This is a genomic window from Psychrobacter sp. Rd 27.2 (genome assembly GCF_001921755.1).
In the GTDB taxonomy this organism is placed as follows: domain Bacteria; phylum Pseudomonadota; class Gammaproteobacteria; order Pseudomonadales; family Moraxellaceae; genus Psychrobacter; species Psychrobacter celer.
In genome coordinates, this window is sequence record NZ_MRYB01000009.1 from 57672 (window position 1) to 115342 (window position 57671).

Below are 57671 nucleotides of genomic sequence, written 5' to 3' on the forward strand. Positions count from 1 at the left end.
AGAAGACATGACGCCGCTGTTTAAAACCATCGTTGATGTGGTACAGCCACCTCAAGTAGATGCAGATGCGCCATTCCGTATGCAAATCTCAAGCCTTGATTACAACAGCTTTGTTGGTGTTATCGGTGTTGGTCGTATCCAGCGCGGTAAAGTAAAGACCAACACACAGGTCACGATTATTGATAAAAACGGCAAAACACGTAACGGCCGTATTTTAAAAATCATGGGTTACCACGGTCTTGAGCGTATCGATGTAGAAGATGCTCAAGCAGGTGATATTGTTTGTATCACGGGTATCGATGCACTAAATATCTCAGACACCATCTGTGATCCAAACCATGTAGAAGCCCTGCCAGCGTTGACGGTTGATGAGCCAACGGTATCTATGAACTTCCAAGTAAACAACTCACCGTTTGCTGGTCGTGATGGTAAGTTTGTGACGTCACGTAATATTCGTGAGCGTCTAGAGCGCGAACTGATTCACAACGTCGCCCTGCGCGTAGAAGATACAGAATCTCCTGATAAGTTTAAAGTATCAGGTCGCGGTGAGCTACACCTTTCTGTATTGATCGAAAACATGCGCCGTGAAGGTTTTGAGCTTGGGGTATCAGGTCCTGAAGTTATCGTAAAAGAAGTCGATGGTAAGCTACAAGAACCGTATGAAAACGTGGTTTTTGATATCGAAGAAGAGCATCAAGGCCCTATCATGGAGCAAGTTGGTCTACGTAAAGGCGAGATGACCAATATGGAGCTTGATGGTAAAGGTCGTATGCGTATTGAGGCAACGATGCCTGCGCGCGGTTTGATTGGTTTCCGTTCTGAGTTTTTAACGCTAACCTCAGGCACGGGCATCATGACATCGAGCTTTTCTCATTATGGTCCTCAAAAAATTGGTGATGTCGGTGGCCGCGCTAATGGTGTATTGGTGTCTATGGCCAATGGCGTATGTCTAGGTTTTGCACTATTTAACCTACAAAAACGCGGTAAGCTATTTGCTGAGCCACAGCTAGAAGTCTACGAAGGCATGATCGTCGGTCTAAACTCACGTAGTGATGATATGACCGTTAACCCAACGACGGCAAAACAGCTAACCAACGTTCGTGCTAGTGGTACTGATGAAGCGTTGACATTGACGCCAGCTGTGAAGTTCACCCTTGAGCAAGCGCTTGAGTTTATTCAAGATGATGAGTTGGTCGAGGTGACACCAAAAGCCATTCGTATCCGTAAGCGTTATTTGACGGAAAGTGATCGTAAGCGTCACAGCCGTAGCAAAAAAGGGTAAGACAAACCAGAGCTTAAACATTCAGTGCTCAAATATAGTACGAAAGTTTGTTTAAGCTAAAAGTTCAGTCAAAAAACGGCTAACCCTAGGGTTAGCCGTTTTTTTGCATATGCGTTAGGACAAAGATAATAAGATTTAGAACAAAGACTAAGGTAAGGGGGTTAGAGCAAAGAAGCAAAGACTAAGGGGTTACGACCACATAGTCATTGGTATTGATTAAGATCTCTGATGGCTGGTCTACAACGATACGTACGACATTATCATTGACGGCTTGCGATTTATAATAGTTATCCTCGGCGACGGTACAGCCTAAGCAGCGACCCATGGCACTCCACGGCTCAACGAACAGCTTTTGCTGCGCTTGATCTGGGTTACCCCCGATGATAGAAAATGGCAAACTGACGATATAAGCGGCAGTGCCAGCAACTGCATTGACCAGTTGCAAAGGCTTGCCTACGACGGTATCCACGACCATGGTTTCATAAGAGGGGCCAAAGTCGTTTTCATCAATCTCTATCGCTGCCAACGCAGGCTGCATGCTAGCCGCCATAAAACCTAAGCTTGCGACTGCTGTAAAAAGTTTCTGCTTAACGGCGCGTTGGTTGTTGGCTCTAACAGTCATAATGATATCCTAAAACTCATGATTAATATGGTTTGCTGGTGCTTTTAAAGCAACTAGGAAACCGCGTCTCTATAAAGTTATCGCAATAATAGACAGCTTGAATATTACAGATAGATGAATGATTTGCACAACTTATGTAAGTGCTAGCACTATTAAAGCAAGATGTGCGTCAATAAGCAACAAAAATGCGTACAATCGCGCGGCGGAAATAGAAACGGCGATTGTATTATCGATAGACAGTAGAGCATTATGAGTGGTTGTTTAAAGCCAATGAGATAACAGTCAGTTGAGCTGCTAACAGGTGAGCACCACCTAAGAGTTTAGAGGCTGACAGTTGGCACAATAGACACTTGCTCGGCCGTTAAGTTTGATGTTTTTGAGGGGTGTATCGCAGTGTGGACAAGCTTCTCCTTGTCTGCCATAAACATTGAGTGTTTGCTGAAAATAACCCGTGGTGCCGCTTGCCACCGTAAAGTCGCGTAGAGTCGAGCCACCAAGCTCTATGGCTTTTAATAAAATATCTTTGATATGAGCGACCAAAACCAATAGCTGCTCATAGGAGAGCTGATGGGCTGGGGTCGCAGGGTGAATACCTGATAAATATAGGCTTTCTGTCGCATAGATATTGCCCACACCAACGACGACCTGCTGCTCCATAATCACTGATTTAATTGCGCGGGCGATCGGCTGTTTCTTTGATTTGGTGGTACTGGCAGCCGCTGTATCATTGCTGTCGTTAGGTGCAGTTGTCCGCTGAATCAGATGGTACAGATAGTCAGCGGTGAACGCCTCTGACAAAGGCTCAGGGCCTAAGTGATCAAGCAGCTTGGTGCGATAGTCTCGATACCAGAGCACCGAGCCAAACCGTCTAGGGTCATAGTAGTGCAGCTGGGTTTTGTTGTTGTCAGTATCGCGAAATGTGATCACCAGATGATCGTGTTTGCGTTTTTCGGTCGTATGCTCGTGTTGTTGCAGGCTGCCTGACATACCCAAATGCACCAATAGCTTTTTTGGCTCCTTTATATGAGCGTGCTGAGAGCGAGAGCCATCATCAGAAGTAGAGGGTGAGAAGTTTAGGATCAAGTATTTGGCGCGGCGCTCCACACTGACTAAGGTATGATAAATCAAAATTCCCAAATCATCTGGCATAGCCCAGCGCAGTTTTGGCTGAAACACTTGTATGTCAATGACTTGCTGACCATGTAAGGGGCTTAGGCTGGTCTTGGTGGTTTCTACTTCAGGCAATTCTGGCATGATGTTTTATGATAACTCTATGATTAAGGTAAGTTTGTAAGCTTAGGTCAAGGGACAGGCTATAAAAATACGCGCCTTATGCGACGGCACGTCTGGCATGCAAGATACCGTGCTGCTGCTCGAGCTTGGCCAATAGTTTAGACAAGTGCGCCAGTCCTGATACTTCGATATGGAACTTCAAAAAAGCGATATTGTCGTCATTACTTAACGTCTCAACTTGGCGAATATTGACGTTTTCTTTGTCAATAATCTGTGTCAAATCGCGTAATAACCCTCGTCTGTCATAGGCCTCTACATGTATATCGACTGGTTGATAGCGGCCAGGTTGGACGCGCCAGCTGGCCTCTACCTCGCGCTCAGGATCACGCTCGATGAGACGCAGATATTCTGGACAGCCACGATTGTGGACACTGACACCGCGTGACAAGGTGATATAGCCGGCGATGGGTTCGCCATGGATAGGGTGACAGCAGCCCGCCAAGTTAATTTCGATATTATCCAGTCCATCGATTTGTATCTTATAGGCATCGAGCTTGCTTGTGTCTTTGGTATCGATGCTGGGTACAAAATCCTCTGGCGGTCGCTCCGGCTCTAGCTGTAGCTGACGCGAGATATGACTGGTGAGCTGGTTTAAGCCGATGTCACCGGTGACCAACCCGACGATGATATCATCGGTATTATTGACATTAAAATACTGGGTATAGTCATTGAGATCAATACTGTTGGGATGTACGGACAAGCGCTCAAGCTCTTTGCTGAGCATTTGCCGCCCAATCTCGATGTTTTTGTCACGGTCTTGCTTATTAAACCATTGGCGTAGTTTTGAGCGTGCACGGTTGGTATGGATATAACCAAGCGAGGCCACCAGCCAATCACGATTAGGCTCACGTGAGGCTTTGGTGATAATCTCTACTTGCTCGCCCGTTTTGAGCTGGTAGGTCAGCGGCACATAGCGCTGATTGACCCGCGCTGCCTGTGCGCGATTGCCCACCTGCGTATGGACATAATAGGCAAAATCAAGGACGGTCGCGCCTTTTGGCAGCTCGGTGATATCGCCATCACGACTAAAGATATAAATGCGCTCCAGCTCATCGAAATCGACTAACTGTTCTTCTTCATCAAGCTCCAGCTCTTCTATTTCTTCGCCTGCTAAAACTGCCGAGCGCGGCTGATTGCGGGTTTCGTTATTAATGGACAAAAGCTGCCGCAGCGAGCTGATTCTTTGATTGAGGTAATTGTCTTTTTTGTTTTTTAGGCCTTCTTTATAATTGACATGCGCGCACATGCCAAGCTCGGCCTCGAAGTGCATCTCGCGCGTTCGAATCTGTACTTCCAGTGATTTGTTTTCGGCAATGACGGCAGTATGCAGCGAGCGATAGCCGTTGGACTTCGGGTTGGTGATATAGTCGTCAAACTGCTCTGGAATATAACGCCATAAGCCATGTACGAGCCCAAGTACGTGATAGCAATCTGAGGGGCTGGTGACCAAAACCCGTAGCGCCCGAATATCATAAAGCTGATCAAACGATAAGCCTTTGAGCTTCATTTTTCGATAAATCGAGTAGATGTGTTTGACGCGTCCCGACACTTCTCCTTCGATACCGGCGTCTGCCAGCGCCTCATTGAGCTTGTCCTGCACGCGCTGGATATAAGACTCGCGCTCACTGCGTTTTTCTGACAGCAGCTTAGCGATCTCTTTGTAGCGCTCAGGTGCCAGATAGCGAAAAGCCAAGTCTTCTAGCTCCCACTTTAATTGGGCGATACCCAATCGGTGCGCTAGTGGGGCATAGATGGTCATGACTTCTCGCGCCACGCGATTTTGCCGCTCCTTACTAGAAAACGTCAGCTCACGCATGGCAAAGGTACGCTCGGCAAGCTTTATCAGTACAACACGGACATCGTTGGTGACCGAGATGAGCATACTGTAGATGTTAGAGAGCTGGTCGCGCTGGTTGTTGACAAAGTGGTCTTCTAAACGCTTGTTGCTCTCGATGATCTCCGACAGCTTACCCATCGCTAGGGTATCTTTGACCAAGGTAGCGATGTCTGCTCCGAAGTTTTTTTCGATATCTGTCAGGCTAATGATAGACTTGCGCGCGCTACGATAGAGCATCGCTGCCACCAAGGCATCTTCGTCTTGATACAGGTACGTCAAAATATCGGTCATGCCAATACCTGTGACATAAGCGCCTGAGCGCTCGGACTCACTGGTATTCATATGGCTGCGAATAAACTCACAAGCCGCGCTGAGATTGGGCACCGCATCTTGGCCGATACGTTTGGCGACATTGTCCAGCCACGTTGGGACGTCGATGTTGACTTGATCTAGATTAATCGCCTCCAGCTCTTTTTTGGTTAAAGTGTTGTTTTTGTCCAAAAGCGGATTGTTTGCATACTCATTGGCAAGTTTTGGGTCATGTGTATGCAGCGCATGATCGGCGGAGCGATCAAAGGTGGTATGCAGCTTATGAGTGGCCAGTTGGTATTTGATATCGAGAGGAATTTGGGCATAGCTATTGGCAGATTGGTGAGAGCGCTGGCTCGCAACCAGTTGCGCCGCTAGTGTGGCACTGTCAGCTTGAGTGGTTTGTCCATCCACCAACGGCAATCCTTCACGAATTTTGACCATAGCCGACTCCTCTTAGCTATCTTGAATTGATTATAACTTCATCTACTCTGCACGCACTTTGGATGAGATCACAAAGTGTCAGCTATAAACCAATACAACTGCTAAAAAATCCTTTTTTAGCAGCTATAAAATGCAAGTAAAATATATAAAGCTATGAGTGCAAGTCTTCGCCATGTGCTGATAGAGTAGACATAGGAAGATTGTTTATTATTATCTCATTTTGAGGCGACAAATCAAGCGAGGCTATGTAATGTCTGTTGTTGATAGGTTGAACTAGCGGGTTTGCCTCGCGATATTATCTATAGTTTTAATAAAGACAGCGTGTTCTTTTTTTATAAGGACACGCCGGTAATATCAAACCGCAACCTTCTCAAAACGGGCAATGGACTCTACATGACCGGTATGACAAAACATATCCATCACCCCAGCATGTGTCAGGCGATAGCCTTGCTCTAATAAAGCCTTGGTGTCGCGCGCGAGCGTCGCTGGGTTACAAGAGACATAAACGATGCGCTCAGCGTTGAACTTGGGCAGATACTGCATAATTTCCCACGCGCCAGAGCGTGGTGGGTCGATCAAGAGCGCATCAAAGCCTTGGTTGGCCCACGGCTGATCTGAGCAATCATGCGTCAAATCCTGACTATAAAATTCTGTGTTGTTAAGGCCATTACGGCGGGCGTTGTCTGCGGCGCGCGCGGTCATTGCGTCACTGCCTTCTACGCCGACCACCGAGCCTGTCTCTCCGACAAGCCGTGCTAAGGGCAGACTAAAGTTGCCCAGTCCACTAAACAAGTCCAGTACCCGTTCGCCTGCTTTTAAATCCAACAAGTCGCAAGCAAGCTTGGTCATTTGACGGTTGACGGATAAGTTCACTTGCGTAAAGTCAGTTGGAATAAATTCATACGTCAGGTCAAACTCGGGTAGCTGATAATACAAACGTCCAAACTGCTGACTCATATCATCATCAGCGCTCAAGGCGATACGCTGAATGCTATCAGCACCTTTGGGCTGTAGATACAACTGCCAGCTGCGCGCTGCAAAAAACGCCTTTAGCTTTTCTACATCAGCCTCTGACAACGGCGCTAAATTGCGTACGATCAAAGCAACGGGCTGATTGCCGTCTGGTAGCCCGTCTATTTGTTCACCCATCGCCAGCTCAAGCTGGGCAATCTTGTCACGGCTCTCTAAAGTACTAATCAGCGCTTTTAGGTTTTCAATCTCAAAACCGATACGCGGGTCTAGAATATGACACTCGTTTAGCTCCGCCAAAAAGTTACTAGAGCGCTCTCGAAATCCGACCAGCGCTGTTTCTTTTTTGGCGACATAGCGTACGCCCAAGCGCGCTTTGGTGCGATAGCCGAGGCGATCACCGACCACAGGCGCCAGCCAAGTATCAGGCTCGGCATTGGCCTGATGGATGAGCATCTCTGCCAGTACAGACTGTTTAAAATTGATTTGCCCATCTGGCTGCCAATGCTGCAAGCTACAGCCGCCGCAGACGCCGAAATGCGGGCAGGGCGGAACCGCACGCTCAGGGTTTGGATTGGCCGTAATACTCACAGCGTCGCCTTCTTCAAAGCTGGCACGACTGTTGGTCAGCTTCACTAAAGCGCTCTCACCTGGTAGGGCAAAGCTGACAAAGACTTTTTTGCCGTGTTTGTCTTCGATATGGCCGTCATCTACGCCAAAGCCATTACCATATATCGCCACGCCGCGACCATCATGCGATAGACCATCAATCGCAAAAGGCAGTGGCTCGGCTTCTTTTAACCGCCGGCGCGTCTTTGAAGAGGGCTTGGATTTTTTTTTATTGGGCGGAATGGTGATTGTTTGGCGAGCGCTCTCAGGCGTCGTCGCCTCGGGTGCCGTAGAAGTCTTTGAATCGGTGGGCTGCATAAACCTGCCTTAATAATAAATGATAAATAACGAAAAATAAGGGTGAGTGCTATAAATTCACTCAAAAAAGAGTACAAGCGCTACTGGGATGAATTTTGCGCAGCCTCTGTGAACGCAGCACGCAAGTAAAATTTATACCAGTAGCGTACTTAAGCCTATAACAAATTTACTTTCAACTGACCATCTTATTTATAGCACCGTTTTATAGCTTGGGCTTTTTAAGATTTGGGCGCAGATGACCAATCAGCGATAAACTCATGATGACGTGGACTGCCATCTGCTTGGGTATATTGTCTTAAATAAGTCAGGCTCTGCTGCTGCCATATATCAAAATCCTGCAAAGACAGCTGTCCGGTTAGTCGTAGCCAGCGCAAATAAATCAGCCACGTATTCATGACATCAGACTCGCAATATATCGACAGTGTCTGCCAATCTGCCTCATTAACCAGATCGCCCACCATGCTACCATCGACACTGGTCTTGCCAGGCAGACCGTAGAGGCTTGCGACCACATCCATGGCTTCGCGGCGACTGGCACCATACTGGCTAAATCTATCCATCAAGTCTAGATGGCGAGTATGAAAGCGATTGACGTAATTATCAAAACGCATGTTTTTGATACGCTCGCCTTCTTCAAATAGCCACGGTGCTGCCAATTCGTACTGCATGGCGCGATAAATAAGCACCGGAATATCAAAGCCAGAGCCGTTCCAGCTGATCAGTTGCGGCAGTTTTTCAAGATCATTAAACGCCCGAAAAAACTTAGCAAGAATGTCTTTTTCGCTAAATTTGTCCGCCGTCAAAGAAAACAAAGAAAACTGACCGTCTTTGATATACAGCGCTGATATACAGACGATACGCTGCAGCGGCAGACGCATAAAATCATGTCCCGCTTCTTGAGTGCGTATCGCTGTCAGTGCGCTGAGGGCATCGGCATCGTTAAGCTCAGCCAACTGCGGATAGATACGGCGCGCCGCATCAGTATCGGCAACAGTCTCGATATCAAAGACCAGTATCGGGTCGGATGGTAAGGCTTGTGACATAGGTAAACCTAATTAATTGTTAGCTTATTGTGCGGCATTTTCTGTACCGTTAATGACATTGTCGTCATTAACACTGTCGTCATTTACATTGTATAAACCAGTCGATAAATAACGATCGCCGCGGTCGCAGACGATAAAAGCAATGACGGCGTCTGGATTGGCTTTGGCGACTTGTAGCGCCGCCCATGCAGCTGCTCCAGATGACACCCCAGCGAAAATGCCTTCGGTTTTGGCCAGTTTGCGCATATAGACTTCGGCGACATGTTGATCGACATCCATTACCTCATCGACCAAATCAGCCTCAAAGATGCCCGGCATATATTCAGCAGGCCAGCGGCGGATACCTGCGATAGAGGCGTCTTCATCAGGCTGTAGACCAATCACTTTAATATCTGGGTTTTGCTCTTTTAGATAGCGAGACACCCCAGTGATCGTGCCTGTGGTCCCCATAGAGCTGATAAAATGGGTGATTTTACCGTCTGTTTGTGTCCACAGCTCAGGGCCTGTGGTGAGATAATGCGCTTGGCTATTGTCAGGGTTGTTGAACTGGTCTAATACAACCCCTTTGCCATCGGCTTGCATCTGCAGGGCCAAGTCGCGCGCCGCTTCCATGCCTTCATCGACTTCGATGAGGGTAGCACCATAAGCGGTCATGGCGTCTTTGCGCTCTTGGGTTGAGTTGGTCGGCATCAGCAGCGTCATCGGATATCCGCGCATGGCAGCAACCATGGCGAGCGCAATGCCAGTATTGCCGCTGGTGGCCTCAATCAACATATCACCCGGTTTGATATCACCGCGCCGCTCTGCTTGATAAATCATATTAAATGCTGGGCGATCTTTTACCGAGCCTGCTGGGTTATTGCCTTCTAGCTTGGCCAAGACCGCCGTGCCACCCGCAATCTGCTCTTGCTCAGGCAGGCGCTGCAATTTCACCAAGGGTGTCTGCCCGACGCAATCGGCAAGGGCGGTAACTTGAGAGATGAAGGTGGCGTTTGACGTGGCCGTAGCTGACATAAGATACCCTTATTGTTAATATGAATGTTCAAACCTGACTTATGCACTTGCAAAGCGTGACACAGCGCGCAAAAATAGCGGCAAGTAAAAAGCTGCGCCATTATATCATTTTGTTTTTGCCTACGCTGAATGCATGCAGAGATTTTGGTAAATGAATGATGCTTATAAATGGTAGTTGAGACAAACACTGTTAAAATACTTGTATGATTCAGAGGCGTTATGATGCAGCCACCGCACTTATCGCCACGACTGATACCCAACGACTGATAGCTATAGCCAAGTGATAACGATAGCGCTATAGTACAGGACGCGATGGCGCAAAGTCGCTGTGATAAATCTAGCGTATGTCCTCCATTTAATTGATAGTCATCTTATCTTGTTTTTATCATTGTTTTAAAATGAGGACACGCCCTAGCAAAACATTGAGATGAGAGCGAGCTTGCATGGCACACAAAAAACGTTTTGATACCAGTAGCGCCTATGGTCAGCTGATCATATTGGTGTTTTTGCCGATATGTATATTGGCCGCTGTCGGCGGTATTTTGGTGTTTCATGAGACCATGCGTGCCAGCGACTCTGAGCAAGAAGTGTTGGCCGAGGCGGTGCTGATTCGTTATACCCCAGAGATTGCAGATCTGATTCCTGAGCTGTTAGAGCAAGAGCGCCAGCAGGCGGGCAGTGCCTCCAAGGCTGCCGTCTCGACCCTAGAGGGCATTCGTGACAGGTTAGGCCGCATGCAATCCGAGCAGCACGTGCAGCGCATCGCGATTGTTAATGAAGACAATAAGGTGCTGGCCACGGTCGGTTACGGGCTCAATGAGCCTTGGCCATTGATTGATGCTTCAGCGCAATTTATCTCGCAAAAGCCCACGCCGATCGGCACCGCTTATGGCAGCGTGCTTGGTGAGTTTGAAGGGCAGCGGCTGTGGTTGCTCGTCGATATGGACAACGAGCCACTGTATATCGCGCGTTATCGCATCGCCATGGCGCTAGTGATTACGGGGTTGTTTACCATCCTGATTTTGCTGTTGAGTTTAAACATTTACTCAAAACGCTGGATCGCACCGATTTATGAGCTGCGCTTGCAGTTGCAGCGCACTCACGTAGACAATTTATATCAGCCGATTCCGGTGGAGTCGGATGGCGAGCTAAACTTATTACAGCAAGATTTGGTCAATACCTTGCGCCGCTTGCACAGAAGCTTTCAAGACCTCAAAGACCATGCGGAGCAGACTGAGGATGATTTGCGTTTGGCGTTTGATGAGATGGAAATGCAAAACATCTCGATCAGAAACGCGCGTGATGCCGCCATCTCAACCAGCCAAGCCAAATCGGCGTTTTTGGCCAATATCAGCCACGAGCTACGCACCCCGCTCAACAGTATCGATGGTTTTATCAACCTGCTGGCGCGTCACGGCGAGCTAAATCCTGAGCAAGATTTGTACGTACAGACCATTCGTAAATCCTCAGCGCATCTGCTGGCGCTGGTCAACGATGTCTTGGATTTTTCTAAAATCGAGGCGGGCAAGCTGGTGCTTGATCGTCATGAGTTCGATCTTTATGACACCATTTATGATGTGGTCGATATGCTCTCGCCAGTCGCCGCCGAAAAAGGCCTGCGCATGGCAGTGCTGTTTTATAACGATGTGCCGATGCGTATCAATGGCGATGCCTTACGCCTCAAGCAAGTGCTGACCAATATCGTCGGCAATGCGATTAAGTTTACCGACAGTGGTGATGTGGTGGTGCGGGTCAGCCTTGATGATCACCGTGATAATTATCTGATGATAAGTGTGCAAGACAGCGGTAAGGGCATCTCGCTTGCTGATCAAAAAATGCTGTTTCAGAGCTTTAGTCAAGGCGATCCTTCTATCACGCGTCAGTATGGCGGGACTGGGCTGGGTTTGGTCATCTCCAAGCAGCTGACGCGATTGATGGGCGGTGATATTGGGTTTTATGACAATGCGCAAGAAAACATTGCCAATCAAGGAGCGACGTTTTGGTTTCGCATGCCAGCGCACGTCGATGTGCTCGAGGCGGCGACAGGGCAGACCATTGAGCTGCCTGTGCTCGCGCCGCTTGCTAGCGAAACTGATGAGTTTAATGTGCTGGTGTGGATCAACCATCCAGCCTCGATACAAGTGCTCAAAGCCAGTCTGCAATATCTACCAATTCAGCTGACCCAAGCCAACTCATTGCCAGGTGTGCTTGAATCGTTAAAAGAGCATGGTAATTACTGGGACTGGGTTATCGTCGATGATGATACCCAAGACGATATGATGGCGCTATTAAAACAAATTCGTCTGCACTATCAGGGTAAGCTTGCTGTCTTTGGCTACCAAGTGGCCGCCGATCAGGCTCTGCTCAATCGTTATCATGCCAATATCTTATATGAGCCTTTGGATAAAAGGCAGCTGTATGCCATGCTCGATACACAAAATCGCCGCCAGCCAACGAGTCTGCAAGAGCCGCGCTGGAAAGGGGTGACGGTGTTGGCGGTGGATGATCATCTGCCCAATCTCTTGGTGCTCGATGCGCTGCTTAGCGAGCTGGGTATTCATGTCGTCACCGCCAGTAGCGGTTTTGATGCGATAGAAATTATCAGTAAGCAGCAAACCAAAAATCTGAAAACTGCCAAAAACCAAAAGCAAAGCCTGTCAAACAAAACCCAGCTCTCTAAAGCCGAAGCGCGAGATGACATGACCAAAAAGTCAAACTCTGCGCTGTATGCAGAGGAGACGGCCAATGAAGATAAAGGCAGCAACCAAGACAGTTATAAAGATACCCACAAAGACAGCATCGACTTGATATTTATGGATATCCAAATGCCGCGTATGTCTGGGCATGAAGCGGCCAAACAAATCCGCAGTATCGAAAGCGATGACAGTCATATTCCTATCATTGCCTTGACCGCACATGGGCTAGCTGATGAGCGTGACAAGCTGATAGCCAGTGGTATCAACGACTATGTCGGCAAACCCATTAGTCAGCCGCAGCTGCTGCAAGTGCTGCAAAAATGGCTGGGGCGCACCTCGACCACGCCGCAACTAACCGCGCTGTCTGAGGCCAATCTACATGGACTGGGCTTGCAAGACACGGATGCGGCCTCTAGTCGCACTGACGCGCACACAGATACCGACGCGCAAACCTTCTCTGAATGGCCGCTGGGCGCGACGACCAGCACGTATCCTGTCAGTAAAAGCGAGCGCACTACAGATACCAGCGAGCCGCCAAAAATAACGCGACCATTATCACTCAAAAAAATCCGTGATGACTATTTGCGTGACAGTCAGCCGCGCGAAGATTATAGACGAGAGACACCGCGAGAGACTCAGCCGCGCTACGACAGCTTACGCTTACAAAAGCAAGGACAGGCGCCGTTGCTGAGCCCGCCATCAGGGTCAATGGATCATGCCAGCGAACCAAATATTGATCTAGCCGCGCGGCCGCAGGAGCAAAAGGATACAGCGATAGACAGCCCGCATTCAGAGATTTTGGACTGGCAAGATGCGCTGACTCGCTCAGCCAACAAGCCTGATCTGGCAGCCAAACTGATCATCATGATGCTCGACACTATCAATGATGAAAAGCAAGCGTTGACTCAAGCCTGGGAGGCGCGCGACCGTAGTATGTTGGCGCAGATTGCCCATCGTATATTGGGCGGTAGCCGCTATACTGGCGTGCCGCAGCTGCGTCAGGCCAGCCAAGATTTAGAAGATAAGTGTTTGTTGAATATCCAGCATACCACGCCTGCGCAGTTTGCCATGCTCCAGCCTTATTACGAAGCGCTACTGACCGCATTAAATAATTTGCAAACGCTGGATTTGTCCGCCTATCCGCAGCTCAATTACCATCGTCTAAGCGAAAACGACATGACGTGGAAAATGATTTAGGAGTAGTGGTTTAGAAGTAGTGATGAAGTAACAGTGATTGAGAGGCAATAAAAAACGCAACTTCATGTTGCCATGCTCGTATGGTCGATCCACCATAAAATAAATACCGTGCGACTGGGAGTGATTTTGCGCAGCATCTGCCTGCATCGCACAGCAAGCAAAATTGATACCAGTCGCGCGCAAAAAATCACGTACTTCTTTTATGTAGAGTTGACAATACAGTCTCGCTATAAAGTATCGTGGCAGTCAGTTATTGCTAAGGTAGGATATGGATAAGCCTGCTAACATTATCGCTATCAGTCTATCTTTTACCCATTCATAAATAAGGATCGTTATGAACGCCATTGCAACTTACCAATACGAAACGCTACAAATGAGTGTCACTGATAATATACTCACTGTGACGCTAAATCGTCCGCACAAAAAAAACGCCATGAGCTTTAAGGTCGTAGAAGAGCTAATCGCTGTGGCAGGCCGAGTGAGCAAAGATAAGACAATACGAGCGGTCATCTTAAACGGTGCGGAAGGGACGTTTTGTGCTGGCATCGACTTGGGCGATTTGAACCATCCAAAAAATCAAGCGTTTGCAGTGTGGGAGCTGATGAAGCCGTGGCAAAGCTCGTTTCAGCGTGTTTGCTTGGTCTGGCGCGATGTGCCAGTACCGGTCATTGCGGTCTTAGAAGGCTACTGTATCGGCGCTGGGCTACAATTGGCGCTGGCATGTGATGTACGCATCAGCCATCCTGAGTGTAAACTGTCTATCATGGAGGCCAAGTGGGGGCTGGTGCCAGACATGGGTCTGACGCAATCGGCGTATGGCGTGGTGCGAGAGGACGTGCTAAAAGAGCTGGCGATGACAGCACGCGTCGTCGATGCCAGTGAAGGCAAAGCGCTGGGTCTGGTCAGTCATTGCAGCGAGACGCCGCTTGAGCAAGCAAAGCAGCTCGCCGCTGAGCTTGCCGAGCGCTCACCAGATGCAGTGCTCGCCAGTAAGCGTGTGATCAATGCCATGCATCATCAGCCTGCAACCACGCTCTATAAAGAAAAGATGTGGCAGCTAAAAATGATGCTGGGCCGCAATCGCAAGCTTGCACTGAGAAAAGCCAAGCAAGCCAGCACCACCTTTGCCAAGCGACAGTTTCGCTAGTCTTTTATAATGAGTCATAAATCATAAGGGTTTACATCAGAGGTAGAAAAATTTAGACAGAGTCTTATGTTTTATATTGAGTGTTTTTAGTGGTTAAGGGTTGTTTTAGTCGCGTTAGGCGTCTATTGCAATAGCGGTCAAAATCACGATATAACCACCATATAACATTGTTCGCTTGCATAGACGTTAGTAAATATGCACTATTGCTATAAGCTGCCATTTTATGACGGCAGCAAATCAAAAACGCTATCGTAAAGCCATAAAATATAAAACAATAATCACTATATAATCTGGTCTAAATATGTCTGCTCCAAAATCCTCCCCATCTCCCAAACCCATCGCCGCCGAGCGCGTTCGCTCGGCTGATTTGCCCGTTGCTTGGATTATGATGCTCGGGCTGATCGTCGCGGTAGGGCCTTTATCCATTGATATGTATCTGCCTGCGTTACCGTCAATGGCAGACGATTTCGGTGTGTCAACCGCCTTTATGGCCAACTCAGTCCCAGCGTATTTTGTGGGTTTGGTATTTGGTCAGTTGTTTTACGGCCCCTTTAGCGATCGTGTTGGTCGAGTCAAGCCGCTGTATATGGGCATGACGCTTTATGTGATTGCTTCTGTTATCTGCGCGACCACTGACAATGAGTACGTATTATTTGTAGGACGAACGATGCAAGCATTGGGTGCTTGTGTGGGGGCAGTGGTGACCCGTGCTGCCATTCGAGATCGTCTAACAGCCAAGCAAACCGCAAAAGCTTTTTCGATTATGATTTTGGTGATGGGTCTGGCTCCTATATTAGCGCCGTCGCTTGGGGCGCTATTTCTACAGTTTTCTACTTGGCACTCTATTTTTTGGTTTTTGGCCGCTTTTGGTGCTCTCAATCTATTACTGACGAAGTTTTTCTTTTTCGAGACATTGACCGAAGAAAATCGTAACGTACGTCCAGCAAAAGAAGTGCTGAGCCAGTATTGGGACTTATTAAAAGATCCCAGCTTTAACTACCCTGCGATCGGTGGCGGGCTGTTGATGGGTGCGATGTTTGTCTATATCAGCTCAGCTTCTGAATTAATCATGGACACTTATGGCGTCTCAGCCACGCATTTTGGCTGGTTGTTTGGGATGAATGCGGCAGGGTTTGTGGGTTTGACTCAGCTGAATCAATGGTTGACCAATCGCTTTCGTATCTTGAGCATATTACGTTTCGGGGCGATGATGCAGGTGCTCTCTGCCGGCACGTTGTTTTTTGTCGGTATATTTTTGGGGACCGATGCTTGGTTGCCACTGGTGCTGGCGTGTATTTTCTTTTGTATTGCAGGCTTGGGATTGACCCAGCCAAACGCCTCGGCGATTGCGCTGGCTTTTCAAAAGCAGCGTGCGGGTATGGCAAGCGCGCTGCAAGGCTCGCTGATGTTTTCAGTGGGTATTTTTGGCGGTTTATTATTAAACTTATTCCCTCTTAATCCAGTGTTAAAAATGGGTATTGCACTTTTTGTCCTGATGAGCTTGGGTACGTTTTTAATCTGGCAGATAGATCGTAATTTAGACCTCGATGACGCAGAGTAGCGGCTGCAAGTTTTTGAGACACCCAATATTGGGTGTTTTTTTTGTCTTAATAAAAGGGTTCTGATACATGAGCGCTACGCGTGGTAATGCAGAGCCTGATGCTTTTATAAGACACGCCTTATAATGACTGAAGTGTCATGTTTAATCGTAGTTGATTGAAAATAAATAGTTTGTTGTCACCAAACAAATTTATCAGAAATATTTCATTTGGAAAAAAATTAGTGTAAATTGTAACTTTATGTTTACAATGTAAGGTTTTTTGAAACTGACAGTTACCATACAGTGATGTTAAGACAACAAGCGTTTCAACTTTAAGGACAAAACATGATGCAGTTATATAGAGTAGTACCAGTTATATTAAGCGTTGGTTTATTTGGTTGTGGTAATTCTTCTACCACAGAAAATACCAACGCAGCTGGCACACCAGTGACAAAAAATGAAGACAGTTTTGTAAGTAACTTACCGGATACTGCTCCAGTCATCAAAGTGGGTACTGAAGCCAATTATGCGCCTTATGAGTTTAAGGATGAATATGGAAATGTAACTGGATTCGATATCGAGCTAATGCAACATATTGGCGAAAATCAAGGGTTTAAAATCGAGGTTTATAACGATCCTTGGGAAGGATTATTCAATAACTTGGATAACAAAAGCCGAGATATGGTTGCGGCAGGTTTGACCTATAGTAATGAAAGAGCTAGTAAGTATCTACTTTCAAATCCCTATGCACCGCTCCCTACTAGTATTGTATATCTAGATAAATCATTAAATATCCAGTCTTTAAACGATTTAGGTAACGTCAGACTAGGTGTTTTGAGTAACTCAGAGCCTTATGAATATTTTGCTAAGGGAGAGTACAAAACTGAATCTGTAGAACAGTACCCAACCACGTTTGCAGCAGTAGAAGCCATGGCGCAAGACAAAGTTGATGCTGTAGTAGATGATTCGGGTGTACTTCGCTATACCCTAAACGACTTACCAAGCCTCCAGCCACTATACTTTGATTATGAAAGTATCAAAGCAGAGGGTGCTCGAAAAGTATTTTTGATTGATAAAAGCCACCCTGACTTACTTAAAAAAGTAAATACTGGCCTTAAAGAGCTTCAAGAAGATGGCACCTATGCCAAATTAACCACTAAATGGTTTGGTACAGATCTGACAAAGACGTCTTTACAGCAACAACAAATGTTGCAGTAGTCTTAAGTGTAATAGTGATGGAACGTATTATTTTTAAATAAATAATAAATATGAATTTATCTATATTAAAAGGAATATGCTATGACTGTATCAACTCAAAACGGTAACTCCCGTTACCGAGGTTTGATTCTGTCCATCGCTGCCTTCTTGGCATTGATTGGGGTGTTGCTCGCCTTTACGTTTTATACATCAAGTGTTCTTGAACGTAATACAACACTTGTAAATATATCTAATAAAACAGCTAATAATGCTCAAGCGATTATTAAGGACCTGTTTGACTTGCAAAGTAGTGTGGGGGAGCATATTAACTCCCCCCATCAAAAGCGTGTTAGGGAAAGGTTGGAGAGTAACACTCAAGAAATCGATCAATTGCTTATCAGTATGCGTGAGGGTTCGAAATATACCGATGCCGCAGGTACTGTTTATAATATTCCTAGTATCAAGACAGCGGGTGAGTTGGCAGCTTTAGAAGAGGCACGGGGAGAGTGGAATACTCTAAAACCACTAATTGTCAATTATTTAGAAACTGCTGGTGATATCCGGATTGATTCTTCAGATGAGCTGGCATTAGCTTATGAGCAAGCCAAAACCTCCAGTTTGCTGATCAACGACTCGCTAGATAATCTGACACGCGACGTATTTAGTAATGCAGAGCGCCAAGCCACCACCATTCGTCTAATTCAGGTGTTGGGTGTTGCGGCGATTTTTGCTTACTTTTTGATTTTCGTATTCTTCTTTGTGCGCCGCTTACGTGAGACCGATGCCGAAGCTGCTGCTGCGCGCCGCGAAACACAAGAAATCATGGAAACGGTCAATACTGGTCTATTCTTGCTAGATAAAGACTTAAAGATTGGTCAACAGCACTCTCGTGCCCTCAATGGCATCATCGGTGCTGACAATTTGGCAGGTGAGAACTTTACCAGTGTCTTACGTGGTCGTATCTCTGATAAAGACCTAAACACCACCAAGCAGTTTATCGAGCAGTTATACAACCCGCGCGTCAAAGAAAAGCTGGTGGATTCACTAAACCCTTTACATAAGGTCATGCTACACAACGCCGGTGAAAATAAAGGCGCTGATAGCCGCTTCTTGGATTTTAAATTCTCACGCGTTTATGACAAAAAAGACATCGCCCGTATTTTGGTCAACGTCAATGATGTCTCTGATGCCGTCTACCTAGAGCAGCGCTTAGAAAAAGAGCGCTCGCAAAACGACATGCAAATCGAGATGCTCACCACCATCTTAAATGTAAATCCTAAGATCATTAATGAGTTTATCGCCAACACTGATGCGCATATCAATAAGATGAACAACATCTTAAAAAATCCTGGTAGCTCACAATACGAGCTCGAAACCAAACTAAAAGCCATTTATCGCGAAATGCATAGTCTAAAAGGCGAAGCATCAGCGCTAAAACTGCACAGCTTTACCAAGATTGCCTCAGATGCCGAAGACAAGTTGCATGCCTTACAAAACCAAGGTCAGCTATCAGGTAATGACTTCTTGCCATTGGCGGTACATCTAGATGACTTACTCAGCCTATCGAACACCATTGCCACGCTAGGTGAGCGGATCAATCGCTCGGAGCCTGCCGCTAGTAAGCCCGCTACTACCTCTACCACCGCATTAAGTGATGCCGTGGCACAGCAAAGCATAGCGCTTGCTGAGAGTACCGCACCCAAAAGCCAACCAACCAGTTTATCGATTGGTAACATCAGTTTGGATGGCGGTCAAGATATCGATTTGAGTGATAATGCAGCTGAAGACCAGCTGTCTTTTTATCGTGATTTTGCCAAAGATATCGCTGCAAGACAGGGCAAGCAAGTACAGCTCAACAGCCATACATTGACCCAAGTCAATATCCCAGAGCATCTGGCCAAGCCCATCAAAGAGATTGGTATCCAGCTGCTACGAAATGCCGTGGTGCACGGTGTCGAGGCACCAAGCGTCCGTCATTCGCTCGGTAAAGAAACAGCAGGCAAGATTGATCTAGAAGTACAAGACAACGGCCAAGAGGTTATGCTCATCGTGCAGGACGACGGCCAAGGCATCGATTACGACAGCATCCGTCATAAATTGGTGGCAGAAAACCACGTCGATAATGAAGCAGCAAGTCAGCTGACGCATAGCGACTTGCTTAAGCAGCTGTTTTCTTCAGGTTTTTCTACCAAAGAAGACGCTGATGAAGACGGTGGCCGCGGCGTGGGTTTGGATATCATCAAATCACTGGTCAAGGACTACGACGGCAAGCTGAATGTAAATAGTGAACGGGGCAAAATGACAAGATTTGTCATTACACTACCAAAAGCTTAATAAGAGAGGTTAGGCATATTGTGCACCACAACAATGTGCCTCATTACAGGTAATAGGTTATGCATAAATTAATGATTGTTGATGATTCTAATATCATTAGAAACCGTATTCAGCGTGCGTATGACTCAGGTGAGTTTATGCTGGTCGCTACTGCGACCAGTGGTGTGCAGGCGCTAGAGAAGTTTAATATCCATCGTCCTGATGTGATCACCATGGATCTGACCATGCCGCAAATGGATGGTCTGGAGTGTATCGAAAAAATCATCGCCACGGATCCCGATGTCCGTATTTTAGTCGTATCTGCCTTGTCTGATAAAGCCACGGGGATTGAGGCGCTATCGCTTGGTGCCAGTGGGTTTTTGTGCAAGCCATTTTCAGAAGAAGAGCTTGTAGAGTCTTTGCACGAGCTGGTGCAAGATTAATACCATTCAACGACTTGAGTAATGTCTATATGAAAGAACAAAAGCTACAGATTTTTTTAAACATCATTAGCAATTATTTTGATCAGTTTGGTGGAGAAGAGCTCGTCGCTGACACGCCGTATTTGCTAGAAAACAAACAGCCCAAAGTACATGACTACACTGGTGTGATTGGTATCTCTGGTGGTCAAAAAGGCGTGGTGTATTTTTCGGCGACTCACAAGTTGTTGTCCTCGCTACTAGATAGCATGGGCGAGACTGATAAAAGTGATGACAATTATATTGATCTAGCAGGCGAGGTTGCCAATACCATCGCAGGCAACGCCCGTACTGAGTTTGGCTCAGAGTTTCATATCTCGGTACCGTTTGTGTTTAAAGGAGCGCCCAAAAGTATCGTCCTACCAAACGATGAGCGTTCTTTTATCATCCCGATCACTTGGCATTCGCAAGTCGGTGAGATTGTGGTCTGTTTGCAGGACTGATGATCTCGCTATTACGTTTTAATACGGATGTTCGTTATTATGATTAAAGTAGAAAAATTGGGCGTATTTTTAAGTTCGATTAATGCGTTTTTTACGCAGATTGATGGGACAGAAGTAGACATCGATACGCCTTATTTAAATAACAATAAGACAGCGGTAGGCTATGACTACAGCGGCGTTATCAAAATCTCAGGTCCGCTACAAGGCTGCGTCTATGTCAGTGCGCCAAGCGCGATGCTGCGTGCGGTGGTTCAGGCGATGGGCGAGACCGACTCCTCTATTACGATGCTGAAGGATTTGCTCGGAGAGATGGCCAACACCATCTCCGGTAACGCTCGGACGGAGTTTGGGTCAGAGTTTATTATCTCGCCGCCGCACATCGTCGAGAGCGCGCCCAACGTATCGTATCTACCCAAAGATCGGCAAAGCTATATCACGCCCTTTACCTGGCGTGGTCACAAGGCCGTCATCGGTATCTGCATCACTTAATGACAATTAACTGATCAACGACAATCAACTGACAGCGTCTCGTTTATCGCTTTGCCTCAACGAAAAGCGACAAAAAAGCGACAACAGTAAAAAGCGATACGATGGTATCGCTTTTTTGTTGATACGACGATTTGAGGTGTGAGGCTCACGAGTTGTTAAATCGCGGTTTGTCCTCATAAAGCGCTGGAGGTTGTGAGGCGTTGTATGATAAAATACGGCGCAGCTATTTCTATAATTTGCTTTATAGGAGGGGTTTGAGTTTTTTGCTAAAACCCAACATGGCTTCTTTTTTACACCAACCAATGACACACACATCATGGCAAAAAATTGCTGGGTGTTTGGCGACTTGATTAATTTGCAAGTTAGGTCAGTGCCATGATTATAGGCACGACCCACAGGTAGATGCGTGTTGCTAGATAGGCAGTTTTTGTGATGTGGAGGCATAACCCAACCAACAGGATATTTCACATGGCTACAAACAACCCAACCAAAATCGAAATGCGCGACTTACTACAAGCCGGCGCTCACTTTGGTCACCAAACACGTTTTTGGAACCCAAAAATGGGTCCTTATATCTTTGGTGCACGTAACAAAATCCATATCATCAACCTAGAGCACACCGTAAAAGCGTTCAACGAAGCGTTGACTTACGTAAACAGCCTAGCTGCCAAGAAAAACAAAGTATTGTTTGTTGGTACCAAACGTGCCGCTAGCGGTATCATCCGTGAGCAAGCCCAGCGCGCTGGCATGCCATACGTCGACCATCGCTGGTTGGGTGGTATGTTGACCAACTGGAAAACGCTACGTCAGTCGATCAGCCGTCTAAAAGAGCTTGAGAAGCAATCAGAAGACGGTACTTTTGCTAAGTTGACTAAACGTGAAGCGCTTGAGCGTACTCGCGATATGGAAAAACTTGAGCGTTCACTAGGCGGTATCAAAGACATGGGCGGCCTACCTGACGCTATCTTTGTGGTAGACGTAGATCACGAAGCGATCGCTATCAAAGAAGCCAAAAACCTTGGTATCCCAGTAATCGGTATCGTTGATACCAACTCTAGCCCAGACAACGTTGACTACATCATCCCAGCTAACGATGATGCTATCCGTGCTGTGACTCTATACGTCACGTCTATGGCTGATGCGATCATCGCTGGTAAAGAATACGCACAGACTCAAGCGGGCGGCAAAGCTGAGCAAGCACCTGCCGAAGAAGCCAATGCAGAAGAAGCAGCAACGCCAGCTGAATAATTCGCTGCATCAACAGTGTTACTTTGTAAGGATGTCTTGATAGCACCGCTAGCAGCATCCATATAAAGTCATTAATGATAAGCTCGTAGTAGGCATGATGCAGTTTTACTCGTCATGCCTTGTTGTTAAATAATAGCGCTGAAACCATGGCTATTACATAACGTGATGAAATGATGGCTGTCAAACGCCCTCAATTAACCACTGCTATTACATAAAATATATTAAATACATGCTGATGACATGATCGTCATCTATCATAAACTGGCCAAACGAGTATTATCGTTTATTCCAGTGGGTAGAGTCGCTCGATGTCATGATTTGTTTTTATTAATAAGCAGATAATACGAGCGTTTTTCTTAAGTCATCAGCAGCCTTGAGAAAAATAGACATTAAGCCCTCCTATACATAACTATACTAAGGTGACTCTTATGACAGAAGTAAAAGTATCTGCCAAAATGGTAAAAGAATTGCGCGACCGTACTGGTCTTGGCATGATGGAATGTAAAAAAGCCCTACAAGAAGCCAATGGTGATGTTGAAGTTGCCATCGATAACTTGCGTAAATCTGGTCAAGCAAAAGCGGCCAAAAAAGCAGGTAACATCGCAGCTGACGGCGCTATCATCATCGCTCAAGGCGACAACAAAGCGTTTTTGTTAGAAGTAAACTGCCAAACTGACTTTGTGGCAAAAGACGCCAACTTTACTGCTTTTGCAGAAAAAGTAGCCAACATCGCGCTAGAAAATAACGTCACAGACGTTGCTGCTATCTCTGAGCTACCATATGGCGATGGCCAAACCGTTGAAGAAGCACGCGTGGCTTTGGTACAAAAAATCGGCGAAAACATTCAGGTGCGCCGTGTAGAAACTCTAGAAGGTGCCAACCTAGCATCATATCGCCACGGTCTACGTATCGGTGTTGTGGTATCGTATGAAGGCGGCAGCGAAGAGACTGGCAAAAACCTAGCGATGCATATCGCGGCGTTCAACCCTGTAGCAGTCGACGACGAAAGCGTTGATGCTGATGTGTTGGCTCGCGAAAAAGACATCATCGAAGCCAAAGCCAAAGAGTCTGGCAAGCCTGACAACATCGTTGAAAAAATGATCGAAGGTGGCCTACGTAAGTACCTAGACGAAGTAACTCTACTACGTCAGCCATACGTCATGGACAACGACAAAAAAGTTGGCGATGTCCTAAAAGCGGAAGGCGTAAAAGTACTAAGCTTCAAACGTCTAGAAGTGGGTGAAGGTATCGAGAAAAAGCAAGAAGACTTCGCAGCTGAAGTTGCAGCAGCTCAGGCGGCTAGCAAGTAATATCCAAGTAACATCTCTGTGCACTTGCACTGATGAGGACGGTTAAGCCATTGGTTTTGCCGTCAGACACAAAAAAGCCCGTTACTCGATAACGGGCTTTTTTGTGTCTGAGCTTGACCCCTTTATGGACTTACTAGCGTAAGGCTTCGTAGGCAGATTTGATATAACTTGGGCTATTGCTATTACTGCTCGTGCCATAGCTGACATTTTGTAGTCCATTGTTTGTACTGCTCATATTGACTTGATTGCTGGCATTGATACTGGCGTCAGACAGACCGGCGTCATTTTTGTATAAGCTATGATAGCGGCTCATCACTCTTTTGACATAGTTGCGCGTCTCTTTAAAAGGCGGGATGCCGCCGTATTTATCGACATTGCCCTCGCCTGCGTTATAGCCTGCCACAGCGTGCTCGACGTTGTTATTAAAACGGCGCATCAGCCAGGCGATGTATTTGGCTGAGCCTTCGATGTTGTCGGCAGGGTTCCAAGGGTTGCCCACATTAAATCGCCGTGCGGTAGCAGGCATCAGCTGCATCAGCCCTTGAGCGCCGACTGGTGAGCGAGCATTTGGATTAAAAGCCGACTCAGTATGCATCATGGCTTTCATCAAGGCAGGATCGACGCCATGACGTGCCGCGGACGCGCGAATATAGCTGTCATAGGCGTTGCGACTGGCGCTACTACTTGCCGGACTGCTGCCATAGCCATTGCTGCTGCCGTCATATATCTTAGAGTCTTTATAATAAGTGACTTTGACTTTTTTGGTGAACTTATCAAAGTTGCCACTGGGGCTAACGTTGGTCAACAGCACCTGACCGCCTTGGTCTTTGTAGATATACATATTGCCCGCATGAGCACTCACACTCAAGCTTGAGATAGCAAGGATACTGGCAATGCCAGTGATGGCATTAAATAAAAACGGAGACAAACAGCGAGTCTTGATGGTAGTCGTATTTATCATAGAGATATCACTTTTTATCGAGTAGTCGCAAATGACTGTCGCTGATGAGTCGGCCAGCTTATAAAGGCAAGTGCTTATTTTATTTGCTGTGTTTTGTCGCCAGCTACCTAGCAACAACCCTGACGTCTTCATGTTTTGTTAAAATCATTTGCAATAGATACAAAAAATAATAGTTGTTTACTATAACATATAATAAATTTTTGACGCATAGGATTGTCAAAATAATATGCAAAAGTGAGCGTTATTTTGTAAATAATACGAAATAAATCAATAGGCTATCATTTACAGTGTACGTATATCAGTGCCAGCTCAGCTGCTGTAAGGGCTGATGGTGGTAGTAAGTGGCTATGATAAGTGAGTAGGAGCGGTGGGATAAGAGCAAGAGGATAAGAGCGGCCAATGCTTTGAGTTTGTCCTTAATTGATGAGAGGTCAGGGAGTAGTTATAACGCAACGGCACTGATGAATATCGGTACCCAAATCGCGGTGACCAGCCCATTGACTGCCAGTCCAAAGGCTGCATAGCGTCCGGCGGTATGACTGATCTGCCACGCTTCGACTGTACCAAAAGCGTGAGCGGCCAAGCCAAGTGCTAAGCCTTTGGCACGGTCATCATCGACACGGCGAAATAAAAAGCGCGCCAAAGTACCCCCAACGATACCTGAGACAATGATGATAAGGTTGGCCATCGCCAGCGGCGCTTTGATCAAATCCGCCACACTAAGACCGATAGGGGTGGTCACTGAGCGGGTGGCAAATGCCAGTATCGTCTCGTGACTGAGTGACAGCAGATAGGCGAGCGACATTGGCAGCAAAGCACCGACCACGCTTGCAATCATGACGATAAGGGTGAGTTTTTTGACAGGTAAGCCTTTAAAGTTCATGGCGGCGAGTGGCACTGCCAATAAAACCGTGACGTATCCTAAGAGATGGTCAAACACAGGCTTTGCGACGCTATAGTAGTGATTGTAGTCCCACTGCAGCACAAACAAAAACAGCAAAACCAGCGCTAAGGCCGTGATGACCATCGGTAGCCACGATAGCTTACGCGCTAAGATACGGGCAATGACGTGGGCGACCAAGGTCAATAATATCGCCGCAAGGGTTGCTGTCAATACGCTATCAAAAGTCATAAGTCTGCCTTGTTCATTCAGCTGAGCGCTGCCCTTATTGCTTGCTGGTGATGCTGCCGGTGTCGTCAGCTTGCGAGTCACTATCACTATTAGAGTTAGACTCAGAGTCTTGATTGAGCCAGCGATTGGCCAATAATGCTAACCCCCAAAGCGGTATCAAGGTGCTGATCAGCATCGTCAGCATCACACCCCACAGCTCGTCTCCTAAGGCAAATAACAATAAACCTGCACCAGCAGAAACGGGCAAAAAAGCAAAACCGCTATCAACCAATAACGTATTGCTGGCTTGAGTGAGCCAGCTAGGTAGGCCTTTTAGCAAACGCCACGCCATCAATACCACAAACATCGCCACCAAACCGACGATATTGGCCGCTTTTTCGATACCTGCCCATTGACAGACCAGCACCGCTGTTTCACGGACAAAAATAACCATCGCTAATGTTAATATCAGCGCCAGCCATAGCGGTAGGTTGGAGGAGTGAGTGGACTTCATAAGCAGTTTTGGCCAAATCGGAGATGGGTAGGCGCAGCGATAACGGTTGGCGCATGGCTATGGCAGCTGCATCCTTATAAGTACATTGTGTCGTTATGGTATTTTGTATATGGCATATCGTATAGGCGATTATATAGAGAGTCACGTAACTAATAAAGCCTATCGTCGTGACTAAATAAAAGAGAGATAAAGAGAGATAAGATAAAGAGATACACTGCATACACTCGCTAGACTGGTACAAATTTTTTTGCGTGCTGTGCTTGCGCCGACAGATGCTACGAAAAATTTATTTCAGTCTCGCTGTATCCTTTTTTTATGGACCTGACTATAGGTATAACCGCCCTAGTATCATCGCGCTATTCGGTCTTATGGTCTTATGGTCTTATGGTCTTATGGTCTTATGGTCTTATGGTCTTATGGGAGATGATATTGTGAAAACAGGTTTTAGGAAAGGTGGCTTTAAGAGAGACAGCTTTAAGAGAGGTAATAAAAAACAGACGATATCAGCGATACCGTCTGTGTGTAGGGCTTTGTCTGTAGGTATATCAAAGCGGTTTGCAAATAAAAGCTGAGCCGCCCACCGCCTGCTCTTATAAGTTATGAGTCAGGCAGGCTGCTTTTTTGAGGAGAAGACTGTGCTGTGTTTGTCTCAAACTCATCAAAGGCTTTTTCTTCGGCCGCAGTCAAGGTAGGCTCTACGTTTTCATCTGGCTTTTCAAACTCTTCAAGCGTCGGCATCAGTAGCGTCGCTTGCGCCAGTGGTAGGACATCTACAGGATCGAGATTGGCTTGTCCAAGCAGCTGTTTGAGCCGCTCGCTTGGCAAGCGAATGGTTAGGCACTCGTGACCTGTGTCATCATAGCTTTCTTCTAAGATAACGCCTAGCTCATACAAGGTGTTTTTAAATTGACCCGCACCATAAGGCAGTGTCAAATCAAAGGTGGTCAGTGCGCCAGTGAGCAGCTGCTGTACGGCAAGCGACAGCGCTTCTATTCCGAGGTTTTCTTTTGATGAGACGTAGACGCGGTTTGGCTGGCCTTCGCTGGCATAACCAATATGAGCAGGCTCGCCTGTGATATCGATTTTGTTGTACACATTGAGCACGGGCACATCGTTATCAATTTCGGCCAAGACATTTTTTACCGCTTCGATTTGCTCGTGCATGTCTTCGCTAGAGGAGTCGATGACGTGTAGTAGCAAGTCCGCCTCTAGCGTCTCTTCTAGTGTCGCGTGAAACGACTCGACCAGCTCGTGCGGCAAATGACGCACAAAACCGACAGTATCGACCAGTACCACACGTCCCACACCTTGCCAGTCGAGGCGACGTAGCGTCGGGTCTAGGGTGGCAAACAGCTGGTCGGCGGCATAGATATTTTCGTCGACCAAGCGGTTAAACAGTGTCGATTTACCAGCGTTGGTATAGCCGACTAGCGAGATGGTCGGTACGTCAGATTTTTGTCGACGGGCGCGGCCTTGTGCGCGGGTTTGCCGTACTTTTTCGAGTTTGTTTTTGAGCTGATTGACTCGCGTTTGTAGTAAGCGGCGATCGGTCTCAAGCTGGGTCTCACCCGGCCCGCGCAGACCGATACCGCCTTTTTGCCGCTCCAAATGCGTCCAGCCACGTACCAGCCGTGTCGATAAATGGTTGAGCTGCGCCAGCTCCACTTGTAGCTTGCCCTCATAAGTGCGGGCGCGCTGAGCAAAAATATCCAAAATCAGTCCGGTGCGATCCAGCACGCGGCATTTGACCACCGACTCGATATTACGCTCCTGCGAGGGCGATAAGCTGTGATTAAAAAGAACAATGTCGGCGTCGTGCTCACGCACTAGCTCTGCAATCTCTTCTGCTTTGCCGCTACCCACAAAAAACTTGGCATCAGGTTTTAAACGTGAGCCTGTCACCAATGCCAAACGATCGGCGCCTGCTGAGTCTGCCAATAGCTCAAACTCGCTAAGATCGTCAGGGTCTTGGATTTGACGAATGTCTAAATGTACGATGATGGCACGCTCGCCACCTTCATGTCTTTCAAAATAATCCAAAGAATATCACCTATTTAATAAAGTAAATAAATCGCTGCCATTTGTCTGTCAACTATCGAGGCGGCGTTCATATGACCTTTTATATGTGGTCTTATCTATTGATATTAAAGCGTAACGGCACAATTAGCGATAGATTTATGTTACACAGGTTTGTGTTTCCTAGCGCGAAGAGCGGCTGGTAAGTTAGCGCGTTTATAAGCGGCTTTATTGCGCGTTTGTATAAAACTCGGCACTGACTCAGTGAACAGGCTATCACTGAGTCGCATAACTTTGCTATACTTAGCTCGTTTTTTTGTTGATATAAACAGCAGTTATTTAATCATGAGGGCGAAGATGAGCCAAGCTAAGTCAAACTTTTCACTCAGACAACAGCTAGGACGCGGCAAGCAAATCGCTGGTATGACCACAACGATGGTCGGCGGACTGCGGGCCGCTCAGCGTCTTGGTGCCTTTAAGCAGCCGCCACGCGAAAAGCTACCCCGTTATATTCAGGCGTTTTGTCGTAAGATGGCAGGCTCTTTTGGTGTCAAAGTCATCGAGGTCGAGCCAGTACAGCAGCATCATGGCCTGTGGGTGTCCAATCATGTGTCATGGATGGATATTCCTGTCGTGGGAACGGTAAGCCCCGCGTTTTTCTTATCCAAGGCGGAGATTGGTGAGTGGCCTGTGTTTGGTAAATTAGCGCATGCTGCCGGCACGCTCTTTATTGAGCGCGGCTCCGGTGATGCAGGCTCAGTGGCCACGCAGATTGCTGAGTTTTTGACCAAAGGGTTTTCGGTTATCTTCTTCCCTGAAGCGACCACTACCGATGGCAAAAAAGTCAAGCGTATCCACGGTACCCTGCTACAAGCTGCGATAGATGCAGATGTCCCCGTGCGACCGATCCTTATCGCTTATGTCGACAAAGACGGAGCGCTCAGTGAGGCATTGCCGTATTATGGCAAGATTACCATGAAAGAGAGCCTAAAAAAGGTGCTAGATAGTAAAGACGTGATGGCTTATGTGTTGCCATTAGAGCCGATAGACCCTAAAGGCTATAGCAAAAGCGAGCTGACCGACTTGCTGCAAAGAAAAATGCAAGAAGGGTTGGCCGATCTGCATGCGCGGGTACTGAGTGTGCCGCCTAGTCAATAATCAGCTGAGCTGTACAGTCAAATGAAAAGTCGCTGAATAAAAAAGGCGCCAATCGCAGCAATACTTACCGCGATTGGCGCTTTTTTTAGTGCTTTGTCAGTGACACATTGGGCGCCGCTTATTAAGGTGACGGATTGGGCTGGCGCGTGTGCACTGCTTCAATGGCATCCAAGACATCGTCAGTGAGCGTCAGATCAATGCTATCGATATTGGATTTTAACTGCGTAAGTGTGGTCGCGCCAATGATGTTGCTGGTGACAAATGGGCGTGAATTGACAAAGGCCAGCGCCATCTGCGCCATATCCAAGCCAGCATCGGCCGCTATGTTGGCATACTCAGCGGTGGCGGCAATGGCCTGCTCATTGATATAACGGCTAAAGCGATCATACATGGTCAGGCGCGCGCCAGCTGGGCGTTTGCCGTCCAAGTACTTACCTGATAGTACGCCAAACCCAAGCGGCGAGTAGGCAAGCAAGCCGACGTTTTCACGATGGGCAATCTCCGCCATACTGACCTCATAGAGACGGTTGAGGAGGCTATACGGGTTTTGCACCGTCAGCGGCGCGATTAGACCGTTTTTGTCCGCTTCCCACAGATAGCGCATCAGTCCCCATGCGGTATCATTCGACAGCCCATAAGCACGAATACGGCCTTTTTTAATCTCATTATTCAGTGCTTGGATGGTCTCCAAAAATGGCGTTAAGTCTTCTAAAGACTGTGCTGCCATATCGGCATCATAACCGCGCTGCCCAAAGAAGTTGGCTTGTCGCTCAGGCCAATGTAGCTGATAAATATCGATATAATCGGTTTGTAGACGCTCAAGGTTGCTATCGATAGCGCTGCTGATTTGCTCAGCATTAAAGCGCGTTTTACCGTCACGCAAAAAGCTCATGGGTGACATTTTACTGGCCAAAATGACCTTGTCGCGCTGCTGGGTTTTGGCAAACCAAGTACCGATATAACGCTCGGTATCGCCTTGCTTGTCTTTATCTGGTGGTGATGGATACATCTCTGCTGTATCCCAAAAGTTGACGCCTTCGCTCAGTGCCATATCCATCTGGGCGTGTGCCTCAGCCTCGGTGTTTTGCTGCGCCCATGTCATGGTGCCCAGACAGATTTTAGAAACCTGTTCATCGAGTTGCGGCAACGTTGTATATTGCATGTCAGTCTCCTTGTGGACTTTGATTTTAGGGTTGAGCATTGAGTATTGAGCGTTGTCAGGGCATTACATGATTTGGATGCCAGTCACCCCAGGCGGGGTTACTTTAAAGACTTTGACCTTAAACAATACCGACTGGCCGGCCAGAGGATGGTTAAAGTCGACCTCAATCTCATCCTCATTAATCGCACTAATAATACCGGGCAAGGTGTTTTTGCCTTTATCCTCAAACTCAACCATCATGCCGACTTCTGGATGATCGGCGATAAGAGCAAACTGCGGACGGCTAAAGTGCTGGACGTTGTCAGGGTTCCATTCACCAAATGCCTGCTCTGGCTCAAGATGGGCTGTGCGCGTGTCGCCTGCGCGTAGATTCATAAGTACCTGCTCAAACCCTGGCAACAAGCTTTCATCGCCGACCGTCAGCGTCACTGGTGCCTCACGGCCAAAGGTCGAGTCAATCACCGTGCCGTTTTCTAATGAAACTTCAAAGTGTAGGCTAACAAGGCTACCAAAGGTGATGCGCGTGTCTTCGTTGGGGTTAATAAATTGTGATTCAGTCATAATCAAAAGCCAGTTGTCATAAATATAATAGAGAAATGATAAGTCATTTTGCTGGGTGTGTAAGCGCAAATAGTGTAACGCAAATGGTGTAATATATCTGCCATATCTATAAATAGGGCAGGATTATGGCAAGTCAAGCACCCAGCAAACAACAGGGACACGTGCATAAATGGCAAGACGACAAAGGCTTTGGTTTTATCGAAACGTCAAGCGGGGCGTCGCTGTTTTTTCACATTAGTGAGTTTAGAGCGCAGCGCCGTCCTGAGGTTGGTGAAGCGGTGGTCTTTGATATCGGACAAGATAGCCAAGGTCGCCTGCAAGCCAGACAAGTCCAAGAACTGAGCTTTGTCCAACAAAAAATGGCAGAAAAAAACCGCCAAATTCGTCAGCGTAATCGCAAACGTAATGCCCAAGCAGAATTTGCAGCAGGGCAAAAGCAACGCTTGTTCCTTGGTATTGGTTTTTATGGGGTTGTAATTTTATTGGCGGTAACTCAAAAGCTCAGCTGGCTGGTGGTTGCATGGTACGCTGTGCTAGGCGTCATCACTTATCTCACCTATGCCAAAGACAAAGCCGCTGCCCAAAATGGCGATTGGCGCACGCCTGAGTCCACACTGCATCTGCTAAGCGCGCTGGGCGGCTGGGTCGGCGCATTAGTGGCACAGACGTATTTGCGCCACAAATCACAAAAGCCTGAGTTTCGTATCGTTTATTATTTAACGGTTGTTATCAACTTAGCAGGGTTACTCTTTGTCATCATGGGCGGCGGCTTAGAGACGTTGACAGATGTATTATCAGGGTTTCTGTAAATAAAACTAAAATATTAGGCACAAATAAAACATGATATTTCCACGGGATTTGAAACACATCAAGTCAAATTATCAATGTAAACTAGGGCGTGTTTTTATTTCGAAAATGGTGATAAAAATGAGATAAATTGCGGTCAAACAAGGAAAATAGCGCCGTTAATATCGGGATATAAACCCGCTATTTGACGATGTTTGGCAAAATTTGGCCATTTTTAGCTCATTTAGATAACTATCGAGTGAATTGAAGACACGCCCTAAGGAAGTTGCAGAAAACTTAATAGAATTTAATGCGTTGCGTCTTGTTACAATAAGTCAAAAATTTAGAATAGAAACGTAGAGTTTAGGGTAAACAAAAAAGGTGGGTTACGACTGCGTAACCCACCTTTTTGATTTATAAATTAAACTGGTCTATCTAACTACACGCAATCATGACAGCGGCATTTCACGCTTTTTTTCCAAAAATAGCATGTCGATGACGATGAGCACGACGCCGATACAGATAGCAATATCGGCAATATTAAAAATCGGATAATGCCACACATCAGCATAATGCACATGAATAAAGTCAATCACATGGCCATGTAGTAAGCGATCAATCAGGTTGCCAATGGCACCGCCAAGCACCAGCGCCAGGCCTGTCGATAGCAGCTTGGCTTGCCGCGGCGCTTTGATTAGATAGCCGATCAAAAACAGCGACATCACCAGCGCCAGTCCCGCAAAAAACCACTTTTGCCAGCCGCCTGCATCGGCCAAAAAGCTAAAAGCGGCACCATAGTTGTAAGCCAGTGTCCAGTTGAGAAACGGCTCTAACACTGGCACAGGCTCAAGAAAATTGAGCGTGGTCTCAGCCAGCCATTTGCTCCACTGGTCGATGATGATCACCACCAGCGATAACGCATACCACATAAAGGCGCGACTGCCATTGGCGACCATCTTAGGGGTCTTAGTTAGGCGACCTCTAGGCGTCGATGAACTGCCAGTGGTTGCATGTGCCGGCTTGGGGGAGCCGTCGGCCTCAACCTGCGGCGACTTGTGAGGTGAGTCTGACGGGTTAGGCGCAGAATTAGGCATAGTGGCGCACCTCGCCTGTACCGCTCACGTTGGTCACGCAGCGCGCGCATAGCTCAGGATGGGTGCTATCCACGCCGATGTCATCACGGATATGCCAGCAGCGTACGCACTTGGTGCCTGTGGCTGCACTCACTTTGACCTGCAAGTCGCTTGACTCATCAGCATGGCTCTCTGCTGGTACTGAGCCAGAATCTGCGCTCTGAGCAGGGGCTTCACTCATCGGCTGCAGGGTTGCGCTACTGGTAATCAAGACAAAACGTAGCTCTTCGCCAAGCTTGGCCAAGCTCTCTTGCATCGCGCCGCTGGCATACAGATCGACGCCCGCTGATAAGTTGGCATTGATGATTTTTTCGCCACGCGCTGTTTCGATATGTTTGTTGACGATGTCTTTGGCCTGCATGATGCGTTGCCAGTCGTCGCTTGTGATGGCGCTTAGCTCAAACGCTGGGAAGGTGTACCATTCTTGGGTAAACACATAACCTGCGTCTTGTCCGCTTTTGCCTTCTAGTACTTCCCACGCTTCTTGGGCCGTAAAGGACAAGATAGGTGTGATCCAGCGAATCAGCGCATGAGCGATATGATAAATCGCCGTCTGGGCAGAGCGGCGCGGCTGTCCATCGGTCTGAGTGGTGTACTGGCGATCTTTGATGATATCTAAATAAAAGCTGCCCAAGTCTTGTGAGCAAAACGCGGTGACGTGCTGGGTGACTTGGTGAAAGTCCATCGCATCATAAGCGCTAATGATTTGTGCTTGCACGGTTTGCGCGCGCTCAATGATGAATTTATCAAGGCTGACCAGCTTATCCATCGCCACGCTGTTGGTCGCTGGATCAAAGTCATCAGTATTGGCAAGCAAAAAGCGCAAGGTGTTACGGATACGGCGATACATGTCGATCGCGCCCTTAAACACGGTTTTACCCGCGCTCATCTCATAACGATAATCACTCGAGGCAATCCATAAGCGCAGCATGTCCGCGCCCGTTTTATTGATCTCGTCTTGCGGGGTGATGATGTTGCCAAGCGACTTACTCATCTTGCGGCCGTTTTCATCTACCACAAAACCATGAGTCAATACTTGCTTAAATGGTGGACGCTCGTACATCGCCTCTGAGGTCAGCAAGGAAGTCTGGAACCAGCCGCGATGCTGATCTGAGCCTTCTAAATACATATCCGCTGGATTGGTCAGCTCATCACGTTGATCCAGTACAGCAAAATGCGTGGTCCCTGAGTCAAACCATACGTCTAGCGTGTCGGTCGCTTTGTCATAGTCAGCAGCCTCATCACCCAAAAAGTCCTCACAGCTGGCATCAAACCATGCTTCCACGCCGCCATCAGCGATTTTTTGTGCTGCAGCTTCCATCAGCTCCAGTGTATTTGGATGTAGCTCGCCTGTTTCTTTATGCGTAAAGAAAGTAATTGGCACGCCCCAAGTACGCTGGCGTGAGATACACCAGTCAGGACGGTCAGTCATCATCGCCTCGATGCGGTTTTGTCCCCAAGCTGGCGTCCATTTGACCGTTGGAATATCAGCAAGCGCTCGCTCGCGTAAGCCTTTAGCTTCCATATTGATAAACCACTGCGGGGTGGCGCGGAAGATAATCGGCGACTTGTGACGCCAGCAATGCGGGTAGCTGTGCTCGATTTTGGTATGGCTGACGAGGTGGCCGTTTTCGTGCAAGGTGGCGATGATTTTTGGGTTGGCTTTATAGATATGCTCTCCGGCAAATACCGCGGCGCTGTCTAAATACACACCCGTACCGCCCACAGGGTTTTCTACAGGTAGGTTGTATTTTAGACCGACGATATAATCGTCAAGACCATGACCTGGCGCGGTATGGACGAGGCCTGTACCGCTATCGGTGGTGACGTGATCGCCTAGGATAAGCGGCACTTGACGCCCTTCAATCAGTGGGTGCTGGGCGTGCAGACCTTCAAGCTTGCGTCCTGATACGGTCGCCAAGATACCTTTGTGGTCAAGCTTTAGCTCGGTCAGTGCAGTTTCGACCAAGTCTGTCGCCAATAAAAAATGACCTTTGTCCGTTGCTACCACGCTATAGTCGTGCTCAGGATGCACAGCAATGGCTTGGTTGGCAGGCAGCGTCCATGGCGTCGTCGTCCAAATGATGGCAGCAATGCCATCGCCGATGCCATTTAGCGATTCTACCTTGTCGGTATCCACTATATCAAAGCTGACGTAGATGGCGTCAGAGACTTTGTCTTGGTATTCTACTTCGGCTTCGGCGAGGGCAGAGCTACAGTCCAAGCACCAGTTCACAGGCTTCATGCCGCGGGTTACGTGACCATTGTCATAGATTTTCGCAAGTGCACGGACGATATTGGCTTCCTGCGCAAAGTTCATGGTGAGATAGGGGTTGTCCCAATCACCAAACACGCCCAGACGTTTAAAGTCGGCTTTTTGTAGCTCAATCTGGGTGCTGGCATACTCGCGGCACAGACCACGAAACTCAGTGGCCGAGACTTTTTGACCGACTTTGCCGACCTTGGCTTCGACTTTTTGTTCGATAGGTAGGCCATGACAATCCCAACCAGGAACATAAGGTGCATCAAACCCCGACAGCGTTTTTGACTTAACGATGATGTCTTTTAAAACTTTATTGACCGCATGACCTAAGTGAATCTGACCGTTGGCATAAGGAGGGCCATCATGCAAAATATACTTTGGCGCACCTGTGCGCGCCTTACGAATTTTGCCATAGACATCATCGGCTTCCCACGCCGCTAGCCAGTCAGGCTCGCGTTTGGCGAGGTTTGCACGCATGGCAAACGGGGTGTCGGCGAGGTTTAATGTATCTTTATAATCGTGGCTTGGGGTGTCGGTGCTTTTGTCAGTCATAGAAGGTATCTTATAAAATGATGGTTAGAAGTGGGAAAAAGAGCCGAATACATGCTGATCTAAAATAGCGTGCGGATGTTACGTGAACGCTACGCTTACTGTGTCACTATTAATACTGGTATTTGGTTGCGGCGCTAGTTAGTAATATAGCGGCTTCCAACTACAATCACCTTATGTCGTCACAAACAGATAAAAGCGTCTGCCTACATCATAAATACTAATGAGATGATTGCAATACCATATACTGATATCAAAATAATAAGAAAAGTGGCGATAATAATGACAGCTATTATATGACAAAACCAGTGGGGTAAAAAGAGCTGGCCGGTATCGTCCTGTTTTTAGCCAAAACCAATAGTTTATACCGTCAAACCAAGACTAAAAAAGAACAAGGCTAAAAAACAAGAACTAAAAAACTGATGACAGCCATAAGCGTAATTTTAGTGACCACAATGGCTGAATGCCCGTTAGACCTTGCGCCATCTCACCCTCTTTTAAGATGACATAAGAGGGCGTTACTTGTCCTTGCCAGTCAGCAAATATCTCGCCTTCTTGATCATTGATGGTGGTAAAGCGGTAGTTGTGTTCGCTCAGGTAGCTATGCAGCGTTTGATCAGAGCCTGATTGGATCGCAATGGTCACCACCGGGTAGTCATTGGCCGCCGCGAGCGTGTCTATGGTCGGCGAGGTCACACGGCAAACTGGGCACCACGTTCCCCAAAAGTACACTAGCGCGGGCCTATCGTTACTGAGCGCTGCCAAGTCAATGCTTTGTCCTTGATAATCGGTGAGCTGCAATTGCGGGTTGGCAGGCATGACTGGCTGCCGCCACCAATTAACCGCGGTATAAATGACGGCAAACATCAAGCCATATATCAGTATCGTCTTGATAAGCGACAGCGCTTTTTGCTGTGGCGTTTTTTTAGGCTTTGCCGCTGTGGTATCAATATCAGTTGTCATAAGGGCTACTTTTCTATGCTTGTCATGGTATCAAAAAGTGTCTGGTCGCTGTTTGTTATCGCGTGTGCTAGGCTGTGCCCTCATTTTTATCACCATTTTTAAAATGAGGACATGCCCTAGATAAAAATAAACGGCTGAATGCTCAGCCGTATGATTCCTAAATGCTTTAAAATACTAATGCTTTAGAGCACTTTCAAAATATCGTCCATCGCTATTGCTGTATCGATTTTATGTCGGAGTGACGATAAGCGCTTAAGGTTTTTGTGCGCGGTCTTGTAGTGGGTCACCGGTCAGCACGCTGCCTGAGTTTTCTCGGCGCTCGCTTGTGCTGAGCTTGCTGGCTGGTACTTTCGACTTTTTCTTCCATTTTAGGCTAAACAAGTCATCGCGGCGGTCAAGCAAGTTATGTACCGAGCCTTCGTTACGGACGTGGATCAGCTTGTCCAAATCTAAGTCAGAGAAAAAAACCATCTCAGTGTTTGCGGTGGTTTCTGCCATAATTGCGTCATGAGGGAAGGCAAAATCTGATGGCGAAAAGATAGACGACTGGGCGTACTGAATATCTAAACTCTCAACCTGTGGCAAGTTGCCAACAGAGCCGCAAATCATCACGTAGCATTCGTTTTCGATGGCGCGCGCCTGCGCACAGTGGCGTACGCGCAGGTAGCCGTTTTGGGTGTCCGTCCAAAATGGAACAAACAAAATATCCATGTCATCTAGAGCCATCAAACGGGCAAGCTCTGGGAACTCGATATCATAACAAACCAAGATGCCGATACGTCCAGCATCCGTATCAAAGACTTTGACCTCGTCACCGCCTTCGATGACCCACGCACTGCGCTCATGCGGGGTGATATGGATTTTGCGCTGCTCTTCTACTGTCCCGTCACGGCGACACAAGTAGCTGACATTATATAGGGTGTCTTCTTCATCCAGTAAGGGCATCGAGCCTGTGATGACGTTGACGTTGTAACTGACTGCCAAATGTGAGATCTCATTTTTAAACCACTCCGTATAGCCGGCCAAAAATCGAATAGCGACGTTTTGGTCGGTGGCCTCACAAAGCCCCATAAGCGGCGCATTAAAAAACTCAGGCAGGCAAGCAAAGTCAGAGTTGTAGTCGGCCATGATATCGACAAAAAACTCCACTTGCTGTAGCAGCTCTTCAGGCGAGTCAACCTCACGCATCTGCCACTGAATACCGCCGATACGCACCTCTGACTTGCGGGTGCTGGGCTTGTATTCTTGTGGTTCATAATAGATATTGGCCCACTCAAGTAGCGTAGCAAAGCCCTTGGACTGGGCATCATCTGGTAGGTACGCGGTCAAAATACGCTTGACGATAAAGCCATTGGACAGCTGAAATGACAGCGCAGAGTCGTGAATCTCACGAGACTCGACAGCATCGATATACTCGCCAGGGGTCAGGTCTTGGTGGTTGTGATAATTGGGAATACGGCCACCGGCCAAAATCGCGCGAAAGTTAAGCTGACGGCATAGCTCTTTGCGCGCATCATACAGCCGGCGTCCGAGGCGATACCCGCGATAGTCAGGGTCGATCAGTGCGTCCAAACCATAAATCGCATCGCCTTTTGGATTGTCTTTGATGATCTCTTTGTGACCGATCAAATCGTCATAGGTATGCGGGTTAGAAAACTTGGCATAGTCAACGCGCATCGACAGCACGATGCCGATCAGCTGATCGTGGTCAAACAGCGCAATCTGTCCTTCAGGAAAGGCGTCTATGAGCGTATGAATGGTGTTTTTTGACCACGCGCCGCCTAGGTTGACGTAGACGCGATCCATCAAGGCTTTTAACTGAGGGTAGTCTTTTTTCTTAATCTCGGCAATCGTCAAATGAAAGTCGTCTGTTTTTTCAATCTTGCTCATAAGGTTCCTATCTGCTGTTTTTATAAAAAATTTTCGTGTAACAAAGGCAATAAAAATATTCCCATTAGAGAATATTGTCGTTACAATGATTTATTGTCATATTTACAATGGGTTAGAGTGATATAGTCCATCTGATATACATCAGATACAACGCTTTATTGAGCGACTAATAGCCATGTATCTGATTTATTTGGATGCGATTATACTCTCTCATCTGCCCTGCTGAATTTGCCAGTAGTGTTGTAGATATCGCGGTGCGTTTTTATCGTCATAAAGACTATATTGCTGGCTATGATAGCAAGTCACATGGGCAATGACAGTCTAACGTGGTAACTATTTGCTACGTTTTTGTGAGCCGGCTTTGATGTCAGTCATGTGCATTCATCTATTGTTATCATTCAGGCAGCGTCTTGTTTGGCTTATTTGCTTCGGTTATCGGCACAAGTGCCCCTTTAGGATTTTTATTATGCCCCTCACTCATACCACTGCATTTAGCCAACTAGAGAACATCGCAGATGATGCGTTGGTACAGTTGGTGTATGTCAGTAGTCTGACGCTGCGCTCGCGCTTAAGCGCCTCGATATTTGATGAAGTAGAAGGCCATGCGCAAGATTTTAATGAGCAGCATGGTATCACCGGTACGCTCTGTTATGGCAACGGCCATTTTTTGCAATGTATTGAAGGCGAGAAGGCCGAAGTGGCGGCGCTGACGCAGCGTATCTTTGCCGATCATCGCCACAAACATGTCGAGGTGCTGCTGTTACGGCAGGTAAGTGGCCGCCGCTTTGCTGACTGGCGCATGCGTTTGCTTTTTTTGGAGCGCTGGCTTTGGTCGCCTGCCACCAAGCAGCAAGCAGCGCAATTGTCACCGTATCTGCCATTTGCGCCGCACGGCTGGTCGCCTGAGCGTACCGAGCAGTTTTTACAACTTATCAAAACCTTTGATAGCCCGCCCCATATCAAAGCCGCTGGTATTACTTATAATGCGCTGGGCAATATGGTGCGTCATATCGCCGCCCCGCATCAAGCGTTTTTAGTGGTGCAAGGGTTTTTAAGTGTGCTATTAATCGTTGGTTTGGTGCTGTTATATTTATAAGCGGTGCTATTGTGCTAAAAGATAATAGAAAAATGACGCTAAACTCTGAGGTTTAGCGTCATTTTTTATGGTTATAGATGGGCTGTTTTTATAAAAAACCTCTTACACATCAAACACCTTACCACGATTCATAATACTATTGGGGTCAAACACCTTCTTAATCTCACGTAAATACGCAATCTCAGTCTCACTGCGGCTATAGTGTAGATACGGTTTTTTCGTCATACCCACCCCGTGCTCTGCAGACACCGAGCCGCCGTATTTTTGTACCGTCTCAAACACGTATTTATTGACAATTTGACACTCACTAAAGAAATCATCTTTGCTCATGTTTTCAGGTTTTAGAATATTGAGATGCAAATTGCCATCGCCGATATGACCAAACCAGCACACCTCAAAGTCTGGATAGTTGCTGGCGACGATATGATCAATCTCAGCGATAAACTCTGGCACATAGCTGATGAGTACTGACACATCGTTCTTATAAGGGGTAAAGACTGAGATGGTCTCAGAGATATACTCACGCAGCTTCCACAGCTCTGCCGCTTGCGCAAGACTTTGGCTCATGACGCCATCGACGACCCAGCCTTCAATCATACAATGCTCAAAGATGGCCATGGCTTTATCCATGATAGGCTCATAGGGCGCTTCAAACTCAAGTAAGGTATAAAACTTGGTGCGAGATTCAAAAGGCTCTTGTACTTGACCATGGGCCATGAGTTTATCGATAGCGACGTCATCAAAGAATTCAAAGGCGGTCAGATCAATCTGCGCTTGAAAGGCGGATAACACATTCATGACATCATTAAAGCTGTCCATACCTAGTACCATGACGTTTAAGTCTTGCGGCTGACGCTCAAGCTTGATTTGGGCATGGGTGACAAAACCTAGGGTGCCTTCACTACCGATAAACAGCTGACGCAAGTCATAGCCGGTGGCGTTTTTTATCATGCCGCGGTTGAGCTGCAAGATATCCCCTTTACCAGTGACGACGGTGAGCCCCATGATCCATTGACGGGTCATGCCATAGCGGATGACCTTGATGCCGCCGGCGTTGGTGCCGATGTTGCCGCCGATTTGACTGGAGCCTGCTGAGGCAAAGTCGACAGGGTAGTATAGGTCTTTTGACTCTGCGAACTGTTGCAGCTGTTCGGTGATGACGCCGGCTTCAATCTCGACCATACGATCGGCAGGATAAAAGGTGCCGATTTGGTTCATTTTGTCCATGCTGACGACGATTTCGCCATTGGCGGCAACGGCACCTGCCGACAGACCGGTACGGCCACCACTGGGGGTGAGGACGATGTTGTGCTCATTGGCAAGCAGGACGATGGCTTGTACTTGTTCGGTGGTCTTTGGAAAGACGATGGCAGAGGCGGCTGGGGCGAAGTGTTTGGTCCAGTCTTTGCCCCAATATTCAAGGCTTTCTGGGTCGGTTTTGATTTGGGTTGGGTCAAACTGATGGCTTGTAAGCAAACAGTCTAAAAGGCTTTGGACGGCGGCGGTACTAGGGTTAGACGGGCTTTGGCTAGATAAAGAAGTCATGGTCAACTCTCGGTATAAACGGTAAGTACTATGCATAAAGGGGATTATTATATCGCTAAATGGATATAACGCGGCAGTTATAAGTATGCTTATATAAGGGGAGGTCGCCCTCAAAAAAAACAGTTCAACCCAGTTTGGCAGCGTGTCGCTACCAGAGTTTACTATAGCATAAATAGTTTTCAGGCTAGATAATCAATAATTCATCTAATCTGCTAACATCGAGACGGAATTTTGTGTAAGATATCTGGACTGTTTTCGTTTCACCCATCATAGATTATCGAGCAGATAATCTTATAAGACAATCATAGGACAGTTCTCATATGGCGTTATCATTAGAAAAAGACAAAATTCGTTTTTTATTGCTTGAAGGTCTGCACGACAATGCCCTAAAAGTATTAAAAGACGCGGGCTACCACAACATCGAAAATATCAGTCACGCCTTAGATCAAGATGAGCTGATCGAAAAAATCAAAGATGCGCATTTTATCGGTATTCGCTCGCGTACGCAGCTGACCCGTGAAGTGCTGGAGCATGCGCACAAGCTCATCGGTATCGGCTGCTTTTGTATCGGTACCAACCAAGTCGATCTAGACGCGGCTCGCGACCTAGGTATCCCCGTCTTTAACGCGCCATACTCGAACACCCGCTCGGTGGCTGAGCTGGTATTGGCAGAAGCCATCATGCTATATCGCGGCATTCCAGAAAAAAACGCCACCGTTCATCGCGGCGGCTGGGGTAAGTCTGCCACCAACTCGCATGAAGTACGCGGCAAAACCATCGGTATTGTCGGTTATGGCTCTATCGGCTCGCAGTTGTCTGTACTGGCCGAAAGCTTTGGTATGAAAGTCATCTATCATGATGTCGTGACCAAATTGCCATTGGGCAACGCCGTACAAGTGGGTAGCCTAGAAGAGCTGCTATCGACCGCTGATATCGTCACCTTGCATGTGCCTGATGTCCCAAGCACCCGCTATATGATGAAAGCTGAGCAGTTTGCACACATGAAAGACGGCAGCTACTTTATCAACGCCGCTCGTGGTACTTGCGTAGAGATTGATGATTTGGCGGCCGCGCTTGAGTCTGGTAAGCTTTTGGGCGCTGCGGTTGATGTGTTTCCAAAAGAGCCAAAATCAGCGGACGAAGAGTTTGAATCACCACTACGTAAGTTTGACAATGTGATCTTGACACCGCATATCGGCGGCTCAACTCAAGAAGCGCAGGCCAATATCGGTCTTGAAGTGGCTGATAAGTTTGTCAGATACTCAGATCAAGGTGATACAGCGACCGCGGTGAACTTCCCAGAGGTTTCTATACCGTTTAAAGAAGGCTCACATCGTCTGCTACATATCCATAAAAACGTGCCAGGCGTACTGTCACAGATCAACCGTCTGTTCGCCGAGGCGCATATCAACATCTTGGCGCAGAGCCTGATGACAGAAGGCGACGTTGGCTATCTCGTGATGGATGTGGATTATAACGATTCAACCGCCGCGCTTGATCAACTAAAAGACGTTGAAGAAACCATTCGCGTGCGTATCTTGTTCTAACATTAACCCTGATCGTTTGATGTTAAACTGATACAAAAAAAGAGATGCTCTATGAATAGGGCATCTCTTTTTTATGGCTAATCGTTTAAACGTCTAACATTTAAAGCAGGGTATGTTGTCAACCGATTAGGCTTTGGCTTTATTGGCCGCTTCTGCTTGGCGGCGCGCTTCAATTTTAGCCGCTTTACGCTTTTCGATGATGTCCATCACATCGCTACCAATATGCGCTTCACCACGTTTTTTGGCCAGCTGCATTTGATGCTCACGCTCACGGAATCGAGCCTTTTGTTCCTCAGTCGCTTTGTCGATACAATGCGGGCACGACTCACCTTTAATATAGGCAGCGCTTTGCATGTCCTCGGCTGTAATCGGCATACGGCAAGCAAAGCACTGCTCGTAGTTACCTTTTTCTAAGTTGTGATTGACTGACACACGATTGTCAAAGACAAAGCAGTCGCCTTGCCACATAGAGTCACTGGCAGGGATTTCTTCTAGGTATTTTAAGATACCGCCTTCTAAATGATAGACCTCCTCAAAGCCTTGCTCGCGCATATAGGCCGTGGACTTCTCACAGCGAATACCGCCGGTACAAAACATCGCCACTTTTTTGTGTTTGGTTGGATCGAGCTCTTTTGCCACATATCCTGGAAACTCACGGAAGGTTTCGGTATGTGGGTTGACGGCGTTTTGAAAGGTACCAATCTGTACTTCGTAGTCGTTGCGGGTGTCGATTAGGAGCACGTCAGGATCAGAGATCAGCGCATTCCATTCGCTCGGCTTGACGTAGCGGCCGACAGATTGCAGTGGATCGATATCTTCTACGCCCATGGTGACGATTTCTTTTTTGAGCTTGACCTTAGTACGATAAAAAGGCTGGGCGTCGGTATAAGACTCTTTAAACTCAAAACGACCAATCGCTTCGATGCTACGCAAATAATCAAGGACCGTATCGATGCCTTGGCGGCTACCAGAAATCGTACCGTTAATGCCTTCATTGGCCAGCAATAAAGTGCCTTTGACGTCATTGTCCAGCATGGTGTTTAAGATCGGCTCACGGTACTGCGCAAAGTCAGCAAAGCGGGTAAATTTATAAAGTGCAGCGACGACGATATTATTGGTGACGCTATCGTAGGCCGGTGCGGCGTTGTTCTCAGCTGCCGTACTGCTTTGAGTGTTGTTTTGGGTATGGCTGTCTTGAGTGGTACTCATGATGGTCTCCTGCGGGCTAGGTCGCAAACCTAGTGCATGTGATTTAAGGTGTTTGTGAGATAGATAACACTAGCGTAATTGTGGAATTGGCTGGTGCGCGCGTAGTGTAGCAAATTTTACTGGTGTTTTGAAGATTTTGTGAGAAGGGCGGTGTTGTGATTGATACGATTTTAAGGAGAATTATCTGTCTCTGAAACGGCTCGATAGTCGCTCTAAAAAGAACAAAATCCAGCGCATCGGCTGGATTTTAATCACTGAGAGAATCGGTGTAAAAGCTATTTGCTTTGGAACCAACGATCCGCTTGGCTACGAGCATTGGCGATATCTGAGCTGGATAAGTTCAACGCCAGCTGACCGATTTTGCCACGGGCTTTGTTGCGTACTTTTTCATCGAGCATACCGTCACGGGCAGCCAAATCATACCATTTATAGGCATCGACCAGATTCTTTTGTTTTTCATCGAGCAAGGCTAGCGTGTAGCTGGCGCGATTGTCACCACGCATGGCCGCTTTTTCTAACCAGTGGCGTGCTTGCTGAAGATTGGGTTTCACGCCTTCACCGCGTAGATACATGATGGCCAGATTTAGCTGGGCTGGCGCAACACCTTGCTGCGCGGCTTTGGTATACCACTGAATGGCTTGCTGAGTGTTTTGCGCCACGCCTTCGCCTTTTTGTAGGCGCTTGGCTAAGTAAAATTGCGCATGGTCATTCCCTTGCGCCGCACGGTTGGACAGCTCACTGACAGGCATCAGCTCAAAACGTGAGGTATCAAGCGGTACGTTTGATATTAACTCAGCATTGGCAAGACCTGCGCAAGAAAATAAGGCAGTAAACAACGCAGCTTTTAATAGTTTCATAGCAGCTCCAAAATTAGACAGTTAATAAGCAAAAAAATTGTACCGCTAAAGTATCTTAGGCGGCGCTAACGATAAGGGGGTGTCGTATCAATGATGTATTATCCAAACGTCCCAAACCATCCATCAAGTATAGTGAGCCCTTTACCTAATCATCTGCTCAGCAGTTGCTGTCAAGCCACACAGACGAACGGTGCAAATACGGGTGTCAGTGACATTATTTTGCTAGCTTAACACCCACACTTACGAAACTCAAATACTAATTACAAGAAATCATGGCCGATTATACCTGAGTGTCTTCAATAAAATCATAGAGTTACTTGCGCGTAAGAATAAATCAATCATTTTATAAAAATCAGACAAGGAGGATTAGGCCGTTTGGTTTTCGAATATTATGCAGGCTTTCGTTTGGTGACGCGATAGATAGCGACATCTGCCAAGAGGTTGGGTGCTTGACGGATTAAAGATGTCATCAGCGGTGAATGGCCTTTTTCTGAGTCGCTAACAGCAAAGCGATTGATGATATGAATATCATGCTCGGCGCACAGCTGCTCAAAGTCTTTAAAGGTGCATAAATGAATGTTTGGGGTGTTGTACCACTCATAAGGCAGGGCTTCTGAAACGGGCATCAGGCCTTTTAGACCAAGGTGAATACGGTTTTGCCAATGGGCAAAGTTGGGAAAGGTGATGACCGCTTCACGGGCCACGCGTAGCATATCGAGTAGCAAGACGTCGGGGGCTTTGACCGCTTGGAGCGCCCGTGCCATGACGACGGTGTCAAAGCTGTCGTCAGAAAAGCGCGCCAGCCCATCGTTGAGATCTTGCTCGACGATAGAGAGACCCTTGCTGATGGCTTCATTGATTTTGTCTTCATCAATCTCTAGGCCATAACCTGTCACGCCCAGTTTTTGCTGTAAATGCGCGAGCAGCTCACCATTACCACAGCCCAAATCCAGTACATGCGATTGCGGCGCGATCCAGCGCTCAGCCAACTGATGGTCCATTCTCATGAGCGTTCTCCTGTGCCGGTCACGTTAGCGGTCATAAAAGGGGCGGTCAAAAAGCCTTTAACCGCGCCCATATAACGGGGGATATCAAATAAAAACGAATCATGACCATGTGGGGCGTCGACATTGATATAGCTGACCGGCTTACCTGTGGCCATCAGGGCATCCACGATTTCTTGTGAGCGCTCAGGGGCAAAGCGCCAATCAGTGGTAAATGACACCACCAGATATTGGCACTTGGTATGGGCAAGGGCGGCTTTTAAGGCGCTCAGCTCAAGCTGGCTGTCGACATCGTCGCTATGCTCAGCAGTATGGTCGCTACCTGTGCTACCTGTGTGCTCATCATTGATGCTGGCAGCCAAACTATCATCAATGGCGTTGTCATCGTCAGTATTAGCATAGTCGCGCGTAGGATCAAAATAATCTAAGGCTTTGGTCATGAGCAAATAGGTATTGGCATCGAAGTTTTTGCTAAAGCGCTCGCCTTGATAGCGCAGATAGCTCTCTACTTGGAACTCGACATCGTAGCCGTACATAAACTTGCCCGATTTTAGATCGCGGCCAAACTTGGCCTTCATCGCGTCATCGGTCAAGTAGGTGATATGGCCGACCATACGTGCCAATATCAGGCCGCGGCGTGGATAAGTGCCGGCTTGTATATAGCGGCCGTCTTTGAAGTCTGGGTCAGAGAGGATGGACTGACGAGCGACTTCGTTAAAGGCGATGTTTTGTGCCGATAGCTTGGGCGTACTGGCAATAATGACGCAGCGTTTTAGCCGGTCTGGATAGTCGACCGACCATTGCAGCGCTTGCATACCGCCCATAGAGCCGCCGACGATGGCATGCCAGACATCGATGCCTAAGCGGTCTGAGAGCAGAGCTTGGGTTTTGACCCAGTCTTTGATGGTAATCAGTGGAAAGTCAGGGCCATAGACTTGCGGCTCGCTGCCATCAGCTAGATTGAGGGTATCAGGGTTGATGGTGGTGGGGCCTGTCGAGCCAAAGCAGCTGCCGATATTATTGACGCACACCACATAAAACTGATTGGTGTCGATGGCTTTGTTGGGTCCGATCATATTGTCCCACCAGCCCGCTTTTTTGTCATCATGACTATAATACCCTGCTGCATGATGGCTGCCAGACAAGGCATGGCAAATCAAAATAGCATTTGATTTGTCTTGATTGAGCGTGCCGTAAGTCTCTACCATCAAATCAAAAGACGGCAAGGTGCGATTGCACTCAAGGGTAAGCGGCTCGGCAAAATGGATTTTTTCGGGCGTGACGATTCCGACTGAGCCTGCCTGATCGGTCAAGCCTTGTGGGTCGAGTGTATCTGTTGGGAGTTGGTCACTGGTACTATCAGAGCGTGCGTTCAAAGCTACCTCGCAAGACAACAATCATCTATAAATAAGCATCAATTAAGCGTCAATAAAATCACCAGCCACACAAGCAAAATAGCATGCATGTTTTTATACGGTTTTGGTGATGGTTGGCTCTATTGTATGGCGATGGGCGTAGGAGTACAACCTCCGTACGCAGTCTTTATTTGACGTGCGTAGCAAATTGTATAAAGACGGCCTTCATCATGCGTTTTTTGGCGATAAAATGCTACACTAATCAGATGCTCAATGAATAATGCCTTCACAATCCTTTTTATCACTTATGAATCACACACGACTTTTATGAAACCTAAACTGCCGCCACGTATCGCCGTCTTATTGGTCAACCTCGGGACTCCTGATGAGCCGACAGCGCCTGCTGTCCGTCGTTATCTCAAACAGTTTTTATCAGACCCTCGGGTGATTGAAATCCCTAAGTTTTTGTGGGCCATTATTCTTAACTTGTTTGTCTTGCCTAGTCGGCCGAAGCGCGTCGCAAAAGCTTATGCCAGTATCTGGGAGGGCGACTCGCCGATCCGCAAGATATTAAACAGCCAAGTGGCATTATTAGAGCCGCGTCTGGCCGACAGCGCAGCGCCGTTTCGTGTGTCGGTACATGCGGCGATGAGCTATGGCAATCCTGGTCTGCCTGAGGTGATGGACAATCTACGCGATGAGGGCGTGGATCACTTTGTCATTTTGCCATTGTTTCCGCAGTACTCTGCCACCTCAGGCGGTGCTGTCTATGATGCGCTGACCAAATGGACGCTGACGCAGCGCAATTTGCCCAACTATACCATTGTAAAGGACTACTTTGCCCATCCACTGTATATTCAGGCACTAGCAGACTCGATTCGTCGTTTTCAGGCAGCGCATGGCCAACCTGATAAGCTGATGTTCAGTTTTCACGGTATCCCGCAGCCGTATGCGGATAAAGGCGATCCGTATCCAAAGCGCTGTAAGTGTACTGCCGCCCAAGTGGCCCATGCGCTAGGTCTAAGAGATGATGAATGGATCATCAGCTTTCAGTCGCGTTTTGGCAAACAAGAATGGGTTAAGCCTTATACCGATGTGGTACTAGAGGAGTGGGGTCAGTCTGGCGTGCGCTCGGTGCAGGTTGTCAGTCCTGCATTTTCTGCCGATTGTCTGGAGACGCTAGAAGAGCTGGCGATTGAAAACCGTGATAATTTCCTCAATGCTGGCGGGCAAGAGTATCATTATATACCTGCACTTAACCTTGATGAGGCGCATATTGATTTGCTCGAAGCGCTTAGCAAACCATTGGTCAAAGGCTGGGCGGGCACGCTTGATGGTTGGGCGTAGTTAAGCCTTTTGATTTCCATGAATAATGTCCATTACACCATGAATGATAAAAACACCGGACATGATGTTCGGTGTTTTTTTTACCAGTGTTTGACGTCATTGATGCTGTGCTGAGCAGATAGGGTTAGAAGTTATCGTCGTTACTGCGCCCAGCAGCATCGGTATCAGCGATATCGACGATGTCTGGATAATCCTTGTCATCTAGATTGTCCTCGACCAATACCTCATCGACACGGGCTTCATCGATATTTTGGCGATGCATCGGTGTGAGGCCTTGCGTGGCCTCGCTGCCTGCTTGTGAGTTGTCGAACCCTGCGCTATTGTCAATGACGTCATCGTCATCAATCGTATGCAGCATTGGATTGTCTAAATCGACTCGCTGATTGTCATCGCCATCGATACGGTCTTGTGCCTCTGGGAGCGGGGTTTTTGTATTATCCATCTGTCATTCCTTTTATCTTATGATTGATTTTTATCTGTATGATGGGAATCAGTGTGCCGTGTTAGGTCGAGCTCGACTAGTAGTAAGGTGTCACAGGATGTTCAAAAAATGTAAGACAACCCGCAGTGAGCGTTATTTATAGTCAGCTCAAATTAAAATTGTTATAAATCTAAACGCGCTACTGGTATAAATTTTACTTACGTGCTGTTATCACAGGGGCTGCGCAAAATTCATCCCAGCAGCGCTATGTCATTTTTAGAGTGAATTGACTATATGACCTTTGTTTCTCGCCTAAAATATGTCAATGTACTATCGATCATGGTCGGCCTGATAACCGCGATGAGCTTAAGCGCTTGTGACGATCAGCCAACTGTAAGCCAAACGGACACTATAAAAAAGCCGTTGGTGATGGAGGCCAAGCTACCAAGTACCGCGGCCGTGATAGAGTGCGCGCAGCTGACGCCCAAGCAAACTGTGACGATAAAAGGCCATCAGCTCCTGAGTAAAAGCTGCGACTTAACAGGGCAATCGATACGCTTTGAACTCAGTGACTCTCATAGCTCGCTTGACTGTCAAGGGGCGCAGCTTAGCCCCAGCGCCGATGATTCATCAAAGGCCAGTGCTATCGTGATTAAACCAAAGACGGATGCTGCTATCGAAGATATCACCGTTGCTAATTGTCATATAACAGGCTACGGCCATGCGCTGCACATTCGCCAATACAGCCATCCCAATCAGCGTTATACGCGCGGCGTTATCGATCCTACTGCCAATCGCGCGCTGGCACCAAGAGATATCCGCGTCATCAATGTCAGCAGTCAGAGTAGTATTAATAGTGGCATGTTTGTCGGCGATCACGTACACGGCGTGAGCTTTGAGCACGTGCGTATTCAAAACGCTGGCACGGTTGGGTTATATTTAGAGTTTGGCAGTCGCGACAATGTCATCAAAGACTCTGTGTTTGTCGGTAATGGTTTTCGCACGTTTAAGCCCAATCGTGAAGCCATCGCGGTGGACTCATCAAGCAACAATCGTATTGAGAATAATCAGTTTTTTCACAATGGCGCAGGCAGTATCTTGCTCTATCGCAACTGCTTTGAGCATGCTGATGACCCGTCACGTAGCAATCACTTTAAGCGCACTGAGTCGAGTCGTGACAATATTATTCGCGGTAATGTCTTTCAAAATGAGCCAGTGGGCGTGTGGGTGGCGTCAAGGCAATCACGCAACCTAAAAGGGTTTGAATGCGGCGCGTATTTGATCAAGCAAACGCTGTTTGCCAGCTATCACTTAGACAGTGCTAAAGACAATCAAATCATTGATAATCAGTTTACCCAAGTCGAGCAAGGTATCATCGTAGAAGATGATGGCACACTGATTAGGGGTAATACATTCGCCGCCGACGTTCGTTTGCCCATTCAGGTTGGCTCAAAAATTCGCGAAGACACTGCCGCAGGGCCAGTCAACCATACACTGATTAACAACAATACGTTCGCTGATAAAACCATAAAGCAAGCGATTGACATTCGAGCCGCCAGCAAAACGGCCACTCAGATTGAGTAGCCGTCAGGATAATACGATAAGCTGTGGGTAAATGGGCTGCGCTTTATTTGGCACCCACTTTGGTATTTACCCAGCGGATCACAGGATCAGGCGTAACTTGTGAGAGGGTCTGAAAGACTTTGGCTGGCATGCCGACCGAGTAGTGCGTGCTTTTGAGTTTACGATTGGGGCGGGTGGTCAGTTTGCACAGAGTCTTTGCCACGTCATTAACGTTTAGATTGATGCCCAAGCGCTCAATACTGGTGACACTAAGATCCTCTGTCATGTCTGATTTTACCCACAGCGGCATGACATCAATGACCTTGATACCAAGGCGGTCATACTCGATATTTAGCCCTTCGGTAAGTCCACGGACAAAAAACTTGCTGGCAGAGTACGCCGCAACCTCGGGCTGGCCGTAGATGGCCGAGGCCGAGGAGACATTGACGATTTTACCATTGGTGCTATCCGCCAAATAAGGCGCAAGCTTATGACAGCCGATAAGCACGCCTTTGCAATTGACATCGACTAAGGCCAGCTGCTCTTGCAAATCAGTCGTCGGCAAAGTGCCACTGACCAACACGCCTGCGTTATTGATTAGCGCATCGATACTGCCAAAATGATCAATCATTTGTGTGATGGCGTCGTCCCATAGCTCAGGTTGGGTGACATCTAATTTGCCGATAATGACACGGTTTTTTTTCAGCGCTTTTTTAAAGGCTTTGTCGTCGATGGCATCCTCAAGCGTGGCCGTATTGGTGGCAAACAGGCCGACGTTGTGGCCTTTTTCTGCCAGTTTTTTTGCGGTGGCCAGACCGATACCGCGTGAGGCGCCAGTGATTAAGATATTCATAATAAGTGACTCGGTGATTTGGGTGTGTCCTCATTTTTATTACCCTTATCAAAATGAGGACACGCCCTAGCAGTAATGGATAAGTCGAGAGCAAGTGGATATCAGAGATATGTGCGCTCGGGCGTTGATCCAGTATAGCAAATCTGGCGGCAAGTATTGATAGGCGGCGCGGGCACGGCGGCTGTGGCCGAGGTTATATCAGATATCTATGCTGAATGCGACACCGCGTGAGAGTGCGATAGATCTGCGCGCGCTGAGGGACAGTCATAGTCGCTTAACGTAAAGCGCCATAGGTATATCAAGGCAATGGCATAGACGGCGGTTTCTGATAGCTCCTCGATCACCACGCCAAGGGCTTCAGGTATGCCAATCATGTTTTCGCCCATGTATTCTAGTAGTGCCAGTACCGCTACCGTCAAATATAACGATACGGGCACACGCTTTAATACTGCCAAAAGATAGCGCCATGAGTAAGCCAGCAGCCCAACAATCATCAGGTAGACGACGGTTAGCACACAATCTTCCCACCAGTCATAGGGCTGGCTCAGCAACAAAAAATCAGCTGGAATAAAAAGATCGGGTAAGTAGTTTAGCTCGCGGCGTATGACCGCAAAAAACACAAGCACTGCCGCCAACCAAAACGCTTCAATTTTTTTGCTATGACTGCGCCGAAAGTACTGGAGACAGCGTATCCAGCAAGCAAACAATATAATAATGCCAGGGGCTTCGATAAGACCATCTGTAATCAAAATAAGGACTCCAGATTTTGCAATAAAAAAAGCGAGCGCTAAGGCTCACTTCCAATCACAAGTAATATAAAAATAAAGACATAAAATAGAGATACAGCGTTATTATACGCTTGATTATCCATAAATAGCATTATGAAACATAACTAATTGGTCATAAGGGATTGTTAATATTTACAAAATAGTCAACACTGTTTCACAGATAGCAACATATTATTTGTCTTGTGCCGGCTGCCAAGCGAGACAGCAATGGGCTATCGCGGACTAAAACAGTGCCTCCATACGTAATAGTGCTGATGGGTAGTGGTCTTTGTGTTCTGTTTTGTCATTATAATAGTTTAGCTCTGTCTGCACGTAGAGCCACTCCCGCCAAATCGGCTGACGGTAGGTGATGGCTGGGCCATAGCTATTGAGCAGTGATTTGTTTTTATCAAAATAACCACTGGTCGAAATACCATAGGCCAGCTGCTTTTCTTCACCGAGCTGATGGACTTGTCTTAGATCATGGCTCCAGTCGGTGTCCTCCCTGCTATCCTGATTGCGGTAGCGCACTGCAGTACGGTTGTTAAGAAAGCGTGCTGGATCAGCGCCATACCGCAAGGTAAGTCCGCCTTTGGCGTAGTGTTCGCTATCGAGGCCATAACGATAAAAGCTATCGGTGGTTACTTGTAGCTTCTCATTTTGATACCAGTCTCGATCGACACTGACTTTGACATACAGATCATCAAGTGAGCGTACGCCGACATCGATATCTGTTTTGACGCCCAATTGCTCCTCGATCTCATCGTTGAAGCGTGACCAGCGCAGCGCAATAGAGGCGTTATCTTCACGAGTCTTTTTACTATTGATTAATCTATCAGAGCTTGCGGTATCGGCTTGATAAGCCGCTCCTGTCGCGCTTTGGCGTAAAAAATCATCATCATCCAAGTCTTCATCACCGATAATCAAGCTTAGGCGGCGCTCTAAGACCGGTAAGCGTAGACGTCCACGAACCCGAGGCTCGACGCTCACATCACTGCCTGATAGTGGGTCATTGGCCCAGCGCGTGTCTAGCACCAGCCGTAGGCTCGCGGTAGCAGGCGCTTTTGGGTCAGGCTCACCAAACCACCCGTCCATTTCGTGCGCCCATTCGTCTAACTGCGCTTTTGCGTCTTGTCGCCGCTCATCGGCCCAGCCCCATTGTGCTGAGGAGTCAAGGGACTGTGGCGCGGCAAGTGGTGAGCGTGCTTGATAGCCCAGCTGTTGATAGGCTGTGTCTGTTGTATTGACATCACCGATCTGAGGACTGGATGAAGGGTGGGCGGTGTTTTGATGTTTTGCCGGTATGGCGGCGCTATGATCCGCCAACGCTGGCGTGCACAGGCTCAGTGCAGCTAAAGCAGCATAAGTCAAAGTATGACGAGTCGGTGTGGTAAGGATTGAGGGTTTCATAATGGCAGATAGTCGCCTGTAGGCAAAATTGAAAAATAATCATGCCATATTGACCGATTTCCCAACAGTTGACAAGGCGTATGCGGTCGCGCGCATCGATATGTGGTTATAGGGCGGCGATAACTATTCTGACAAATAAAAGATAGCAAATAACAAATCACAAAGAGGCCAAGCAGGTCGCTCAGCCCTTTTATGGGTCAATGGTAATAGGTGCTATAGTCAATCCGCAATAAAAAGAGTACAGTAGCACGCCCTAATTCGATAGTATTTATCGTAGCTGCTGCGATATCTTCTTTGGGCGATTAATGTGCCTCGTCCCAATTGGCACCGCTATCTGTTTCTACCAGTAATGGTACGGCAAAGTCGACTTGCCAGCCTTTTTTAGCCGCAGTGGTCGTTAACACATCTTGCATCGCATCGGTGATAAGCTGACTAATTTCATCGACCTTATCGCTATCAACTTCAAATACCAGCTCATCATGGACTTGCAGCAGCATTTTGGCTTGATCTTTGGGCAATACCTTATCGACAGCAATCATGGCAAGCTTGATGATATCAGCGGCAGAGCCTTGTAGTGGAGCGTTGATCGCGGCTCGCTCAGCGCCTTGCTTGACCATGCGGTTGCTATGAGTGATATCGGGCGTGTAGAGCTTACGGCCCAGTATCGTCTCGACGTAGCCTTGCTCATAAGCACTGGCACGCGTGTTGATCATATAGTCTTTGACACCAGGATAGCGCTCAAAATACATGTCGATATATTCTTGCGCTTCACCGCGGCTCATCTGTAGCTGTTTGGCAAGGCCAAAGGCGCTCATGCCGTAGAGCAAACCAAAGTTAATGGCTTTGGCGTTGCGGCGCTCGGTCGCAGTTACCTCAGCGACCTCTTTACCTAGCACTTCTGCTGCGGTGGCTGCGTGAATGTCCAGACCTTCATTAAAGGCTTGTGTCAAGTTTTTGTCGCCTGAGAAATGCGCCATCAGACGCAGCTCAATCTGTGAGTAATCCGCTGCCAAGATAACGCGACCTGCTGGCGCGATAAAGGCTTGGCGAATCAAGCGGCCGGTGGCGGTGCGAATTGGGATGTTTTGTAAGTTAGGATCCGTCGATGAGAGTCGTCCGGTACTGGTCAGCGCTTGATGATAGCTGGTATGTACGCGGTCGCTCTGGGCGTCTGCCACATTGGCCAGCGCATCGGTATAGGTGCTTTTAAGCTTAGACAGCCCGCGATAATCAAGGACAATCTCGACCAATGGGTGATCAATCTTTGACAGTATCGCTTCGCCAGTCGAGTACTGGCCTGACTTGGTTTTTTTGCCGCCAGGGATGCCCAGCTTATCAAACAGCATTTCACCCAGCTGCTTTGGCGAGCCAAGGTTAAATTCTTCGCCAGCAATTTCATAAGCGCGTTTTTCGAGCGCGATGATTTCTTCATCAAACCGCTCTGATAGCTCATTTAAAAACGAGCGCTTGATTAAGATACCGTTTGCTTCCATTTGGCACAGTATCTCGGCCGTTGGAATCTCTAACTCGTGCAGCAGTTTGGCGTTATTTTCGTCATCAGACAGTTTTTTATGAAAGATATCAAACAGCTGATAAGTGATATCGGCATCTTCACAAGCATAGTCGCTGGCGATATCGATGGCCACCTGATCAAAGGTGACTTGTTTGGCGCCTTTACCCGCGACATCTTCAAAACTGATCGTTTGCGTCTGTAGATAGTGGCGTGCCAGATCATCCATACCGTGGCGAGTAATGGCAGCATTAATGACGTAGCTTGCTAGCATGGTATCCATCGCCCAGTTGTTGGGGCTGGCGTGAATCGCGCCGATCAAGTCGATATCATAATGACTTAACACATGAGCGTCGTATTTGAGGTGCTGGCCGATTTTACCGATATTTGGGTTTTCTAAGATAGGTTTCAAACGCGCCAATACCATGTCGCGATCCAGCTGCTTGGCGGTCAGCTCATCCCCTTCTAAGCTATGAGTCAGCGGTACATAGTAGGCTTCGTGCGCTTGCAGTGCAAAAGACAGGCCGACGATTTCGGCTTGTCGCCAATAGACGCTGGTGGTCTCGGTATCGATGACGAAGTGCGGTGCGGCTTCTAGTCGTTTGACCAAGCTATCAAAAGCAGGCGCGTCTAAAATCGTGTGCCATGCGCTATCGCGGCTGTTGCTATCGGTGATATTGTCGATAGTGCTTGACTGTAAGGATTTAGCGATTTGCGCTTGTGACTCACTATCGGCCTGAGCGTGCGCCACACTTTGTGAGCCATTGGCAGGGTGGTTTGGATGATCAAGCGAGGCCAGCTCGTTTCGAAACTCAAGCTCAGTATATAGCGCTCGTAGCTCATCGATATGGGCGCACGGGTCGGTATTGATTTTTAGATCGGTCCAGTCTTGGCCAATTTCTAAATCGGTGACGATAGTGGCCAGCTGCGCGTTGAACGGAATGTCATCGGCATACTCGACCAGGTTTTTGCCAGCACGGCCTTTGATATCGGCGACATTGGCCAGCATGGTCTCGATATTACCGTATTTATTGAGCAAATCTTTGGCGGTTTTTTTGCCGATGCCCGGTACGCCTTTGATGCCATCTGATGAGTCGCCCATCAACGTCAAAAAATCGATCATCTGATGCGGCTCAATCCCGAATTTTTCCACCACGCCTGCGCCATCAGTAATCTTGCCCGTAAAACTGTCTTCTAGTATCACGCAGTCATTAATCAGCTGCATCATGTCTTTGTCACCTGTCGAGATGACCACGTGATGCCCTTCAGCGACGGCGCGATAGGCCAGCGTACCGATGATGTCGTCGGCTTCTGCGCCCTCGATACGCAGTAGTGGAATCCCAAGCGCGGCAACCAAGCTATGAATATACGGAATCTGCTCAGCCAGCTCTACGTCCATTTTGGGGCGATTGGCTTTGTACTCCTCAGACATCGCATGGCGAAAGGTCGGTGATTTGGTATCAAAACACACCGCCATATGGGTTGGGTGATAGCGGCGCATCAGTTTTAATAGCGCATTTAACGTACCGCGTATGGCGTTGGTGATGAGGCCTTGCGAGTTTTGCATGGTCTTTGGCAAGGCATGATAAGTGCGAAACAGATAGTAAGAGCCGTCGACCAAGATAAAAGGCGGTTGCTCTTTATCCACATGACTGGTGTCCATCGTTGCGACGTTGGGCATACAGGCAAAATCTGGCAAGGTATTTGGATTGATGGGCGAGTGGGAGTTGTGGTCGTTGTCAGTCATAGAGGGTCACTTATCAAGTATTTGGCAGCAGGTATTGGATAATAAAATATGGGATAAAAACAAGCATTAGGTAAAAAGATACCCTCATTATAACGATAAAAACCCTTCTTGCCGAATGAATGACAAACGAATAAGACGAACCAATAAAAGCCGCGATGCGTACAAGATGCGTACAAACAAAAGCGCCAGACAATAAAAAAGAACCCAGACTCGCTGCGTTCTTTTTTATGCTTCGTGACACTATAGTAGCCGAGAACTTATTGAACCTCTGATGTCACCTCGACGTCGATATTGCCACGCGTGGCTTTTGAGTATGGGCAGACTTGGTGGGCTTTTTCGACCAGCTTTTGGAACTCATCAGCAGATAACTCAGTGTTTTTGCCAATCACGTGGATTTTTGCCGCCAGCTTATAGTCGTGCCCTTCGCCTTGCATAAGATCCACTTCGACTTCGGTGGTTGAGTCAAATTTGGCTTTTTCCATTTGTTTGACCGCGCCTAATGCGCCATCAAAACAAGCGCTGTAACCCATGGCAAATAGCTGTTCTGGGTTATTGCCGTCTTTGCCAGAGCCGG

The 57671-nt window shown here is 47.6% G+C and carries 45 protein-coding genes (2 of these 45 cut by a window edge); 18 read left to right on the plus strand and 27 right to left on the minus strand.

Features of this window, described 5'->3' with window-relative positions; genetic code table 11:
• Nucleotides 1–1282: the 3' portion of a translational GTPase TypA gene (gene typA / locus BTV99_RS08885; protein ID WP_075102015.1), read on the plus strand. 566 nt of this gene lie to the left of the window's left edge; the window shows 1282 of its 1848 coding nt (coding positions 567–1848); its start codon lies beyond the left edge, outside the window; it ends in the stop codon at nt 1280–1282.
• A gap of 181 nt (nt 1283–1463) precedes the next feature.
• Here the strand turns inward: typA and BTV99_RS08890 are convergent, their stop codons facing one another.
• The 6 genes from BTV99_RS08890 to cysM form a co-directional block, all read right to left on the minus strand.
• Entirely contained in the window at nt 1464–1904 is a 441-nt protein-coding gene (locus BTV99_RS08890; RefSeq protein ID WP_075102016.1) for a hypothetical protein, read from the minus strand.
• Nucleotides 1905–2216: 312 nt separating this feature from the next.
• Entirely contained in the window at nt 2217–3158 is a 942-nt protein-coding gene (gene mutM / locus BTV99_RS08895) for a bifunctional DNA-formamidopyrimidine glycosylase/DNA-(apurinic or apyrimidinic site) lyase (RefSeq protein WP_075102017.1), read from the minus strand.
• 76 nt (nt 3159–3234) lie between these two features.
• Nucleotides 3235–5787: a bifunctional (p)ppGpp synthetase/guanosine-3',5'-bis(diphosphate) 3'-pyrophosphohydrolase gene (locus BTV99_RS08900; RefSeq protein WP_075102018.1), complete on the minus strand. Its 2553-nt coding sequence runs from the start codon at nt 5785–5787 to the stop codon at nt 3235–3237.
• Between the two features lie 354 nt (nt 5788–6141).
• Nucleotides 6142–7683 (minus strand): 23S rRNA (uracil(1939)-C(5))-methyltransferase RlmD, encoded by a 1542-nt coding sequence (gene rlmD, locus BTV99_RS08905; protein WP_083608602.1) that lies wholly within the window; start codon nt 7681–7683, stop codon nt 6142–6144.
• 218 nt (nt 7684–7901) lie between these two features.
• Nucleotides 7902–8726: a 3'-5' exonuclease gene (locus BTV99_RS08910; protein WP_075102019.1), complete on the minus strand. Its 825-nt coding sequence runs from the start codon at nt 8724–8726 to the stop codon at nt 7902–7904.
• A gap of 24 nt (nt 8727–8750) precedes the next feature.
• Nucleotides 8751–9740 carry a cysteine synthase CysM gene (gene cysM, locus BTV99_RS08915; protein ID WP_075102020.1) on the minus strand — a complete coding sequence of 330 codons (990 nt, stop codon included), beginning with the start codon at nt 9738–9740 and terminating at the stop codon, nt 8751–8753.
• Nucleotides 9741–10183: 443 nt separating this feature from the next.
• On the opposite strand from cysM, the gene BTV99_RS08920 reads away from it, so the two are divergent.
• The 10 genes from BTV99_RS08920 to tsf all read left to right on the plus strand — a co-directional run bounded on the left by BTV99_RS08920 (nt 10184) and on the right by tsf (nt 23799).
• Nucleotides 10184–13633: an ATP-binding protein gene (locus BTV99_RS08920; RefSeq protein ID WP_075102021.1), complete on the plus strand. Its 3450-nt coding sequence runs from the start codon at nt 10184–10186 to the stop codon at nt 13631–13633.
• 334 nt (nt 13634–13967) lie between these two features.
• The gene (locus BTV99_RS08925; protein WP_075102022.1) at nt 13968–14780 is read left to right on the plus strand and encodes a crotonase/enoyl-CoA hydratase family protein; all 813 of its coding nucleotides are present in this window, start codon (nt 13968–13970) and stop codon (nt 14778–14780) included.
• 301 nt (nt 14781–15081) lie between these two features.
• Nucleotides 15082–16341 (plus strand): multidrug effflux MFS transporter, encoded by a 1260-nt coding sequence (locus BTV99_RS08930; RefSeq protein WP_075102023.1) that lies wholly within the window; start codon nt 15082–15084, stop codon nt 16339–16341.
• A 324-nt stretch (nt 16342–16665) separates the two neighbouring features.
• Complete coding sequence (locus BTV99_RS08935; protein ID WP_075102024.1) at nt 16666–17538, plus strand: ABC transporter substrate-binding protein; 873 nt, start codon at nt 16666–16668, stop codon at nt 17536–17538.
• Between the two features lie 81 nt (nt 17539–17619).
• Nucleotides 17620–19851, plus strand: coding sequence for an ATP-binding protein (locus BTV99_RS08940; protein WP_075102025.1), 2232 nt, complete (start codon nt 17620–17622; stop codon nt 19849–19851).
• A 59-nt stretch (nt 19852–19910) separates the two neighbouring features.
• The gene (locus BTV99_RS08945; protein ID WP_075102026.1) at nt 19911–20273 is read left to right on the plus strand and encodes a response regulator; all 363 of its coding nucleotides are present in this window, start codon (nt 19911–19913) and stop codon (nt 20271–20273) included.
• A gap of 29 nt (nt 20274–20302) precedes the next feature.
• Nucleotides 20303–20752 carry a chemotaxis protein CheX gene (locus BTV99_RS08950; protein ID WP_075102027.1) on the plus strand — a complete coding sequence of 150 codons (450 nt, stop codon included), beginning with the start codon at nt 20303–20305 and terminating at the stop codon, nt 20750–20752.
• 39 nt (nt 20753–20791) lie between these two features.
• The gene (locus BTV99_RS08955; RefSeq protein WP_083608603.1) at nt 20792–21241 is read left to right on the plus strand and encodes a chemotaxis protein CheX; all 450 of its coding nucleotides are present in this window, start codon (nt 20792–20794) and stop codon (nt 21239–21241) included.
• A gap of 468 nt (nt 21242–21709) precedes the next feature.
• Nucleotides 21710–22489: a 30S ribosomal protein S2 gene (rpsB, locus tag BTV99_RS08965; RefSeq protein WP_075102029.1), complete on the plus strand. Its 780-nt coding sequence runs from the start codon at nt 21710–21712 to the stop codon at nt 22487–22489.
• A gap of 428 nt (nt 22490–22917) precedes the next feature.
• A complete protein-coding gene (gene tsf / locus BTV99_RS08970) occupies nt 22918–23799 on the plus strand; it encodes a translation elongation factor Ts (RefSeq protein WP_075102030.1) in 882 nt (293 codons plus the stop codon).
• A gap of 133 nt (nt 23800–23932) precedes the next feature.
• Here tsf and BTV99_RS08975 read toward each other — a convergent pair whose 3' ends face one another.
• The 4 genes from BTV99_RS08975 to hflX form a co-directional block, all read right to left on the minus strand.
• Nucleotides 23933–24760: a lytic transglycosylase domain-containing protein gene (locus BTV99_RS08975; protein WP_075102067.1), complete on the minus strand. Its 828-nt coding sequence runs from the start codon at nt 24758–24760 to the stop codon at nt 23933–23935.
• 442 nt (nt 24761–25202) lie between these two features.
• Nucleotides 25203–25892, minus strand: a complete 690-nt coding sequence (locus BTV99_RS08980; RefSeq protein WP_075102031.1) for an LrgB family protein — start codon at nt 25890–25892, stop codon at nt 25203–25205.
• A 34-nt stretch (nt 25893–25926) separates the two neighbouring features.
• Nucleotides 25927–26385, minus strand: coding sequence for a CidA/LrgA family protein (locus tag BTV99_RS08985; RefSeq protein ID WP_075102032.1), 459 nt, complete (start codon nt 26383–26385; stop codon nt 25927–25929).
• Nucleotides 26386–26982: 597 nt separating this feature from the next.
• Complete coding sequence (gene hflX / locus BTV99_RS08990; RefSeq protein WP_075102033.1) at nt 26983–28425, minus strand: ribosome rescue GTPase HflX; 1443 nt, start codon at nt 28423–28425, stop codon at nt 26983–26985.
• Nucleotides 28426–28758: 333 nt separating this feature from the next.
• Here hflX and BTV99_RS08995 point away from each other — a divergent pair, with 333 nt between their 5' ends.
• Nucleotides 28759–29559: a 1-acyl-sn-glycerol-3-phosphate acyltransferase gene (locus tag BTV99_RS08995; protein WP_075102034.1), complete on the plus strand. Its 801-nt coding sequence runs from the start codon at nt 28759–28761 to the stop codon at nt 29557–29559.
• A gap of 121 nt (nt 29560–29680) precedes the next feature.
• On the opposite strand, the gene BTV99_RS09000 is transcribed toward BTV99_RS08995, so the two are convergent.
• Nucleotides 29681–30721 carry an aldo/keto reductase gene (locus BTV99_RS09000; protein ID WP_075102035.1) on the minus strand — a complete coding sequence of 347 codons (1041 nt, stop codon included), beginning with the start codon at nt 30719–30721 and terminating at the stop codon, nt 29681–29683.
• A 63-nt stretch (nt 30722–30784) separates the two neighbouring features.
• Nucleotides 30785–31282 (minus strand): FKBP-type peptidyl-prolyl cis-trans isomerase, encoded by a 498-nt coding sequence (gene fkpB / locus BTV99_RS09005; RefSeq protein WP_075102068.1) that lies wholly within the window; start codon nt 31280–31282, stop codon nt 30785–30787.
• A 125-nt stretch (nt 31283–31407) separates the two neighbouring features.
• Here fkpB and BTV99_RS09010 point away from each other — a divergent pair, with 125 nt between their 5' ends.
• Entirely contained in the window at nt 31408–32091 is a 684-nt protein-coding gene (locus BTV99_RS09010; protein WP_075102036.1) for a DUF1294 domain-containing protein, read from the plus strand.
• 426 nt (nt 32092–32517) lie between these two features.
• On the opposite strand, the gene lspA is transcribed toward BTV99_RS09010, so the two are convergent.
• The 4 genes from lspA to BTV99_RS09030 all read right to left on the minus strand — a co-directional run bounded on the left by lspA (nt 32518) and on the right by BTV99_RS09030 (nt 38866).
• A complete protein-coding gene (gene lspA / locus BTV99_RS09015; RefSeq protein WP_075102037.1) occupies nt 32518–33162 on the minus strand; it encodes a signal peptidase II in 645 nt (214 codons plus the stop codon).
• A complete protein-coding gene (gene ileS, locus BTV99_RS09020) occupies nt 33155–36016 on the minus strand; it encodes an isoleucine--tRNA ligase (protein WP_075102038.1) in 2862 nt (953 codons plus the stop codon). Before ileS ends, lspA begins: the two co-directional genes overlap by 8 nt.
• 408 nt (nt 36017–36424) lie before the next feature.
• Nucleotides 36425–36976: a protein disulfide oxidoreductase gene (locus tag BTV99_RS09025; protein ID WP_075102039.1), complete on the minus strand. Its 552-nt coding sequence runs from the start codon at nt 36974–36976 to the stop codon at nt 36425–36427.
• A gap of 252 nt (nt 36977–37228) precedes the next feature.
• Nucleotides 37229–38866, minus strand: a complete 1638-nt coding sequence (locus BTV99_RS09030; RefSeq protein ID WP_075102040.1) for a carbon-nitrogen hydrolase family protein — start codon at nt 38864–38866, stop codon at nt 37229–37231.
• A gap of 194 nt (nt 38867–39060) precedes the next feature.
• Between BTV99_RS09030 and BTV99_RS13780 the strand changes: the two genes are divergently transcribed.
• Both BTV99_RS13780 and BTV99_RS09035 read left to right on the plus strand, forming a co-directional pair.
• Nucleotides 39061–39183 (plus strand): hypothetical protein, encoded by a 123-nt coding sequence (locus tag BTV99_RS13780; protein ID WP_256713765.1) that lies wholly within the window; start codon nt 39061–39063, stop codon nt 39181–39183.
• Between the two features lie 149 nt (nt 39184–39332).
• Nucleotides 39333–39962 carry a BLUF domain-containing protein gene (locus BTV99_RS09035; protein ID WP_256713766.1) on the plus strand — a complete coding sequence of 210 codons (630 nt, stop codon included), beginning with the start codon at nt 39333–39335 and terminating at the stop codon, nt 39960–39962.
• A gap of 102 nt (nt 39963–40064) precedes the next feature.
• Here the strand turns inward: BTV99_RS09035 and BTV99_RS09040 are convergent, their stop codons facing one another.
• Nucleotides 40065–41507 (minus strand): FAD-binding oxidoreductase, encoded by a 1443-nt coding sequence (locus tag BTV99_RS09040; RefSeq protein WP_075102041.1) that lies wholly within the window; start codon nt 41505–41507, stop codon nt 40065–40067.
• 320 nt (nt 41508–41827) lie between these two features.
• Here BTV99_RS09040 and serA point away from each other — a divergent pair, with 320 nt between their 5' ends.
• Nucleotides 41828–43054, plus strand: coding sequence for a phosphoglycerate dehydrogenase (gene serA, locus BTV99_RS09045; protein ID WP_075102042.1), 1227 nt, complete (start codon nt 41828–41830; stop codon nt 43052–43054).
• Nucleotides 43055–43180: 126 nt separating this feature from the next.
• Here the strand turns inward: serA and BTV99_RS09050 are convergent, their stop codons facing one another.
• From BTV99_RS09050 to BTV99_RS09065, 4 genes are all read right to left on the minus strand, one after another.
• Complete coding sequence (locus BTV99_RS09050) at nt 43181–44263, minus strand: rhodanese-related sulfurtransferase (RefSeq protein WP_075102043.1); 1083 nt, start codon at nt 44261–44263, stop codon at nt 43181–43183.
• 275 nt (nt 44264–44538) lie between these two features.
• Complete coding sequence (locus tag BTV99_RS09055) at nt 44539–45120, minus strand: tetratricopeptide repeat protein (protein WP_075102044.1); 582 nt, start codon at nt 45118–45120, stop codon at nt 44539–44541.
• 389 nt (nt 45121–45509) lie between these two features.
• Nucleotides 45510–46127, minus strand: coding sequence for a methionine biosynthesis protein MetW (metW, locus tag BTV99_RS09060; protein ID WP_075102045.1), 618 nt, complete (start codon nt 46125–46127; stop codon nt 45510–45512).
• Nucleotides 46124–47437, minus strand: coding sequence for a homoserine O-acetyltransferase (locus BTV99_RS09065; protein ID WP_075102070.1), 1314 nt, complete (start codon nt 47435–47437; stop codon nt 46124–46126). The genes metW and BTV99_RS09065 overlap by 4 nt, the downstream gene beginning before the upstream one ends.
• A gap of 369 nt (nt 47438–47806) precedes the next feature.
• Here BTV99_RS09065 and hemH point away from each other — a divergent pair, with 369 nt between their 5' ends.
• Nucleotides 47807–48826: a ferrochelatase gene (hemH, locus tag BTV99_RS09070; RefSeq protein ID WP_075102046.1), complete on the plus strand. Its 1020-nt coding sequence runs from the start codon at nt 47807–47809 to the stop codon at nt 48824–48826.
• A gap of 124 nt (nt 48827–48950) precedes the next feature.
• On the opposite strand, the gene BTV99_RS09075 is transcribed toward hemH, so the two are convergent.
• Nucleotides 48951–49268, minus strand: coding sequence for a hypothetical protein (locus BTV99_RS09075; RefSeq protein ID WP_075102047.1), 318 nt, complete (start codon nt 49266–49268; stop codon nt 48951–48953).
• A 273-nt stretch (nt 49269–49541) separates the two neighbouring features.
• On the opposite strand from BTV99_RS09075, the gene BTV99_RS09080 reads away from it, so the two are divergent.
• Complete coding sequence (locus BTV99_RS09080; protein ID WP_075102048.1) at nt 49542–50831, plus strand: right-handed parallel beta-helix repeat-containing protein; 1290 nt, start codon at nt 49542–49544, stop codon at nt 50829–50831.
• 43 nt (nt 50832–50874) lie between these two features.
• Here BTV99_RS09080 and BTV99_RS09085 read toward each other — a convergent pair whose 3' ends face one another.
• From BTV99_RS09085 to BTV99_RS09105, 5 genes are all read right to left on the minus strand, one after another.
• Nucleotides 50875–51663, minus strand: coding sequence for an SDR family NAD(P)-dependent oxidoreductase (locus BTV99_RS09085; RefSeq protein WP_075102049.1), 789 nt, complete (start codon nt 51661–51663; stop codon nt 50875–50877).
• Nucleotides 51664–51869: 206 nt separating this feature from the next.
• Nucleotides 51870–52412 carry a hypothetical protein gene (locus BTV99_RS09090; RefSeq protein ID WP_083608604.1) on the minus strand — a complete coding sequence of 181 codons (543 nt, stop codon included), beginning with the start codon at nt 52410–52412 and terminating at the stop codon, nt 51870–51872.
• Nucleotides 52413–52673: 261 nt separating this feature from the next.
• A complete protein-coding gene (locus BTV99_RS09095) occupies nt 52674–53840 on the minus strand; it encodes a hypothetical protein (protein ID WP_075102051.1) in 1167 nt (388 codons plus the stop codon).
• Nucleotides 53841–54142: 302 nt separating this feature from the next.
• Nucleotides 54143–57097 (minus strand): DNA polymerase I, encoded by a 2955-nt coding sequence (gene polA / locus BTV99_RS09100; RefSeq protein WP_075102052.1) that lies wholly within the window; start codon nt 57095–57097, stop codon nt 54143–54145.
• 257 nt (nt 57098–57354) lie between these two features.
• Nucleotides 57355–57671, minus strand: partial view of an organic hydroperoxide resistance protein gene (locus BTV99_RS09105; protein WP_075102053.1) — the 3' portion only. Its footprint extends 97 nt past the window's final position; 317 of the gene's 414 nt are visible here — the last part of the coding sequence; the start codon falls outside the window, past its right edge; it ends in the stop codon at nt 57355–57357.

Excerpts from the sequence above, each read along its gene's own strand:
- BTV99_RS09095 (WP_075102051.1), bottom strand. The coding sequence starts at position 53,840 with ATGAAACCCTCAATCCTTACCACACCGACTCGTCATACTTTGACTTAT.
- tsf (WP_075102030.1), top strand. The coding sequence starts at position 22,918 with ATGACAGAAGTAAAAGTATCTGCCAAAATGGTAAAAGAATTGCGCGAC.
- hemH (WP_075102046.1), top strand. The coding sequence starts at position 47,807 with ATGAAACCTAAACTGCCGCCACGTATCGCCGTCTTATTGGTCAACCTC.
- BTV99_RS08920 (WP_075102021.1), top strand. The coding sequence starts at position 10,184 with ATGGCACACAAAAAACGTTTTGATACCAGTAGCGCCTATGGTCAGCTG.
- BTV99_RS08945 (WP_075102026.1), top strand. The coding sequence starts at position 19,911 with ATGCATAAATTAATGATTGTTGATGATTCTAATATCATTAGAAACCGT.
- BTV99_RS09000 (WP_075102035.1), bottom strand. The coding sequence starts at position 30,721 with ATGCAATATACAACGTTGCCGCAACTCGATGAACAGGTTTCTAAAATC.
- BTV99_RS09035 (WP_256713766.1), top strand. The coding sequence starts at position 39,333 with ATGCCCCTCACTCATACCACTGCATTTAGCCAACTAGAGAACATCGCA.
- BTV99_RS08925 (WP_075102022.1), top strand. The coding sequence starts at position 13,968 with ATGAACGCCATTGCAACTTACCAATACGAAACGCTACAAATGAGTGTC.
- BTV99_RS08890 (WP_075102016.1), bottom strand. The coding sequence starts at position 1,904 with ATGACTGTTAGAGCCAACAACCAACGCGCCGTTAAGCAGAAACTTTTT.
- BTV99_RS08975 (WP_075102067.1), bottom strand. The coding sequence starts at position 24,760 with ATGATAAATACGACTACCATCAAGACTCGCTGTTTGTCTCCGTTTTTA.
- BTV99_RS08935 (WP_075102024.1), top strand. The coding sequence starts at position 16,666 with ATGATGCAGTTATATAGAGTAGTACCAGTTATATTAAGCGTTGGTTTA.
- BTV99_RS08985 (WP_075102032.1), bottom strand. The coding sequence starts at position 26,385 with ATGAAGTCCACTCACTCCTCCAACCTACCGCTATGGCTGGCGCTGATA.
- fkpB (WP_075102068.1), bottom strand. The coding sequence starts at position 31,282 with ATGACTGAATCACAATTTATTAACCCCAACGAAGACACGCGCATCACC.
- BTV99_RS08955 (WP_083608603.1), top strand. The coding sequence starts at position 20,792 with ATGATTAAAGTAGAAAAATTGGGCGTATTTTTAAGTTCGATTAATGCG.
- BTV99_RS09010 (WP_075102036.1), top strand. The coding sequence starts at position 31,408 with ATGGCAAGTCAAGCACCCAGCAAACAACAGGGACACGTGCATAAATGG.
- polA (WP_075102052.1), bottom strand. The coding sequence starts at position 57,097 with ATGACTGACAACGACCACAACTCCCACTCGCCCATCAATCCAAATACC.
- ileS (WP_075102038.1), bottom strand. The coding sequence starts at position 36,016 with ATGACTGACAAAAGCACCGACACCCCAAGCCACGATTATAAAGATACA.
- BTV99_RS08930 (WP_075102023.1), top strand. The coding sequence starts at position 15,082 with ATGTCTGCTCCAAAATCCTCCCCATCTCCCAAACCCATCGCCGCCGAG.
- BTV99_RS08950 (WP_075102027.1), top strand. The coding sequence starts at position 20,303 with ATGAAAGAACAAAAGCTACAGATTTTTTTAAACATCATTAGCAATTAT.
- BTV99_RS09080 (WP_075102048.1), top strand. The coding sequence starts at position 49,542 with ATGACCTTTGTTTCTCGCCTAAAATATGTCAATGTACTATCGATCATG.
- mutM (WP_075102017.1), bottom strand. The coding sequence starts at position 3,158 with ATGCCAGAATTGCCTGAAGTAGAAACCACCAAGACCAGCCTAAGCCCC.
- BTV99_RS08980 (WP_075102031.1), bottom strand. The coding sequence starts at position 25,892 with ATGACTTTTGATAGCGTATTGACAGCAACCCTTGCGGCGATATTATTG.
- BTV99_RS09040 (WP_075102041.1), bottom strand. The coding sequence starts at position 41,507 with ATGACTTCTTTATCTAGCCAAAGCCCGTCTAACCCTAGTACCGCCGCC.
- BTV99_RS13780 (WP_256713765.1), top strand. The coding sequence starts at position 39,061 with ATGCGATTATACTCTCTCATCTGCCCTGCTGAATTTGCCAGTAGTGTT.
- BTV99_RS08940 (WP_075102025.1), top strand. The coding sequence starts at position 17,620 with ATGACTGTATCAACTCAAAACGGTAACTCCCGTTACCGAGGTTTGATT.
- BTV99_RS08910 (WP_075102019.1), bottom strand. The coding sequence starts at position 8,726 with ATGTCACAAGCCTTACCATCCGACCCGATACTGGTCTTTGATATCGAG.
- BTV99_RS09085 (WP_075102049.1), bottom strand. The coding sequence starts at position 51,663 with ATGAATATCTTAATCACTGGCGCCTCACGCGGTATCGGTCTGGCCACC.
- rlmD (WP_083608602.1), bottom strand. The coding sequence starts at position 7,683 with ATGCAGCCCACCGATTCAAAGACTTCTACGGCACCCGAGGCGACGACG.
- serA (WP_075102042.1), top strand. The coding sequence starts at position 41,828 with ATGGCGTTATCATTAGAAAAAGACAAAATTCGTTTTTTATTGCTTGAA.
- BTV99_RS09030 (WP_075102040.1), bottom strand. The coding sequence starts at position 38,866 with ATGAGCAAGATTGAAAAAACAGACGACTTTCATTTGACGATTGCCGAG.
- rpsB (WP_075102029.1), top strand. The coding sequence starts at position 21,710 with ATGGCTACAAACAACCCAACCAAAATCGAAATGCGCGACTTACTACAA.
- BTV99_RS08995 (WP_075102034.1), top strand. The coding sequence starts at position 28,759 with ATGAGCCAAGCTAAGTCAAACTTTTCACTCAGACAACAGCTAGGACGC.
- BTV99_RS09075 (WP_075102047.1), bottom strand. The coding sequence starts at position 49,268 with ATGGATAATACAAAAACCCCGCTCCCAGAGGCACAAGACCGTATCGAT.
- lspA (WP_075102037.1), bottom strand. The coding sequence starts at position 33,162 with ATGCCTAATTCTGCGCCTAACCCGTCAGACTCACCTCACAAGTCGCCG.
- BTV99_RS09055 (WP_075102044.1), bottom strand. The coding sequence starts at position 45,120 with ATGAAACTATTAAAAGCTGCGTTGTTTACTGCCTTATTTTCTTGCGCA.
- cysM (WP_075102020.1), bottom strand. The coding sequence starts at position 9,740 with ATGTCAGCTACGGCCACGTCAAACGCCACCTTCATCTCTCAAGTTACC.
- BTV99_RS09025 (WP_075102039.1), bottom strand. The coding sequence starts at position 36,976 with ATGACAACTGATATTGATACCACAGCGGCAAAGCCTAAAAAAACGCCA.
- BTV99_RS09050 (WP_075102043.1), bottom strand. The coding sequence starts at position 44,263 with ATGAGTACCACTCAAGACAGCCATACCCAAAACAACACTCAAAGCAGT.
- metW (WP_075102045.1), bottom strand. The coding sequence starts at position 46,127 with ATGAGAATGGACCATCAGTTGGCTGAGCGCTGGATCGCGCCGCAATCG.
- BTV99_RS08900 (WP_075102018.1), bottom strand. The coding sequence starts at position 5,787 with ATGGTCAAAATTCGTGAAGGATTGCCGTTGGTGGATGGACAAACCACT.